General features: G+C 71.4%; 50 protein-coding genes. 26 read left to right on the plus strand and 24 right to left on the minus strand.

Features of this window, described 5'->3' with window-relative positions; genetic code table 11:
• Positions 1 to 46: 46 nt before the first annotated feature.
• From MXD60_RS07590 to MXD60_RS07605, 4 genes are read right to left on the minus strand one after another with little or no spacing between them, the layout of a single operon-like run.
• Entirely contained in the window at positions 47 to 859 is an 813-nt protein-coding gene (locus MXD60_RS07590) for an SDR family oxidoreductase (RefSeq protein WP_248818274.1), read from the minus strand.
• A gap of 3 nt (positions 860 to 862) precedes the next feature.
• Positions 863 to 1,804, minus strand: a complete 942-nt coding sequence (locus tag MXD60_RS07595) for a fumarylacetoacetate hydrolase family protein (protein ID WP_248818275.1) — start codon at positions 1,802 to 1,804, stop codon at positions 863 to 865.
• Between the two features lies 1 nt (position 1,805).
• Positions 1,806 to 2,804: a cyclase family protein gene (locus tag MXD60_RS07600; protein WP_248818276.1), complete on the minus strand. Its 999-nt coding sequence runs from the start codon at positions 2,802 to 2,804 to the stop codon at positions 1,806 to 1,808.
• On the minus strand, positions 2,801 to 3,841 hold the full coding sequence (locus MXD60_RS07605) for an amidohydrolase family protein (RefSeq protein WP_248818277.1): 1,041 nt from the start codon (positions 3,839 to 3,841) through the stop codon (positions 2,801 to 2,803). Before MXD60_RS07605 ends, MXD60_RS07600 begins: the two co-directional genes overlap by 4 nt.
• Before the next feature lie 120 nt (positions 3,842 to 3,961).
• Here MXD60_RS07605 and MXD60_RS07610 point away from each other — a divergent pair, with 120 nt between their 5' ends.
• Complete coding sequence (locus MXD60_RS07610) at positions 3,962 to 4,906, plus strand: LysR family transcriptional regulator (RefSeq protein ID WP_248818278.1); 945 nt, start codon at positions 3,962 to 3,964, stop codon at positions 4,904 to 4,906.
• A 243-nt stretch (positions 4,907 to 5,149) separates the two neighbouring features.
• On the opposite strand, the gene MXD60_RS07615 is transcribed toward MXD60_RS07610, so the two are convergent.
• Positions 5,150 to 6,088, minus strand: coding sequence for a VOC family protein (locus MXD60_RS07615; RefSeq protein WP_248818279.1), 939 nt, complete (start codon positions 6,086 to 6,088; stop codon positions 5,150 to 5,152).
• Positions 6,085 to 6,381, minus strand: coding sequence for a fumarylacetoacetate hydrolase family protein (locus MXD60_RS07620; protein WP_248818280.1), 297 nt, complete (start codon positions 6,379 to 6,381; stop codon positions 6,085 to 6,087). Before MXD60_RS07620 ends, MXD60_RS07615 begins: the two co-directional genes overlap by 4 nt.
• A 207-nt stretch (positions 6,382 to 6,588) precedes the next feature.
• Between MXD60_RS07620 and MXD60_RS07625 the strand changes: the two genes are divergently transcribed.
• Positions 6,589 to 7,800 carry an FAD-dependent oxidoreductase gene (locus MXD60_RS07625; RefSeq protein WP_248818281.1) on the plus strand — a complete coding sequence of 404 codons (1,212 nt, stop codon included), beginning with the start codon at positions 6,589 to 6,591 and terminating at the stop codon, positions 7,798 to 7,800.
• 31 nt (positions 7,801 to 7,831) lie between these two features.
• Here MXD60_RS07625 and MXD60_RS07630 read toward each other — a convergent pair whose 3' ends face one another.
• Positions 7,832 to 12,748, minus strand: coding sequence for a diguanylate cyclase domain-containing protein (locus tag MXD60_RS07630; RefSeq protein WP_248818282.1), 4,917 nt, complete (start codon positions 12,746 to 12,748; stop codon positions 7,832 to 7,834).
• 386 nt (positions 12,749 to 13,134) lie between these two features.
• On the opposite strand from MXD60_RS07630, the gene MXD60_RS07635 reads away from it, so the two are divergent.
• Entirely contained in the window at positions 13,135 to 13,959 is an 825-nt protein-coding gene (locus MXD60_RS07635) for an IclR family transcriptional regulator (protein WP_248818283.1), read from the plus strand.
• Between the two features lie 57 nt (positions 13,960 to 14,016).
• On the opposite strand, the gene MXD60_RS07640 is transcribed toward MXD60_RS07635, so the two are convergent.
• The 5 genes from MXD60_RS07640 to MXD60_RS07660 form a co-directional block, all read right to left on the minus strand.
• A complete protein-coding gene (locus MXD60_RS07640) occupies positions 14,017 to 14,700 on the minus strand; it encodes a 3-oxoacid CoA-transferase subunit B (protein WP_248818284.1) in 684 nt (227 codons plus the stop codon).
• A complete protein-coding gene (locus tag MXD60_RS07645; RefSeq protein WP_248818285.1) occupies positions 14,697 to 15,407 on the minus strand; it encodes a 3-oxoacid CoA-transferase subunit A in 711 nt (236 codons plus the stop codon). Before MXD60_RS07645 ends, MXD60_RS07640 begins: the two co-directional genes overlap by 4 nt.
• Positions 15,408 to 15,468: 61 nt before the next feature.
• Complete coding sequence (locus MXD60_RS07650; protein WP_248818286.1) at positions 15,469 to 16,635, minus strand: sugar ABC transporter substrate-binding protein; 1,167 nt, start codon at positions 16,633 to 16,635, stop codon at positions 15,469 to 15,471.
• Positions 16,636 to 16,666: 31 nt separating this feature from the next.
• A complete protein-coding gene (locus MXD60_RS07655; RefSeq protein WP_248818287.1) occupies positions 16,667 to 17,710 on the minus strand; it encodes an ABC transporter permease in 1,044 nt (347 codons plus the stop codon).
• The gene (locus tag MXD60_RS07660; protein WP_248818288.1) at positions 17,707 to 19,302 is read right to left on the minus strand and encodes a sugar ABC transporter ATP-binding protein; all 1,596 of its coding nucleotides are present in this window, start codon (positions 19,300 to 19,302) and stop codon (positions 17,707 to 17,709) included. Before MXD60_RS07660 ends, MXD60_RS07655 begins: the two co-directional genes overlap by 4 nt.
• Before the next feature lie 208 nt (positions 19,303 to 19,510).
• Between MXD60_RS07660 and MXD60_RS07665 the strand changes: the two genes are divergently transcribed.
• The 11 genes from MXD60_RS07665 (at position 19,511) to MXD60_RS07715 (ending at position 30,592) form a co-directional block, all read left to right on the plus strand.
• Positions 19,511 to 20,596, plus strand: a complete 1,086-nt coding sequence (locus tag MXD60_RS07665; RefSeq protein ID WP_248818289.1) for a Rieske 2Fe-2S domain-containing protein — start codon at positions 19,511 to 19,513, stop codon at positions 20,594 to 20,596.
• The gene (locus tag MXD60_RS07670) at positions 20,593 to 21,552 is read left to right on the plus strand and encodes a PDR/VanB family oxidoreductase (protein ID WP_368861191.1); all 960 of its coding nucleotides are present in this window, start codon (positions 20,593 to 20,595) and stop codon (positions 21,550 to 21,552) included. Before MXD60_RS07665 ends, MXD60_RS07670 begins: the two co-directional genes overlap by 4 nt.
• Positions 21,553 to 21,587: 35 nt before the next feature.
• On the plus strand, positions 21,588 to 22,799 hold the full coding sequence (locus tag MXD60_RS07675; RefSeq protein ID WP_248818291.1) for a cytochrome P450: 1,212 nt from the start codon (positions 21,588 to 21,590) through the stop codon (positions 22,797 to 22,799).
• Positions 22,800 to 22,838: 39 nt separating this feature from the next.
• Positions 22,839 to 23,936 carry a 3-hydroxyacyl-CoA dehydrogenase family protein gene (locus MXD60_RS07680; RefSeq protein ID WP_248818292.1) on the plus strand — a complete coding sequence of 366 codons (1,098 nt, stop codon included), beginning with the start codon at positions 22,839 to 22,841 and terminating at the stop codon, positions 23,934 to 23,936.
• On the plus strand, positions 23,929 to 24,471 hold the full coding sequence (locus MXD60_RS07685) for a nuclear transport factor 2 family protein (RefSeq protein WP_248818293.1): 543 nt from the start codon (positions 23,929 to 23,931) through the stop codon (positions 24,469 to 24,471). The genes MXD60_RS07680 and MXD60_RS07685 overlap by 8 nt, the downstream gene beginning before the upstream one ends.
• Positions 24,468 to 25,232, plus strand: a complete 765-nt coding sequence (locus MXD60_RS07690) for an enoyl-CoA hydratase/isomerase family protein (RefSeq protein ID WP_248818294.1) — start codon at positions 24,468 to 24,470, stop codon at positions 25,230 to 25,232. Before MXD60_RS07685 ends, MXD60_RS07690 begins: the two co-directional genes overlap by 4 nt.
• A complete protein-coding gene (locus tag MXD60_RS07695; RefSeq protein WP_248818295.1) occupies positions 25,229 to 25,963 on the plus strand; it encodes an alpha/beta fold hydrolase in 735 nt (244 codons plus the stop codon). The genes MXD60_RS07690 and MXD60_RS07695 overlap by 4 nt, the downstream gene beginning before the upstream one ends.
• 170 nt (positions 25,964 to 26,133) lie before the next feature.
• Entirely contained in the window at positions 26,134 to 27,234 is a 1,101-nt protein-coding gene (locus tag MXD60_RS07700; protein ID WP_248818296.1) for a CaiB/BaiF CoA transferase family protein, read from the plus strand.
• Positions 27,235 to 27,342: 108 nt separating this feature from the next.
• Entirely contained in the window at positions 27,343 to 27,555 is a 213-nt protein-coding gene (locus MXD60_RS07705) for a UTRA domain-containing protein (protein WP_248818297.1), read from the plus strand.
• Positions 27,552 to 29,711 (plus strand): acyl-CoA dehydrogenase family protein, encoded by a 2,160-nt coding sequence (locus MXD60_RS07710; protein WP_248818298.1) that lies wholly within the window; start codon positions 27,552 to 27,554, stop codon positions 29,709 to 29,711. Before MXD60_RS07705 ends, MXD60_RS07710 begins: the two co-directional genes overlap by 4 nt.
• Positions 29,712 to 30,265: 554 nt before the next feature.
• The gene (locus MXD60_RS07715) at positions 30,266 to 30,592 is read left to right on the plus strand and encodes a tRNA-binding protein (RefSeq protein ID WP_308222401.1); all 327 of its coding nucleotides are present in this window, start codon (positions 30,266 to 30,268) and stop codon (positions 30,590 to 30,592) included.
• Positions 30,593 to 30,753: 161 nt separating this feature from the next.
• Here MXD60_RS07715 and MXD60_RS07720 read toward each other — a convergent pair whose 3' ends face one another.
• The 4 genes from MXD60_RS07720 to MXD60_RS07735 all read right to left on the minus strand — a co-directional run bounded on the left by MXD60_RS07720 (position 30,754) and on the right by MXD60_RS07735 (position 36,967).
• Positions 30,754 to 31,236, minus strand: a complete 483-nt coding sequence (locus MXD60_RS07720; protein ID WP_248818300.1) for a hypothetical protein — start codon at positions 31,234 to 31,236, stop codon at positions 30,754 to 30,756.
• 114 nt (positions 31,237 to 31,350) lie between these two features.
• On the minus strand, positions 31,351 to 32,931 hold the full coding sequence (locus MXD60_RS07725; protein WP_248818301.1) for an MDR family MFS transporter: 1,581 nt from the start codon (positions 32,929 to 32,931) through the stop codon (positions 31,351 to 31,353).
• Between the two features lie 37 nt (positions 32,932 to 32,968).
• Positions 32,969 to 36,355, minus strand: a complete 3,387-nt coding sequence (locus tag MXD60_RS07730) for a condensation domain-containing protein (protein ID WP_308222397.1) — start codon at positions 36,353 to 36,355, stop codon at positions 32,969 to 32,971.
• 129 nt (positions 36,356 to 36,484) lie between these two features.
• Positions 36,485 to 36,967, minus strand: a complete 483-nt coding sequence (locus tag MXD60_RS07735; RefSeq protein WP_248818302.1) for a hypothetical protein — start codon at positions 36,965 to 36,967, stop codon at positions 36,485 to 36,487.
• Between the two features lie 299 nt (positions 36,968 to 37,266).
• On the opposite strand from MXD60_RS07735, the gene MXD60_RS07740 reads away from it, so the two are divergent.
• Complete coding sequence (locus MXD60_RS07740) at positions 37,267 to 38,355, plus strand: IS630 family transposase (RefSeq protein WP_248818303.1); 1,089 nt, start codon at positions 37,267 to 37,269, stop codon at positions 38,353 to 38,355.
• Between the two features lie 279 nt (positions 38,356 to 38,634).
• Here the strand turns inward: MXD60_RS07740 and MXD60_RS07745 are convergent, their stop codons facing one another.
• Both MXD60_RS07745 and MXD60_RS07750 read right to left on the minus strand, forming a co-directional pair.
• Positions 38,635 to 39,057 carry a LysR substrate-binding domain-containing protein gene (locus MXD60_RS07745; protein ID WP_248818304.1) on the minus strand — a complete coding sequence of 141 codons (423 nt, stop codon included), beginning with the start codon at positions 39,055 to 39,057 and terminating at the stop codon, positions 38,635 to 38,637.
• Entirely contained in the window at positions 39,054 to 39,272 is a 219-nt protein-coding gene (locus tag MXD60_RS07750; protein WP_248818305.1) for a hypothetical protein, read from the minus strand. The genes MXD60_RS07745 and MXD60_RS07750 overlap by 4 nt, the downstream gene beginning before the upstream one ends.
• 161 nt (positions 39,273 to 39,433) lie before the next feature.
• Here MXD60_RS07750 and MXD60_RS07755 point away from each other — a divergent pair, with 161 nt between their 5' ends.
• The gene (locus MXD60_RS07755; protein WP_248818306.1) at positions 39,434 to 39,628 is read left to right on the plus strand and encodes a hypothetical protein; all 195 of its coding nucleotides are present in this window, start codon (positions 39,434 to 39,436) and stop codon (positions 39,626 to 39,628) included.
• 182 nt (positions 39,629 to 39,810) lie between these two features.
• Here the strand turns inward: MXD60_RS07755 and MXD60_RS07760 are convergent, their stop codons facing one another.
• From MXD60_RS07760 to MXD60_RS07770, 3 genes are all read right to left on the minus strand, one after another.
• Complete coding sequence (locus tag MXD60_RS07760; protein ID WP_248818307.1) at positions 39,811 to 41,484, minus strand: cytochrome c biogenesis protein CcdA; 1,674 nt, start codon at positions 41,482 to 41,484, stop codon at positions 39,811 to 39,813.
• Positions 41,485 to 41,648: 164 nt separating this feature from the next.
• Positions 41,649 to 42,833 carry a cation:proton antiporter gene (locus MXD60_RS07765; RefSeq protein ID WP_248818308.1) on the minus strand — a complete coding sequence of 395 codons (1,185 nt, stop codon included), beginning with the start codon at positions 42,831 to 42,833 and terminating at the stop codon, positions 41,649 to 41,651.
• Positions 42,830 to 43,246 (minus strand): hypothetical protein, encoded by a 417-nt coding sequence (locus tag MXD60_RS07770; protein WP_248818309.1) that lies wholly within the window; start codon positions 43,244 to 43,246, stop codon positions 42,830 to 42,832. The genes MXD60_RS07765 and MXD60_RS07770 overlap by 4 nt, the downstream gene beginning before the upstream one ends.
• 193 nt (positions 43,247 to 43,439) lie before the next feature.
• On the opposite strand from MXD60_RS07770, the gene MXD60_RS07775 reads away from it, so the two are divergent.
• The 4 genes from MXD60_RS07775 to MXD60_RS07790 all read left to right on the plus strand — a co-directional run bounded on the left by MXD60_RS07775 (position 43,440) and on the right by MXD60_RS07790 (position 49,287).
• Positions 43,440 to 44,675: a toxic anion resistance protein gene (locus MXD60_RS07775; RefSeq protein ID WP_248818310.1), complete on the plus strand. Its 1,236-nt coding sequence runs from the start codon at positions 43,440 to 43,442 to the stop codon at positions 44,673 to 44,675.
• Positions 44,676 to 44,713: 38 nt separating this feature from the next.
• On the plus strand, positions 44,714 to 45,223 hold the full coding sequence (locus MXD60_RS07780; protein WP_248818311.1) for a hypothetical protein: 510 nt from the start codon (positions 44,714 to 44,716) through the stop codon (positions 45,221 to 45,223).
• Entirely contained in the window at positions 45,220 to 46,815 is a 1,596-nt protein-coding gene (locus tag MXD60_RS07785; RefSeq protein WP_248818312.1) for a TerD family protein, read from the plus strand. The genes MXD60_RS07780 and MXD60_RS07785 overlap by 4 nt, the downstream gene beginning before the upstream one ends.
• Positions 46,816 to 47,322: 507 nt before the next feature.
• Positions 47,323 to 49,287, plus strand: coding sequence for a hybrid sensor histidine kinase/response regulator (locus MXD60_RS07790; protein ID WP_248818313.1), 1,965 nt, complete (start codon positions 47,323 to 47,325; stop codon positions 49,285 to 49,287).
• 263 nt (positions 49,288 to 49,550) lie between these two features.
• Here MXD60_RS07790 and MXD60_RS30250 read toward each other — a convergent pair whose 3' ends face one another.
• Both MXD60_RS30250 and MXD60_RS07800 read right to left on the minus strand, forming a co-directional pair.
• Positions 49,551 to 49,703, minus strand: a complete 153-nt coding sequence (locus MXD60_RS30250; RefSeq protein WP_248818314.1) for a hypothetical protein — start codon at positions 49,701 to 49,703, stop codon at positions 49,551 to 49,553.
• Positions 49,704 to 49,948: 245 nt separating this feature from the next.
• Positions 49,949 to 50,311, minus strand: a complete 363-nt coding sequence (locus MXD60_RS07800; RefSeq protein WP_248818315.1) for a hypothetical protein — start codon at positions 50,309 to 50,311, stop codon at positions 49,949 to 49,951.
• A 35-nt stretch (positions 50,312 to 50,346) separates the two neighbouring features.
• Between MXD60_RS07800 and MXD60_RS07805 the strand changes: the two genes are divergently transcribed.
• From MXD60_RS07805 to MXD60_RS07830, 6 genes are all read left to right on the plus strand, one after another.
• Positions 50,347 to 50,919 (plus strand): hypothetical protein, encoded by a 573-nt coding sequence (locus tag MXD60_RS07805; protein WP_248818316.1) that lies wholly within the window; start codon positions 50,347 to 50,349, stop codon positions 50,917 to 50,919.
• Positions 50,920 to 51,806: 887 nt separating this feature from the next.
• A complete protein-coding gene (locus tag MXD60_RS07810; RefSeq protein WP_248818317.1) occupies positions 51,807 to 53,339 on the plus strand; it encodes an ATP-binding protein in 1,533 nt (510 codons plus the stop codon).
• A gap of 3 nt (positions 53,340 to 53,342) precedes the next feature.
• Entirely contained in the window at positions 53,343 to 53,756 is a 414-nt protein-coding gene (locus MXD60_RS07815; protein WP_248818318.1) for a roadblock/LC7 domain-containing protein, read from the plus strand.
• The gene (locus tag MXD60_RS07820; RefSeq protein ID WP_248818319.1) at positions 53,753 to 54,127 is read left to right on the plus strand and encodes a DUF742 domain-containing protein; all 375 of its coding nucleotides are present in this window, start codon (positions 53,753 to 53,755) and stop codon (positions 54,125 to 54,127) included. The genes MXD60_RS07815 and MXD60_RS07820 overlap by 4 nt, the downstream gene beginning before the upstream one ends.
• Positions 54,108 to 54,752 carry a GTP-binding protein gene (locus MXD60_RS07825; protein ID WP_248818320.1) on the plus strand — a complete coding sequence of 215 codons (645 nt, stop codon included), beginning with the start codon at positions 54,108 to 54,110 and terminating at the stop codon, positions 54,750 to 54,752. The genes MXD60_RS07820 and MXD60_RS07825 overlap by 20 nt, the downstream gene beginning before the upstream one ends.
• Before the next feature lie 2 nt (positions 54,753 to 54,754).
• On the plus strand, positions 54,755 to 56,179 hold the full coding sequence (locus MXD60_RS07830) for a cytochrome P450 (RefSeq protein WP_248818321.1): 1,425 nt from the start codon (positions 54,755 to 54,757) through the stop codon (positions 56,177 to 56,179).
• Positions 56,180 to 56,249: 70 nt separating this feature from the next.
• On the opposite strand, the gene MXD60_RS07835 is transcribed toward MXD60_RS07830, so the two are convergent.
• On the minus strand, positions 56,250 to 57,230 hold the full coding sequence (locus tag MXD60_RS07835) for a terpene synthase family protein (RefSeq protein ID WP_248818322.1): 981 nt from the start codon (positions 57,228 to 57,230) through the stop codon (positions 56,250 to 56,252).
• Positions 57,231 to 57,671: the final 441 nt, after the last annotated feature.

The following is a 57,671-nucleotide window of genomic DNA, read 5'->3' on the forward strand; positions in this document are numbered from 1 at the left end:
ACCGCGGCCGGACCCCGGGGCGCGGCCGCGGTCGCGGGGCCTTCGCTCAGTCGGTCACCGCGTCGGCGGCGGTCGGGGTCGTGGCCGCGAGGCGGCGTACGCCGGCGAGCCAGCGGTCGGGGTCGGCGGCCTTGCGGGCCCAGTACTTCCCGACCTCGGGGTGCGGGAGGATGAGGAACCGCTCGGCCGCCAGCCCGTCGATCACCGCCGCCGCCACCTCCTCGGCTGTGATCACCGCGCCGGACGCGGCGACGATGGACGCCGCCGAGCGGCCCTCCCGCAGCGGGTCGAGCAGCAGCGGCGTCGAGACCCCCAGCGGGCACACGACCGCCACCCTGATCCCGCGGTCCCCGTAGGTGACGGACAGCCACTCGGCCAGCGCCACCGCGCCGTGCTTGGTCACGGTGTAGGGGGCGTCGCCGGGAGTGGTGAGCAGCCCGGCGGCCGAGGCCACGTTGAGCAGGCAGCCGCTGCCGCGTTCCAGCATCGACGGGAGCACCGCCCGCGCCGCGTACACGTGGGCCAGCACGTTCACGGCGAAGCTCTGCTGCCACGCCGCCGTGTCGACCTCCACGCCGCCGCCCGCGAAGACACCGGCGTTGGAACAGAACAGGTCGATCCGCCCGTGCTGGTCCAGGGTCCGTTCCACCAGCCCCGCCACGGCCGCCTCGTCGGTGACATCGGTGACGTCGGCGGTGGCGGAGGCGCCGATGTCGGCGGCCACCGCCTCGGCGAGGGCCTTGTCCCGGTCGCTGACGACGACGGCGGCCGCGCCCTCGGCGGCGAAGCGCCGCGCCAGCGCGGCGCCGATCCCACTGCCCGCGCCGGTCACGACGGTGACGGCATCACGCACGTCCATCGTTCACACCCCCAGTCCGATGCGTCGCCGCCCCGCCGGGACCTCGACGGCCGCCGGGCCGGCGACCAGCCGATTCTCGATGAAGCCGAGCTCCTCGACGTCGATGCGCACGACGTCGCCCGCCGTCAGCCAGTCCGGCGCGGTGTCCGGGTGGGTCCGGCGGATCTCCGCCAGGCAGCCCGTGCCGCACGTCCCCGACCCGAGAACGTCCCCCGGGCGCACGACCGTGCCCCGGGAGGCGTGGGCGACGAGCTCGGCGAACGACCAGGACATGTTCGACGTGACGTCGCCGCCGGTGCGCACGCCGTTGAGGTGCACCTCGGTGCGCAGCGCCAGCAGCCCGTCCTCGACGCGGTCGGCGAGCTCGTCGGCGGTGACCAGCCACGGCCCGAGGGTGATCGCGGAGTCCTTCGACTTCGACGGGCCCATCGGGAAACGCATCTCGCGGACCTGCAGGTCCCGTCCCGACCAGTCGTTGAAGATCGTGTAGCCGAGGATGTGGTCGGCGGCGGCCCGGGGCGTCAGGTCCGAGCCGGCCCTGCCCACGACGACGCCGACCTCGAGCTCGTAGTCGAACTCCCGGACCCGCGGCGGCATCCGGACGTCGGCGTACGGGGCGGTGATCGCCGCCGGGTTGGAGAAGTAGAACAGCGGCTCGTCGTACCACTCGTCCGGCACCGAGCCGGCGAGCTCCGCCAGGTGCCGCTCGTAGGTGAGGAAGTCCCGCACGCTCGGCGGCGCGAGCAGCGGCCCGAACGTCGCCGCCGCCGCGGGCACCGCGTCGCCGTGGCGCACCCGGCGCGCGACGTCGTCGAGGGCCTCCGCGCCGCCGTCGATGACCTGAGCCATGGTGGGGCCGCCGGCGTCGAGCAGGCGGATGACGTCGTCGTCGAGGACACCGACGCGGGGGCGGCCGTCCGTGTCCAGCAGGGTCGTCAGCCGCATGTCACTTCACCGCCACGGGGTTGACCGGGGAGCCGACCGCGCCGGTGAACGGCAGCGGCTGCGCGGCGAGGAGGAACTCGTGGACGCCGTCGCGGGCACAGTCGGCGGCCAGCTCGTCGAGATCCCACATCTCGCCGAGGAGCAGCCCGAGGTGCGGCAGCGCCACCTGGTGCAGGGGTTGCATGGCGCCCGGCCACTCGTTGGGCCGGACCTCCACCCCCCAGGTGTCGGTGGCGATGGCGGCGACCTCGGTGTCGTGCAGCCAGCCGAGGGTCTCGAACGACAGGCCCGGCGCGGGCCCGCCGGCGTAGGCGCCCCAGCCGTCACCGGCGGTGACGCCGCGCCGGGCCCGGGTGAGCTGACCGGTGCGGATCAGCAGGATGTCGCCGCGGCCCACGGCCGAGGTCGGTCCCTGCCTCTCGATCGTCTCCCGCAGCTCGACGCTGGTGATCGCGAAACCGTCCGGGAGTTCGCCGTCGTTGCCGAAGGCCCGGCCGACGTCGAGCAGCACCCCGCGGCCGACCAGGGGCGCGGCGACATGCTGGATGCCGGTGACGAGATCGCCCTCGCTGGTGACGGTCTCGCGGGCGACCCGGCCGTTCCACGCGACACCGTGGTCGAAGCAGTGGCCGAGGCCGTCCCACTGGGTGCTGCACTGCAGCGGCATGAACACCATGTCGTCCGCGACCGACAGCCCGTGCGGCAGCCCCATCTGCTCGGCGGTGTCCATCCCCGTCGAGCTCATGGTGTGCACGGGGTTGACCCGGCGCTTCCAGCCGAACTGCGGGCCGTTCTCGTCGAAGGGCAGGGACAGGCTGAACGACCGGCCGTGGCGCGCGAGCCCGGCGGCCGCGGCACGTAAGGACTCGTCGAGGAAGTTCACGGTGCCGCGGGCGTCGTCGGTGCCCCAGCGGTTCCAGTTGCTGAAACGCTTCGCGGACGCGGCGATGGCCGCCTCCGGATCGGTGCCGAACTCGGCGGTGATGTCGTGCGTCGTCATCGCTGCGCTCCAGGGACGGTGAGATCGAGAGGGACGGTGAGACCGAGCAGCCGCGCGGCGTTGGCGCCGCGGATCGCCTCGGTGGTGGCGGGGTCGAGTCCGGCGGCCTCCAGGCGGTCCACCGGATCCTCGACCCCCATGTCGAAGGGGTAGTCGCTGCCGAGGGTGACCTGGCCGGCGCCCATGACCCGGACCAGGTGCCGCAGCTGGTCGGGGTCGTAGACCAGGGAGTCGACGAAGGTGCGGCGCAGCAGCGCCGACGGCGGCTCGGCGGTCGTGCGGGCATCCGCGTGGCGCACGGCCCAGGCATGGTCGGCGCGCACGACGTAGCTGGGCAGGTAGCCGCCGCCGTGCGCCGACCAGATCCGCAGGTCCCGGTGGCGTTCCAGAACGCCCGAGAACAGCAGGCGGGACAGCGCGAGCGCCGTCTCGGTCGGGTTGCCGACGCTGTTGAACAGGTAGTAGGCGTTGAGCCGCTCGCCGAGCGTGCAGCCCCACGGATGGATCAGGACGGCCGCGCCGAGCCGCTCCGCCGCCGCCCAGAACTCCGCCAGCGACGGGTCGTCGAGCTCGCGGCCCGGCCCGGCGGACGTGGAGATCTGCACCCCGCGCATCCCCAGCTCGCCGACCGCCGTCTCCAGCTGGCGCACCGCCAGGTCGGGATGCTGCAGTGCGACGGTGCCGATGGGCAGCAGCCGGGCGGGGTCCTTCGCGCAGAAGGTCGCGACGGACTCGTTGCTCGCCGCCACGATCCGCTCGGCCAGCTCCCGGTCGGCCCAGGCGTGCGGCAGCGGCACGGCGCTCACCGCCTGGATGTCGACCCGCGCGGCGTCCATGGCCGCGAGCCGCGGCTCCAGGTCGGTGAGTCGCGGCGCGAGCTCGCCGATGAGCGCCAGGTTGGCCCGCAGCGACGCGGGGCCGAGTGTGGCCGCGTCCACCGCGCGCTGGCCTCCGAGCCCCGGGTGGCCCTCGATCAGGGCGTCGACCTCGGGGACGGCGACGTGCGCGTGGACGTCGATGGCGGGTACGGAGGGCACCGGTTCACTCCTTGCGGGTCGGCGGGGGGGACGGGCGAACAGCCCCGGGGCAAACGGGATTTGACAGTCGCTTCCTCACGTTTCAGGGTGTGACCGGCATCACCGAGTTGTGGAGGGTCTGTGAATCTTGGACAGCTGGATCTGAACCTGCTGGTCGTGCTCGACGCGCTGTTACGCGAGAAGAACGTGACCCGGGCGGCGGAAAGCCTGCACCTGTCCCAGCCCGCCACCAGCACGGCGCTGGCCCGCCTGCGGCGCACCCTCGGCGACGAGCTGCTCCGCCGCAACGGCCGCTACCTGGAGCTCACGCCGCGCGCGGAGTCGCTCATCGCACCGGTGCGGGAGGTGCTGGCGACCATCGAGCAGACGATCGTCCGGCCGCGGACCTTCGAGCCCCTCACCGACTCGCGCCATTTCGCGGTCATCGGCAGCGACTACATCGGCACGACCCTGCTGCGGCCCCTGATCGCCCGCCTCGTCGGGCTCGCCACCGGGCTGCAGGTCGACGCCGCCCCGATCGGCGTGCGCTTCGTCGAGGCGCTCAACCGCGACGAGGTCGACATCGCGATCCTGCCCGACCGGATCGTCGGCGCCGGCGCGCTCCCGGACTGCTCGCGTCGGCCCGTCATCCTCGAACGGTTCGTCGGCGTGGTGTGGCGCGAGCACCCGCACGCCGGCGACCGTCTCACCGCCGACCTGCTGGCCCACTCGCCCTATCTCGGCTATGTCGCGTCGGGCGCGCGTTGCCTCGTCGAAAGAGACCTCGACGCCGCCGGCTGCCCGCGCCGGGTCGCGGCGACCTCCAGCAGCATGGTGACCATGGCCTTCCTCCTCGCCGGCACGGACCTGGTGGCGCTGCTGCCGGAACGGCTGGCCCGCCGGGTCGCGGCGGCGGCGGAGATCCGCATCCTGGAGCCCGAGATGCCGCTGCCGCCGTTGCGCGAGTCGGCGTTCTGGCACGCGCGCCGCGACCGGGACCCGGGGCATGTCTGGCTGCGCCAGCAGCTGTTCGCGGTCGCCCGCGACGAGTTCCCGGACGCCGACGGCGGAGCCGTGGCGGCGTGAGGCCGCCGGCCGTGACCCGGGGGCCATCAGGCGGCCTGCCTGGTGAGCGCGGCGATGCGGCCCATGAGTGCCGGAACGTCCGCCCTGCTCGTGGGTCAGCCGCCAGCGCGCGAGCTGGGTCGAGGCCGCGACGACGGCCGCACCCGCGGTGCCGGCCCCCACGACCAGGACGCTGTCCACAGCGGACACCTCAGGACTCCTTCATCGGCGGGCAGGAAACGGACCGCGCACTGCGCCGCGGGTTCACAGGGGCGGCGCGACGAACACGCCGCGGTCGGGATCGTTGAAGCTTTCCTTCGCCAGCTGTTCGTCGAACGGGTTCGCCGTCCCCCACTGGTCCTGGTTCTGCTCCTGCGAGACGTCGTAGACGGTGGGATGCCAGCGGTCCTCGTCGACGACATCCAGCTCGGTGGTGTATTCGACCGTGTTGCCGTGCGGATCGAGAAAGTAGCTGAAGGTGTTGTCGCCGGCCATGTGCCGGCCCGGACCCCAGATCATCCGGGTTCCGGCGCGCAGTGCCCGGCCCGTTCCGCGCATGTACTCGTCCAGGCCGCGCAGCTCGAAGGAGGCGTGGTGCAGCGAGACGTGCGGGCCCTTGGCGATGGCCAGGCTGTGATGCTGCGGACTGCAGCGCATGAACTTCATCAGGTCACCGGCGTACGGGTGGGAGAGCTCGTCGGACAGCGCGAAACCGAGATGCTGTTCGAAGAACGCCTGGGTGCGCGCGATGTCGGGGGAGTTGACGACCACGTGGGAAAGGCGGACCGGAATGGACTCCCCTTCCTCGATCGCGCGGTGCTGGCGGGTCGCGACGTCGGCGGAAACCTCGATGGTGCGGCCGTCGACGTCGAAGAAACGGAAACCGTAACCGCCGCCGGCGGTCGCCAGCGCGCCCGGCTCGTGAACGAGGTGGACGCCCGCGGCGCCGAGCCGTTCGGCGAGCGTATCGACGTCCGCCGGTGTCGCGGCGCCGAACGCGAGAAGATCAAGGCGCTTCTCCGTGTCCCGGCGCAGCCGCACGATGAACTGCTCGGGCGATCCCTCGGCGGCGAGAAACGCGACGCCGTTGTCCTGTGCGACCGGGGTGAGGCCCCACACCGAGGTGAAGAAGTCGAGCTGGCGGTCGTAGTCGGGCACCGCGAGGGCGACGTGCCGCAGGTGCGTGATCAGGCGGGTGGTCATCGCCGGGTTCCGTTCTGCTCGAGCGCGCCGGCCTCGGCGACGCGGCGGTCGGACTGGGCGCCGAGGCCAGTGATGGTCGAGTTCATGACGTCGCCGGCGCGCGGCAGGCGTCCGCGTGGCAGGCCGTTGCCCGCGGGGCTGCCGGTCAGCACGAGGTCACCGGGCAGCAGCGTCGACACCGTCGAGCAGTACGCGACGATGCGGGCGACGAGCGCCGGAAAAGGGCCGCCGCCGGGATCGGCGAGGCGGGCCAGTGCCCACGGCCCCGCATGGTCGATCGTCGGGACAGACATCACGATCGCGTCGACTCCTTCGTTGGGCGCGTCACCACGTGTCGCCTCGCCAGGATTTGCCGACAACGGTCTCCGGCGGAAACTCGCGCTGTGAATACCGGCAATCGACGCGACGAATATCCGCCCTTCTCTTGACGTCCCGCCGGGGGGCGGACAGTGTTCTTCCCACAGTGGCGCTCGCCGCTGTTTCACCGATGAGGTGCCATCATGAGCAGCGCAACCAGTTCGACCGCGCCCGCCGGTCGGGTCGCGGTCCTGGGCGCCGGCCCCGCGGGTATGGCGGCGGCGCTCGGCGCGATCAGGTCCGGGCACGTTGTCGTCGTCTACGAGCGTTACCGCGAGGCCCGTCCGGCCGGGAGCATTCTGAATCTCTGGCCACCGCCGCTGAAGGCGTTAGAATTACTCGGCGCCGATATCCACGATCTCGGCGCGCCGACGGACTCGCAGTTCCGCAATGCGCGGGGCAGGGTGCGGGTGGACGTGAAGCAGGACGAGGCGGTCCGGGCCGCCTACGGCGGTGGATTCATCGGCCTGTTGCGACCCGAGCTCTACGAGCGGATGCTGAACGCGCTTCCGCCGGGGGTCATCCGGTTCAACCAGCAGGTGGTCGGCATCGCGCAGGACGAGCGCGCCGTCACCCTCACGTTCGACGACGGCACGACCGCCGAGCACGATGTGCTGGTCGGCGCCGACGGTATCGATTCACTGGTGCGCCGCACGCTCTGGGGTGACGCGCCGAAACGCGAGCACCGTTTACATGTCTTCGGCGGCTTCACCTTCGCCGACGTCGCCGGCGTCGAACCAAACATGTGCGTCATCAGCCACGGCCGTACCGTCCAGGGCAGCTGGACGTCGATTCGGCACCAGGGCCGCGACGGCCACCAGTGGTGGGTCCTCACCGCCACCGACCCCGACGCTCCGGCGCCGCCGGATCTGCGGGCCGCGGCGGTCGGGCTCGCCGCGCAGTTCCCGGCGCCGCTGTCCGGGCTGGTCGCGGCTACCGAACCGGCCGATGTGCAGCGCTGGGTGCTGCGCGACCGCAAGCCGCTCAAGCAGTGGTCGAAGGGCCGCATCACGCTGGCCGGCGATGCCGCGCACGCGACCTCGCCGTACGCCGCCTACGGCGCCGGGATGTCCATCGAGGACGGCTACTTCCTCGGCCGCGCGCTGCGCGGCGTCGACCTCACCGACCACGCGGCCGTGCGTGCCGCGCTGCAGTCCTACGAGGATCCGCGCAAGCCGCACACCGCGCGCCAGGTCCAGCAGGCGTGGATGCTCGGGAAGGTCTTTCACCACGCCCCCGCGCCGCTGCGCCCGATCCGCGACCTCATCTTCGACCACACGCCCTTCCTGCAGAAGGTCGTCGGCGACAGCAACCCGCGAGCGATCAACCGGCAACTCGCCCTGATCGGCGACTGACGCCCGCGGCCCGGCCACCCCGCGCATCGCGTCAGGGCGCCAGCCCGTTCCCGGTGGCACCGCCAGGGTCGTCCTTGGGCGTCGCCGCCTCGACCTGGTCGCGCCCGTGCCGCTTGGCCCGGTACAGCGCCTCGTCGGCGAGATCGACCAGCCGCTGCTGATGGTCCTCGGCGGTGGGAGTGAGCGACGTGAAGCCGACGCTGATGGTGACGATGCGTGTCCGGACCGCCGGGTGCGGCTCGGCGAGGTCCGCCACGGCGCGGCGCAGCCGCTCGGCCCGGCAGCGGGCATCCTCGGCATCGGTGCCAGGCATCACGACGGCGAACTCCTCACCGCCGTAACGGGCGGCCAGGTGCCCGGCACCGGTGTTCTCCGCCAGGCAGGCGGCGACCTTCTCGAGGCAGCGGTCGCCGGCCGCGTGCCCGAGGTGGTCGTTGTAGCGCTTGAAGAAATCGATGTCGATCATCACGAGGGCGATCGGGGTGCCCTGGCGCTGCGCGCGCTGCCAGGCAGTGCTGAGGAAGTCCTCGAGGTGGCGCCGGTTGGCCAGCCCGGTCAGCGGATCGGTCAGGGAGAGCAGTTCGAGCCGGTGGTTGGCGGTGGCGAGCTGGTGGGTGCGGTCGGCGACCTTGTTCTCCAGCGAGGCGTACAGCTGGGCGTTGTCGAGGGAGACCGCCAGCTGCTTGGCGATCATCAGGATGCCGTCGAGGCGCTCGACCGAGAACGCGTCACGGATCATCCGGTTCTCCAGCAGGAGCACCGCCCGCGCCGCGCCGCGGATCACGATGGGAACGGCCAGGACGGAGCAGCGGTCGAGGTCGGTGAAGTACGGATCGCGGTGGAACCGGTCGTCACCAGTGGCATCAGCGGCGACAACGGCCGCCTGCGTGCGTTCGCAGTACCGGACGACCGAGGACGGCAGGAGGCGCCGCCGGCTGGCCTCGCCGAGGGAGATCACCTCGCCGGAGCCGGACGGGACGGACCAGCCGTCGTCCTCCTCGTCGCGGAGCACGAGGTGGACCGCGGTCGCGCCGGTCATCTCCGAGAGGATTCCCACGACCCGCGCGCGCAGGCCGTCGATGCTGGTCTCGGAGCTCAGGGCCTGGGAGGCGGCGACGATGCCGAGCAGGTCGATGCTGCCGGCGGCGAGGGTCTGGCTGGCTGCGGGCGCCGCGGCGGACGCCACGTCGTTCAGTGCCGGGTACGCCCAGTCGAGCTGGTTGACCTTCGCGTGCGCACCCCAGGCGAGGTATTCGCGCCGCGCCGCGGCGAGCAGCCGACCGCCGACGTCCCGAAGTCCGTGGGCGAGGTAGAAGCGGGCCGCGTGCTCGAGAATCAGCGCCCGGTGCCACGGCCGGCGCAGCGCGAGGGACTCGCTCTGCGCCGCGTCGAACAGGTAGGCCGCCTGCCGGAAGTCACCGACCGTCCAGGCTCGTTCGGCCTCCATCAGCCGCAGGAGGTGGCGGAAGTTGGCGGGCGCGTCGGCCGCCAGTTCGGACACCCGGCTGACCAGCTCGTCCAGCGTGGTGAGCAGGGCGTCGTGCTGGGCGCGGTCCACCACCCGGCGGGCCCGCCCGGCCAGCGAGAGGGCGCGCAGCACCCGGGTCACCGACATCGCGTAGCTCGTCTCGACCGTCGGCGGGGCCGGGAACACCGCCTCGGTGTGCCGGGCCAGGTCCTCGGGCTGGGCGAGGACCGCCGCCTCGAAGGCCCGGGTGACGTGCAGGGAGAGGGTGGCCTGCGGATCGTCGGCGACCAGGCTGAGCGTGGTCGCCTGGTCCGCCGCCGTCTCGGTGCACTCGCCCCGCAGGATCCGCACCAGGTGGCGGTACGCCCGGAAGGTGTCGGCGGCGTGGGTGTTGCCGGTCCGCGCGCTGAACGTCAGTGCGTCCTCGACCTCGGCGGCGACCAGGTCGAGGGAGGGCGCGCAGTCCAGCAGGTTCTGGATCAGCGGGTAGTGGGTCCAGCAGGCGAGTTGCAGGTCGCCCGTCTGGATCAGGCCCTCCAGGGTGCGCCGCGCCGCGGCCACGTTGTCCTCGAGGGAACCGAACCGGTGCCCGGCGCCGACGGTGTACAGGAACTCCAGTCGCCAGGTGTCGGCCGTGTAGCCGCGTGCGCGGCCGACCTCGAGGACGCGCCGCATGATGCGGTAGCCGGTGTGGTAGTCGTTCCTGCGGGTCTCGGTCACGATGGGAATCAGGCCGGCGGGGACAAGCAGGTCGGGCGCGGGGCCGCGCTGCGCCCACAGCTGCATCGACCGGACGCTCAACCAGGCCATCGTCTCCAGGTCGCCGAAGTACGCCGCACGCGAGAGGCTGCTGATCACCCTGGTGATGTCGGTCTGGACGGCGTCGTAGTCGGATGCCCGAGCCAGGTCGTCGGCCGCGCCGGTCTCCTCCGACCAGCGGTAGAGCTCGTCGAGGGCGCGGTCGACCTCGGCGCCGAGGTCCGCCGGGGCCGGAATGGCCAGGCCGAGGCTCGCCAGGTGGTCGAGACCGATCCGCATCGCCTCGTCGACGAGGCCGCGGTTGTTGAGGCTGGTGATCTGCACGGTGACGGCCGCCGTGTACTGGCGCGCCGGCGGGCCGAGCCGGCTGATGTCGTGGAACACCCCGTCGGCTTCCTCCAGCCGGCCGAGGTTGGTCAGGGCGACGTGTCGCCGCAGGTACAGCTCGATGAGCTGGGCCGGGTCCGCCCGGTCGGCGAGCCGCACCGCCGCGCTCAGGAACCGCTCGGCCAGCGCGTGATTGGCTACCACCACCGACTCGTCCGCGGCGCGCCGGAACAGCCCGGCCACCACGCGCCGCTCCGCCGGGGCGAGCACCGCGTCGGTGACGTGCAGGTACTGCTCGGCGGCGGCGGCGAAGTACGCGGGGCGCCGCGCGAGGCGCCGGGCCAGGTCCAGCCGCAGGACGCGCCGTTGCTCCGCGGTGAGTGCGCCCAGCAGGGCCTCGTGCGTCCGGTCGTGGTGAAAGCGCACGCTCTGATGGCTCTCGGGTTCGAGAACCAGCAGGCCTTCGGCGAACGCGGGAGCGAGCCGGCGCTCCACCTCGCCCGGTGTCAGGCCGGTCGCCGCCGCGAGGAGGTCCGCCTCCACCCGGCCGGCCAGGCAGGCGAGCACGCTGAGGACCTCCGTGGTGGCCGGCGGCAGCGCCGCCAACCGGGTCGCCAGCAGCGCCGTCATGTCCACCGAGTCCAGCCGGGCGCGCAGCTCGGCCGGATCCCATCCCCACCCGCGCTCGTCGGCGGCGAGAAGCCGGTCGTGACGAAGCGTGTTGACCAGCTCGACCGTGTCGTACGGGTTGCCGTGGGTGGCGGGCGCGATCAGCCGGGCCAGCTCGGCCGCGGGCCGGGGATCCAGGTGCAGCAGGTCGGCCACCAGGCCCGACTGCCCCTCGGCTGCGAGGCCGCCCAGGCGCAGGTGACGCGGCCCGAGGGGCTGGGAACGCCAGCGGGCGAGCATCGGCGCCAGCGGATGGGTGGCGTCGACGTCGTCTTCCCGGTAGGCGGCGACGAGGAGCAGACCGTCGATCCGTTCCTCGCCGCCGAGGATCTGCTCGACGGTGCCCAGCGGGGTGCGGTCGGCCCACTGCAGGTCGTCGACGAAGAACACCACCGGTCGCTTCTGGCTCGCGACGGCGCGCAGCATCTCTACCGCGCCGCGCTGGATACGCCCGGGAGCCGTCATCGGATCGCCCGGTTCCGGGGTGACTTTCAGTAACGCCTGCAGTTCGGGCACGAGGGCCGAGACCAGGCCGGCGTTGGGCCCGAGCGAGGCGAGCAGCCGTTCGCGGGCCTCGGCCAGGTCACTGTCGGGTTCGGCCAGTAACGGGCGGATCAGCGCCCGGAACGCCTGCCGGACGCCGTCGTAGTCCAGGTCGCGGCGGTACTGGTCGAACTTGCCGGCGACGAACCAGCCATCGGCCCCGGCCACGATCGGCCGCAGCTCGTTGACCAGGGCGGTCTTGCCCACCCCGGGTGCGCCGCTGACGAGCAGCCCGGTGCACCGGCCGGCGAGCGCGTCGAGGAACGCCGTCCGCAGCTCGCCGATCTCCTCGTCGCGCCCGGCCAGCCGGGACGGCGCCATCGTCCGCGCCGGGACGTCGTGCGTGCCGGGACGGGCCAGCGTCTCGCCGCGGCGCAGCACGGCGAGATCACGCAGCAGCCCGTCGGCGCTCTGGTACCGGTCGTCCGGTTCCTTCTCGAGCAGATGCATGATGATCGCCGACAGGCTGGCGGGCACCGCGGGATTCAGCTTCGTCGGCGCGACGGGCACCCGGGCGAGGTGATCGTGGATGATGCGCAGCGGCTCGCCCGTGCCGAACGGGGGCGTTCCGGTCGCGAGCTCGTACAGGGTGGCCCCGAGCGCGTACAGGTCGGCGCGCTGATCCACCGGTCGAGCGGTCCGCCCGGTCTGCTCCGGCGCCAGGTACGCCAGCGTGCCGGCGACCTCGCTGGGATGGACGAACCCCGGCTGGACGGACACCAGGGTGGTCGCGAGCGCGAAGTCGATCAGGTGCGGTCTGCCGTGGTCACCGCGCATCACGATGTTCGCCGGGCTGATGTCGCGGTGCACCACCCCGCGCTGGTGGATCTCGGCCACCGTGCGCGCCAGTGACTCGGTCGTGGTGATCAGGGTGGCCTGGGCCAGGGGAGTCGTCCGTTCGGACAGCGCCGGTCCGCCGACATCGGCCAGCAGGATCGCGTTGTCGTCCTGGTCGGGGCCGGCCGCCGGCTGTGCGACGCCCTCGACGCCGGTCAGGCGGTCGAGGATCTCGGCCTCATGGCGGGACCGTTGCGGTCCGCCGGCCGCCAGCGCCTCCTTGCGGATCACCGTGTGCGTCGAAAGGACCAGTCGGGTGACCCGGGACCGCGCCGACTCGTGCACCCGCTCGGTTCTCAATACCACCGCCGGATCGGGATCCGCCGCCCTGCCCTGTAAACCCATCCGCGCTCCCCCGGTTTCGGATCACGGCCCACGTGTTCCAGTCTGCCCGCGATCATGGCAATGCCAACCATTGCCCCGGGCGCCGCATTCGGCGCCGGTTTCTGTGGTTTGGGCCCGTTACGACGCCATTATCCCGACGGCAATCCACGGTGAAGCGGTGGGGTTGATCTGGTGGACACGTCGCGGTGCGTGGGCGCGGATCCGGAGTGGGCCTGGACATGCGGGAGGCGTGCTATATTATCGTGACCTTTCTGGGTGTTTGTGACGTCTCCGCGAGCCCCGTAATCACCCTGAGTGCACGCCGGAGGGAATGAGTCGATGTCCAAATTCAGGATATCTATGAACATTCGGCCGTCGTCACGTCCGACCCGTCGCTTACGCGCGCGATGACAGTGGCCGCCGACCTGCGGGCGCCGGACGTACGACGAGCCGGTGACGGCGCCGCGAGCCGCCGGCGAGGCGAGACCGGACCGGTGATCCGACGGGCCACCCAGCTGCTGACCGCGTTCACCCCGGACCGGCCGGCGCTGACGCTGACCCAGCTCGCCCGCCGCGCCGGACTGCCACTCACCACCACGCACCGCCTCGCCGGCGAGCTCGTCGAGAACGGTCTGCTGGAACGCGACGTCGCCGGCGCCTACCACATCGGCCTGCGGCTGTGGGAGATCGCGTCGCTGGCGCCCCGCGGGCTTGGGCTGCGTGAACTCGCGCTGCCCCACATGGAGGATCTCTTCGCGGTCGTCCAGAACAACGTCCAGCTCGCCGTGCGCGACGGCGTCGAGTCCGTCTGGATCGAGCGCATCGGTGGCCGCAACGCGGTCCCGCTGCTCACCCGCGTCGGCGGGCGGTTCCCGCTGCACCCGACCGGTGCCGGTCGGGTGCTGCTCGCCCACGCCCCGGTCGACGTGCAGGAGGAGGTGCTCGCCTCCCCGCTCGCCCGGTACACGCCGCGCACCATCACCGGGCCGAGGGAGCTGCGGCGGCTGCTCGCCGACGTCCGGGCCCACGGCTTCGCCGTCAACGACCGGCAGGTCTGCCCGGACACGCTCTCGGTCGGCGCCCCGGTGCGCTGCGTGACCGGGGAGGTCGTCGCGGCCGTCTCGGTGGTGGTGCCGGCCAGCTCGGCGTCCGCGGCGGCGCTCGCGCCGGTCGTCCAGGCGACGGCGCGCGGCATCTCGCGGGCGGTGTGCGCGTCGGCGCCCAGCGACTGACGACCGCCGGCACCGCGATGCGGCGGTGAGCGGGCGTGGCGCCGAGCGGCGCGAGGCTCAGCTCCCGGTGCCGTCGAGGAGGGACAGTCCGGTCAGCTCGCGCAGCTCCTCGACCGTGGCGTCGAAGGCGGCGGTGACGGTCACCGTCGGTGCCTGCGCGTCGCCGGCGAGGACGAAGACCGCGAGGTCGGTGTACACGCGGCGTACGCAGCCCACCCCGGTGAGCGGATACGTGCAGGCCTGGACGAGTTTGGCGTGCCCCTGCCGGTCGAGCAGGGTCATCATCACGAAGGTCTGCTTCGCGCCGATCGCGAGGTCCATCGCCCCGCCGACGGCGGGAATGTCCTGCGCCCGCCCGGTGTGCCAGTTCGCCAGGTCGCCCGCGACCGACACCTGGTAGGCGCCGAGCACGCACACGTCGAGATGGCCGCCGCGCATCATGGCGAACGAGTCGGCGTGATGGAAGTACGAGGCGCCGGGCAGCTCCGTGACCGGCACCTTCCCGGCGTTGATCAGGTCGGGGTCGACGTCGTCGCCCGTCGCCTCGGGCCCCATGCCGAGCATGCCGTTCTCGGTGTGCAGCGTGACCTCGTCCTGTGGGCGCAGGTAGGCGCTGACCGTCGTGGGCAGGCCGATCCCCAGGTTGACGTAGGAACCGCGGGGGATGTCCCGGGCGACCGCCCGCGCGATGCCGGCGCGGTCCAGGCCGCGCCGGCTGGTGGTGGAGCCGGCCTCGCTCACGTCGCCGCTCCTCTCCCGTGCCGCGCGGCGTCTCGTGCGCCGCTGGCGGGTTCGACCGCGACCACGCGGTCGACGTAGATGCCCGGGGTGACGACGTTCTCCGGGTCGATGCCGCCGGCCGGGACGACGCGGGTGACCTCGGCGATCGTCGTCGTCGCCGCGGTGGCCATGATGGGGCCGAAGTTGCGGGCGGTGCGGCGGTAGGTGAGGTTCCCGCGCTCGTCGGCGAGGTGCGCCCGGATGAGGGCGAAGTCGGCCCGCAGCGGGTGTTCGAGGACGTGGTGGCGCCCGTCGATCTCCCGGGTCTCCTTGCCGGCGGCGAGCAGCGTGCCGTAGCCGGTCGGGGTGTAGAAGGCGCCGATGCCGGCGCCCGCGGCGCGGATCCGCTCGGCGAGGTTGCCCTGCGGCACCAGTTCGAGCTCGATCGTTCCCGCGCGGTACTTCTCGTCGAAGTGCCACGAGTCGGACTGGCGGGGGAAGGAGCACACGACCTTGCGGACGCGGTCCGCCGCGATCAGCAGGGCGAGGCCGACCTCGGCGCTGCCGGCGTTGTTGTTCACCACGACCAGATCCCGCGCGCCGTGCTCCAGCAGCGCCTCGATCAACGCCACCGGCTGGCCGGCCTCGCCGAACCCACCGATCATCACCGTCGCGCCGTCGGGTATCCCGGCCACCGCGTCGAACGGTGACGTCACGAATGCGACCACACTGATCCCTCCGGTCTCTCCTCGGTTGGGGCCGGCGGCCGACCGGCGGCCGGCGCAGCCGTCAGGACGGCAGTCCCCACGCCGCCCGGAAGACCTTGCTCCAGGTGTCGCCGCCGCTGAGCGTGCCGTCGTCGATCGCCACCTGGGACGGGTCCACGCTGTGAATGTTCGTCTCGTCGAAGATGCGGTACGGCGCGTTCAGCCGCACCCACGGCGTCGCTCCGGCCAGCACCCGGATGGTCTGGTCGAGCACGGCCCACGCGCAGTAGTTCGGGCTCACCTGGACCTCGGCCCGCTGGAACTGCCCGCTCGACACCCGCTGCAGCGCGGCCAGGTCACCGAGGGCGCTGGCCAGCTTGATGTGCTTGCCGCGCGGCGAGTTCTGCAGCCCGGGGACGATGTACTGGACGTTCGCGTCGAACTCGGAGAGCACGTATTTGATCTTCTTGTTCCTGAGTAGCGCGGTACTCACCTGCGTGCCGAGGCCACCGAGCTGCGCGGAGGTGACACCGATGATCTGGACCCGGCAGTCCGGGCAGTTCCTGGCGAACGTCGGCATGACGTAGTCCGTGATGTACCTGGTCTGCAGCGGCGTGTCGTTCTGCTGCACGAGCAGAACGTTCGCCTTGCCGTCGGAATCGGCGATCACCCAGTTCGCCGCGGCCTGCATCATGACCGGACCGCCGGTGCTGGCGTAGGTGACGCCGTTCGCCGGGGGAAGAGCCTCCGCCTCGGCCGAGATGATCTGGACGCCCGCGCTCCTCAGCGCGACGGCGCCCTGACCGATGAGGTCGACGGGAATGTTGTCGAGCACGATCACGTCATAGTGCTGGCTGATCGCCCGGGTCACGCACGCGCTGATGTTCGCGGGGGTGAGGTTGCCGTCGCAGCCGTCGATCGTGACGCCCGGGTCGGTCGCCACCGACAGCATCGTCCTCAGGACCGTCTGGAAGAAGGGAACCCTGAGGCTGATCGCCGTGTAGAGGACCTTCTTGCCCTTGGCCTTCTCGATCTGCGCGATGGGCGTCAGATCCGCGGCGAAGGTCTGCTTTCCGAGATGGGTGCTGATGGCCTGCCGGGCGGCGGCATCGGAGGCGCTGGTGGACCCGGCCGCGGCGGCGCTCGAGCCGGCGGACGACGAGTCGCAGCCGACCGCGGTGAGCAGCACCGCGAGTGGTAACGCCACGGCGGCGAGGGACCGGCGCAGCCGGCGGGAAACTGGCGACATGGACCACTCCTTGTGGGGGCCGGGGGCCTGCTCAAACGGCGCTGACCCGGCGCCGCAGCAGGGTGGACACGGTCACCGCGAGAACCAGCGAGGCCCCGAAGAAGAAGTCGCTGATCCACCCCGAGAGGCCGATGATCTGCAGGCCGACGATACCCGTGTAGAGAAAGAACACGGCGACCCACGTGCCGACCGGGTTGAAACGGCCGGGCACTATGATCGCGGTGCCAAGGAAGGTCGCGGCGAGCGCGGGAAGCAGGCTCGCGGTCGAGCTGACCGGGTCGAAACCGCCGAGGTTCGCGGCCATCAGCATGCCGCCGAGCCCGGAGAGCAGGCCGGAGAAGACGAACGCGCCGAAGCGGATGCGCTTCACGTTGACGCCGGCGAGCCGCGCCACCTCGCTGTTCGCGCCCACGAACGTCATGTGCTTCCCCAGCGGGGTGGCGAACAGAACGTAGGTCAGCACGACCACCAGCGCGACGCCGTAGAAGAACAGCAGCGGCAGGCCGCCGACCTGCGTCGTGGCGATGTCCGAGAACCCGAACGGCAGCCCGTTGACCGACGTCAGATGGGAGATCCACAGCGCCACCCCGATCAGCGCCGTGGCCATCCCGAGGGTGGTGATGATGGGGTCGACGCCGAGCAGAACGATGATCACGGCGTTCAGCGCCCCCGCGGCCACGCCCAGCGCCAGCCCGAACACGGCCGCCGCCGCGATCGGCCAGCCGTGGGTGACGTACATGACCGAGGTCGCCGTCCCGCTCAGGCCCATGATCGAGGCCACCGAGAAGTCGAACTCGCCCACCGAGAAGACGCAGACCAGTGCCATGCCCAGAAAGATCAGCTCGCCGTGGCTGCCGAAGATGATCTGGAAGGTGCCCCTGGTCAGGAACAGGTTGGGGGAGGCGGCGGCGAACGTGAGGACCATCAGGGCCCAGACGATGACCACCGCCCCGCGCCGGTTCAGGTCCGCCAGCCGGGCCCGGCTCCACCAGGACGTCGCCGGTGTCGCCGGTCCCGGCGGGCGGGCGGTTTCGTCGGTGCGGATGTGGCCGGTCTCGCCGGTCGTGGTGCTCACGAGTGTTCCTCCAGCGCCCCGAGGCGGTTGCCGACGGCGTCGATGACGTCCGCGGCGGTGAAAGGTGCGGTCAGCTCCGCCGAGGGGCGTCCCGCGGCGAGCACGACGACCCGGTCGCAGACGCTCGCGAGGTCCTCCTCGTCGAGGGAGACGACGACGACGGCCGCACCCGCCGCCGCGGCCCGGCGGATGTTGCGCAGGATGTCGCGGCGGGCGCCGACGTCGACGGCCTGTGTGGGCTCGTGGAGCAGCAGCACGCGGGGCCGCGCGACCATCCATTTCCCGACCAGGAACTTCTGCTGGTTCCCGCCGCTGAACGCGCCCATCGGCAGGTCCGCCCGCGCCGGCGTGATCCCGAAGTCCGCGATGACGCGGCGTGCCTCGTCCTCCTGCCAGTTCTTCGACAGCCAGTAGCGGCTGTTGCGCGACCGCATCCTCGGCAGCGAGAGGTTGTCGGACGCGGTGAGGCCGAGGGCGAGGCCGGCGGTGGTGCGGCCCTGGGGAACGAGGGCCACGCCGAGGTCGATCAGCGCCCGGGCGTTCGCGGCGGCGAGGTCGACCCGGCGGCCGTCGCAGGCGACGTGGCCGCCGCCGGGGCGGGTGCCGGCCAGCAGGTAGGGCAGCTCCTCGTGGCCGGACTCCGTCGCGCCGGTCACGCCGAGGACCTCGCCGGCCCGCAGCGCCAGGTCGACGCCGCGCAGGCGCCGTCCGGTCAGCCCGGTGGCGGTCAGGACGACATCGGCGGGCGCCCCCGGCACCTCCTCGCGCAGCGGATGCGTCTGCGCCTCGACGCCGAGCATCAACCGGGTCAGCTCGCGCACACTCGTCGCCGCCGTGGGTAGCGCCGAGGCGACGACCTGGCCGTCGCGCAGCACGGTGACGGCGTCGGAGAGCGCCATGACCTCGTCGAGGCGGTGGCTGACCAGCAGGATCGCGGTGCCCTGCACGGCGAGGTCGCGGACCGTCGCGTAGAAGCCCGCCAGCACCGCGGGCGGCAGCGACTGGGTGGACTCGTCGAAGACGATGACCCCGTCACCCCCGCGCAGGCTCTGCACCGCGCGGGCGATCGCCACGATCGAGCGCTGTGCCGCGCTGAGGCCACCGACGGGCGCGTCGACGTCGATCGACGATCCCAGCCGGTCGAGGGTGCGCCGCGCCGCCGACCGCTCCGTGCGCATGTCGATGCGACGGCTGAAACGCCCCCGGCTGAACCGGCCGATCCGAATGTTGTCCACGACCGAGGCGCTGTCGACCAGGCCCAGATCCTGGTGCACGAAGGCGATGCCGAGCTCGTCGAGCTGACGGGCCGTCAGCGGAAAGGAATACTCTTTTCCGGCCCGCGCCAGGATGGCACCGGAATCCGGCCGGTGAAAACCGGAGAGAATTTTGACGATCGTCGATTTCCCGGAGCCGTTCTGGCCGATCAGCGCGTGAATGTCGCCCGGCACCAGGTCGAGGTGCGCGTCACGCAGGACGGTTGTCCGGCGGAAGGTCTTCGTCAGGCCCGTGAGGCGCACGCCCTCGAATCCCGGCGCGGCTGACGGCGGGCGGGGTGCCGCGACGGGCGGCGAGTCGCCGGTGATGTGGCTCACAGGCCGGAGATTAGGCCGGTTGACCCGTTCCCGACCAGCGCAGTTCCGGGATGCCAGCTATTCACCCCGGCGATGTCCGGAACGCCCCCGCGGATTCGCCGAGGGAGAACTTCCGCTATTCGGAAGGACGTCGCCGCGGCCGCCGTCGGACCCGGCACGCTGACGCCGTCCCCCCCCGCCGTCCCCGCCGTCCGTGAAGGAGCATTCCATGACCTCGATCGTGCGCGATCAGTGGTACGTGGCCGCCTACGGCCACGAGATTCCGCCGCGCGACGGCGGCGGCGGGACCGCGTTCGGGCGGACGATCTGCGGCGAGCCGATCTCGTTCTGGCGGACCAGCGGCGGGGAGGTGACCGCGATGAGCGACCGCTGCGTCCACCGGCGCTTCCCGCTCTCGCAGGCGCCCTCGCGGCTCGTCGAGGACACCGTCGTCTGCGGCTACCACGGGTTCACCTACGGCGCGGACGGTGTCTGCGTCGCCGTCCCGGGGCAGACCCGCGTCCCGCGCGCGGCGCGGCTTCGGCGCTACCCGGTCGTCGAGCTGGACGGCTTCGTCTGGGTCTTCATCGGTGATCCTGACCGGGCCGACGCGGGCAGCGTGCCGCGCGCCCCCTGGCTGGCGCTCGAGGGCTGGACGACCGTGTGCGGCAGGGAGCCGCTCGCCGCGCGGGCCAGCCTGCTCGTCGAGAACCTGCTCGACCTGTCCCACGAGACCTACCTGCACAGCGGCCACATCGGTACCCCCGAGGTCGCCGAGACATCGATCACCGTGGACGTCGACGAACAGGCCGGGACGCTGCGCGTCTCCCGGCACATGGCCGACGCCGGCTGCCCGCCGTTCTACGCCCGCAGCACCGGCATCACCGGGCGGATCACCCGCTGGCAGGACATCGAGTTCACCCCGCCGTGCCTCTACCGGCTGCACTCCCGGGTCGCCCCGGTCGGTGTCGTGCCGAACGCCGACGGCGGCGACCCCGACGGCTTTCACGTCAAGGTGGTCTACGCGATCACTCCCGAGACGGAGACGTCCACCCACGACTTCTGGGCCGTCGCCCGCGACTTCGCCCTCGACGACGCGTCGGTCTCGGCCTACCTGCGCGAGAGCAACCGCACCGTCGTCCTGCAGGACGTCACGGCCCTCGGCGTGCTCGAACGGGTCGTCGCCAGCGAACCCGACGGCTACCAGGAACTCTCCATCAACATCGACACCGGCAGCCTCGCCGCCCGCCGTCTGATCGCCAGGCTCGCCGGCAGCGCCACCCTCGCCTCGCCACCCGTCGCCTCGCGCCGATGAGTGGCGTGGACCAGGAGGTGGACCTGCGCCTGACGGTGCACCGGCGGTGGATCGGCGCCGACGGTGTCGTCGTCCTCGACCTGCGCGACCCCGCCGGCGCGCAGCTGCCGTGCTGGTCGCCCGGCGCGCATGTCGACCTGACCCTGCCTGGCGGCCTGACCAGGCAGTACTCGCTGTGCGGGGAGCCGGGGGAGCGCCGCGCCTGGCGGATCGGGGTGCTGCGGGAGCCCGCGGGCCGGGGCGGCTCGGCGTACGTCCACGACCACCTGCCGCAGGGCGCGACCGTGGAGGTCCGCGGGCCGCGCAACCACTTCGCGCTCGTGCCCGCGGCCCGCTACCTGTTCCTCGCCGGCGGCATCGGGATCACCCCGATCCTGGCGATGACCACCGCCGCGGCGCGCGCCGGCGCCGACTGGGAGCTGCACTACGGCGGGCGCGCCCGGGCGTCGATGGCGTTCCTCGACGACCTGGGGGCCGCCGGCGACCGGGTCACCCTGTACCCGCAGGACGAGGTCGGCCTGATGGACCTCGACGGCCTGCTCGCCGCCCCCCGGCCGGACACGGCGGTCTACTGCTGCGGTCCCGAGCCGCTGCTCGCCGCCGTCGAACGGCACTGCGCCGCCTGGCCGCCGGGATCGCTGCACATCGAGCGGTTCACCCCCCGCGACGTCGGCGCGCCGGTGCGGGCCGGGTCGTTCGAGATCACGCTGGCGGCCTCCGGGCGCACCCTCACCGTCCCGCCGGACCGGTCGATCCTCGAGGTCGTCGAGGCCGCCGGGGTGAGCGTGCTGTCCTCCTGCCAGGAGGGCACCTGCGGGACGTGCGAGACGGCCGTCCTCGCCGGCGAGGTCGACCACCGCGACAGCCTGCTGACCCCGGACGAACGGGCGGCCAACGACACCATCTTCCTCTGCGTGTCCCGGGCCGCGTGCTCCCGGCTCGTCCTCGACCTCTGAACCGCCGAACCGCGGGAAGCCGCCGGGAGCCCACCATGACCACGCACACCGACCTGCCCGCGACACTGCCGTCCTTACCGGACGACCCGTTCGACGCGGGCGTGCTCACCGACCCGTACCCGTTCCACCAGAGGCTGCGCGACGCCGGCCCGCTCGCCCTGCTGCCACGCCACGGCCTGCACGCGATGGGCCGCTTCGACGAGGTGAAGGCGGCGCTGGGGGACTGGGCGACGTTCGTGTCCGGCCGTGGCGCCGGGCTCGCCGACTTCGCCCGGGAGAAGCCGTGGCGCCCACCCAGCCTGCTGCTCGAAGCGGATCCGCCGGAGCACACCGCGGTGCGCTCGGCGATGAACGGCGTCCTCGCGCCGCGGGAGATCCGGACGCTGCGCGCGGGCTTCGCCCAGGTCGCGGAGGAGATCGCGCGGCGCCTCGTCGAACGGGGCACCTTCGACGCCGTGCGCGACCTCGCCGAGGTCTACCCGCTGCGGGTCTTCCCCGACGCGGTCGGCCTGCCGGTGGCCGGCCGGGAGAACCTGCTGCCGTACGGGTCGCTCGCGTTCAACGCCTTCGGCCCCGACAACGCGCTGCGCCGTGGCGCGCTCGCCGACGCGGCGCCCGTCCAGGACTGGATCCTCGCGAGCTGCCAGCGCGACGCCCTGGCCCCCGGCGGTTTCGGCGCCCGGATCTGGGCGGCGGCCGACCGCGGCGACATCACCCACGCACAGGCCCCGATGCTGGTGCGCTCGCTGCTCAGCGCCGGCGTGGACACCACCGTCCACGGCCTCGCGAACACGATGTACGCGCTCGCGTCCCACCCGGCGCAGTGGGAACTGCTCCACGAACAGCCGCGCCTGGCCGCGTTCGCCTTCGACGAGGCGTTGCGCTGGGAGTCGCCGGTGCAGACCTTCTTCCGCACCACCGTCCGCGACGCGCCGGTGGCGGGGACCGTCATCCCGGCGGGCTCGAAGGTCCTGCTGTTCCTGGGGTCGGCGAACCGCGACCCGCGGCACTGGGGGGCCGACGCCGACCAGTTCGACGTGCGCCGCCGCGCCGCCGGGCACGTCGCGTTCGGCATGGGCATCCACCAGTGCGTCGGCCAGCCACTGGCCCGGTTGGAGGCCGAGCTCGTCCTGGCCGCGCTCGCCCGCCGGGTCCGCCGGGTGGAGCTCGCCGGGACGCCGGTGCCGAGGCTGAACAACACGCTCAAGGGCTGGGCGAGCGTCCCCGTCCGTGTCGAACCCGCCTGAGCGACCGCGGGCCCGCGGTTCACGAGAGCAGGAGATCGCATGGTGGAGACGCTGACGGACAGCACCCGGCTGCTGGCCGGCCTGCTGCGCGACGCGGTCGAGCTGGCCGAACGGCGGGTCGCGACGCCCGCCGACATCGACGTCGCGATGCGCCTGGGTGCGGGCCATCCCTGCGGCCCGTTCGAGGTCCTGGCCGCGCTACCGGACGGTGAACGCGCCGAACTGGGCCTCCCGGACGTCGCGAGCCTGCCTGGCCCCGCCGACGCGACGGACGATGCCGAAGCCGGGACGCCGCGCTGGACCGGTCCGGTCGGGGTCGTCGGCACCGGTCACATGGCCGGCGGGATCGTGGAGGCCGTCGCCCGCAGCGGCCGGCCGGTGCGGGTGCTCGGCCGTGGTGCCGCACGCGCGACCGGCCTGCTTGACCGGGTCGCCGGCAGTCTCGACCGGGCGGTCACCCGTGGCCGGCTGCCGGCGACCGAGCGGTCCGGGATCCTTGCCCGGGTCACGACGACCCTCGACCCGGCGGACCTCGACGGCGTCGACGTCGTCATCGAGGCCGTCGCCGAGGACCTCGACGTCAAGGCCGGCGTCTTGCGCGACCTGAACGGCGCCCTGCCCGGTGGACTGCCGCTGGCGACCAACACCTCGTCCCTGCGGGTGTCCGACCTGCGCCCACACGTCGGCGCGGGCCGGCCGCTGCTGGCGCTGCACTTCTTCAACCCGGCGCCGGTCATGAAGCTCGTGGAGGTCGTCGCACCAGGCCGGCCGGCGCTGGCCGCAGCGGCCCACAGCTGGGTCCGCGACCTCGGCAAGACACCCGTGACCTGCGCGGACACCCGAGGGTTCGTCGTCAACCGGCTGTTGATCCCCTACCTCAACGACGCGGTCCGCTGGCATGAGGCCGGCACCCCCGCCGCCGAGATCGACGAGATCATGACGGTCGGCGCCGGCCATCCGATGGGACCGCTCGCGCTCGTCGACCTCATCGGCCTGGACGTGACGATGGCCGCCCTGGAGGCGATGGCCGCCGTCTCGGTCGACCCGCGCCTGTGCCCCGCGCCGCTGCTGCACCGGCTGGTGGCCGCCGGCCGCCTCGGCCGCAAGACCGGACACGGCCTGTACGACCATGGCTGAGCGCAACGGAGCCCTTCGCGCCGTGGACCTCACCGATCCCGCGACGGCGGACGATCCGAGCGCGGCCTGGACCGCGCTGATCACCCGCTACTACGACGGGTGCGGCGCCGGCGACGTCGACCTGATGTTGACCGCCCTGCACCCGGACGTCGTCCACTGGTTCCTCGCGCCGAACGTGGGGTCGACGGCCGTCGCCGGCGGGGAGCACCTGGCCCGCTACTGGCGCAAGGTCACCCGCCGCATCGAGGCCCGCTGGGTCGTCGACACGATCTGCGCCACGCCGGCGCAGGCCGTCATCGAGTGGACGATGTGGTGGGTGCCCCAACCCGGCGCCGAGCGGGTCGCCACCCGCGGCGCCGAGTGGTTCACCTGCGCCGACGGCCTGATCCGCGAGATCCGCTCCTACTACCAGATGCTGCCGCGCGACACCGGCCTCGACGGCTTCCCCTACGCCGAACGCGGCTACTCGATGCCCGGCCGCGAGCACAGCGCCCTCCACCCCGCAGGCGCCGTCCACCCCGGAGGTACGTCGTGAACGCCGTGGAAACCCACCGCGACGGCCCGGTCGCCACCGTTGTACTGGCCCGCCCGGACAAGCTCAACGCCCTGGACCGACCGACCCGCTGGGAGCTCGTCGACGCGCTGCGCGCCCTCGGCGCCGACAGGTCCGTGCGCGCGGTGGTGCTGACCGGCAGCGGCCGGGCGTTCTGCGTCGGCCAGGACCTCGCGGCCACCGAGGAGCTCGTGCACGCCGAGGAGACCGTCGCCGGCTCCTACAACCCGATCGTCCAGGCGATCGCCTCCCTGCCGCAACCGGTGATCGCCGCCGTGAACGGGCCCGCCGTCGGCGCCGGCCTCGGCCTGGCGCTCGCCTGCGACCTGCGCCTGGCAGCGGACACGGCGGTGTTCGCCTGCGCGTTCGCCAAGGTGGGCCTGGTCCCGGACTCGGCGGCCTCCTGGTACCTGGTCCGCGAGCTCGGCTACGCCCGCGCGTTCGCGCTCGCCACCACCGGCCGGGCCCTGCCGGCGGCGCAGGCTCACGACCTCGGCCTGCTCAACGAGGTCGTCCCGGCCGCCGACCTCGCCGCCCGCGCCCACGAGCTGGCCCGCTCGCTCGCCGCGGGACCGGCCTGGGCCCTGGAACTGACCAAACGCCAGTTCCGCGCCGTCCCGGACCTGTCGTTCGAGGCGGCCCTCGCCCTGGAGGCCCGCCACCAGGGCGAAGCCGCCGCCCACCCCGACCACGCCGAGGGCCGAGCCGCGTTCACCGCGAAGCGCGCACCGAAGTGGGCGTGAGCGACGTGCGCGGGGAGGAAGCGGGCGTGCAGCCCGGGGTCGTCCTGGTGCACGGGCTGTGGAACGGGGCCTGGACCTGGGACGACGTCCGCGGCGGGCTGGCCGGGCGGGGCGTGGACAGTGTGGCGGTCGAGCTGGCGCTGAGCGAACTGGCCGCCGACGTCCGCGCCACGGAGGAGGCGCTGACGGCGTTCGGCCGGCCGGCGGTGCTGGTCGGCCACTCCTACGGCGGGGCGGTGATCACGGCGGCCGGCGCGCATCCCCTGGTCCGTCATCTCCTCTACGTCGCGGCCTTCCAGCTCGACGCCGGCGAGTCGGTGAGCCGCGTACTGCCCGGCCGCGACTTCCCGTCGACCCGGCTGCCCGAGGCGCTGCGCGTCACCGACGACGCCGTGGGCCTGGATCCGGCGCTCGGCCCGGAGCTGCTCTACTCGGACGCCGAACCGCCGGTCGCGGCGGCGGCCGCCGCCCGGCTGCGCCCGGTGGGACGCCTGCTCTTCCGCGGCGTCCCCGAACGGATCGCCTGGCGGCAGCGGGCCTCGACCTACGTGATCTGCGCCGATGACCGCGTGGTGCACCCGGACCTGCAACGCGCCATGGCCCACCGGGCCACCCATGCCCTGGAATGGCCCGGCGGCCACAGCCCCGCCGTCACCCGACCCGACGCGCTCGCCGACCTGATCGCCGCCCTGGTCCGAAGTCTGCCGTCGGTCCCGAGCGGGTCTGGGTGATCGTGCGTCGATCTGTGGGGTTCGGCGCCCGGCACCGGTGGCTGAACCGGGGCGGCGGCCGATCGCTTGTGTCGCCGCCCCCGTTCATCTAGACAAACGGGGGCGAGGTTGGCGGGTCCGCGACCCGGCCCGCACCCGCCCTGCCTGTCGCCGTCCGTCGGGAGAACACCATGAGCACCGGATCCTCCAGCCGCGGCCCGCTCGCCGGTCTGCGGGTCGTGGAACTCGCCGCGATGGGCCCGGCGCCGCACGCGGCGATGGTGCTGGCGGACCTGGGCGCCGACGTCGTCGAGGTGCGCCGCCCCGGCGGGGGCGGGCGCACCGACCACGTGCTGCGCAACCGCCGCTGGATCAGCCTGGACCTCAAGGACCCCGCCGGCCTGGACACGGTGCTGGACCTCATCGCCCGGGCGGACGTGCTCATCGAGGGTTTCCGGCCCGGCGTCGCGGAGCGGCTGGGCCTGGGCCCGGACACCTGCCAGGCCCGCAACGCCGGGCTGATCTACGCCCGGATGACCGGCTGGGGGCAGAGCGGGCCGCTGGCCGACCGGGCCGGGCACGACATCAACTACCTGTCCCTGACCGGCCTGCTGCACGCGATCGGCCCGGCGGACGCGCCGCCGGTGCCGCCGCTGAACCTGGTCGGTGACTTCGGCGGCGGGTCGATGTTCCTCGTCGTCGGCGTGCTCGCCGCGCTGTGGGAACGGTCGGTGTCGGGCCGCGGGCAGGTCGTCGACGCGGCGATGGTCGACGGCGCGACCGTACTCGGCCAGATGATCTGGTCGTTCCGCGCGGCCGGCATCTGGTCGGACGAGCGCTGGTCGAACATGCTCGACGGCGCCGCGCCGCACTACACGACCTACACCTGCTCCGACGGTCGCTATGTCGCCGTCGGCGCGCTCGAGCCACAGTTCTACGCGCAGCTGCTCGCCGGACTCGGCCTCGCCGGCGAGGACCTGCCGGCCCAGCTGGACCGGGCGGGCTGGCCGGTGCTCCGGGCCCGGTTCGCCGGGGTGTTCGCGAGCCGCCCGCGCGACGAGTGGGCGAAGGTCTTCGACGGCACCGACGCCTGCGTCACCCCGGTGCTGTCCTTCGGCGAGGCCGCCGCGCATCCGCATCTCGCGGCCCGTGCCAGCATCGTGACCGTCGAGGGCGCCGAGCAGGCGGCACCTGCCCCCCGGTTCTCCCGCACGCCCTCGGCGCCGCCCACGGCACCGGAACCCACCCAGACCGACGTCTCGGCCGTCCGCACCGGATGGGCCACCCGGTGAGCGGGCCCGCCGCCCGGTGCCGGGTCCATGACTCGGCCGGCCCGCGGATCGACCACGAACTCGATCTGTAGTCCACGGCGTCGGCCCGGACACGCGCAAGGACGAAGCATGGCCGCGCCGCGACACCAGCTGCTCACCGAGGAGATGGCCGGGGCCCTCGACGCCGAGCCGCGCTCGGCGTCACTGGTGCTCACCCGCCGCCACCTTGACCGGGACGGCCGGCTGGCCCGTGTCGGCATCCACACCCATCCCGCCGACCGCTACCGGATCTCGACCCGCGGATGCGTGCGCGACGCCGGCGCGACCTGGAGGAACCGTTGACCATCGCCCTCACCGACGAGCATCGTGAGCTGGCCGGCGTCGCCGCGTCCTTCCTGGCCTCGGTCGGGGCGCGGGCGCAGACCCGCGTGCTTCTCGACGCGCCGCGGGACGCACCGCCCGCGTTCTGGGGCGCGCTGGCCGAGCTCGGCTGGCTCGGCCTGCACGTCGAGGAGGAGTACGGGGGCGCCGGGGCCGGGCTGGCGGAACTGGTGGTCGTGCTGGAGGCGCTCGGCCGCGCGGTGGCGCCGGGACCGTTCCTGCCGACCGTGATCGCGTCGGCGGTGATCGGCGCGTGCGCCGCGCCCGCCGAGCGCGCGGCGCTGCTGCCGGGACTCGTCGACGGCTCCGTCGTCGCGGGCGTCGGGTTCGGCGGGTCGGCCCAGGTCGCCGGCGAGGTCGTCACGGGTGACGCGGGGGTGGTGCTGGGGGCGCCGGGAGCCTCTATCCTCGTCGTGCCCGCCGGCGCGGACATCCTCGTCGTGGCGCGCGGGGCCGTCGGCGTCGTCGTGTCGACCGAGCGCAACCTCGACCCGTCCCGCCCGTGCGGACGCGTCCGGTTCGAGGACGTCGCGCGCGCGGACGTGACGGTCCTGCCCGGCGCGGCGGCCACGGCACTCGCCCACGCCCGCACCCTGGCCGCGGCCGAGGCCGCCGGTGGCGCGCGGGACTGCGTCGACATGGCGGCCGGGTATGCGAAGCTGCGCCGGCAGTTCGGCCGCGTCATCGGCACGTTCGGACCGGTCAAGCACCACTGCGCCAACATGGCCGTCGCCGCCGAACTGGCGACCGCCGCCGGGTGGAACGCGGCGCGCGCCGCGGCGGAGGACGCCGAGCAGTTCGCGCTCGCCGGCGCGGCCGCCGCGGCGCTGGCGCTGCCCGCCTACCAGCGCAACGCGCAGCTCAACATCCAGGTCCACGGCGGCATCGGGTTCACCTGGGAGCACGACGCCCACCTGCACCTGCGCCGGGCGGCCGTGCTCAGCGCGCTGGTCAGCCCGGCGAGCAGCGCGCAGGAGGTGACGACGCTGGCGGAGTCCGGGGTGACCCGGCGCTACACCCTCAACCTGCCACCGGAGGCCGAGGTCCTCCGCGGCGAGATCCGCGACCTCGCCGCGGAGATCAGCGCCGTCGACCCCGCCGAGCAGCCGCATCGCCTGATAGACGCCGGGCTCGCCATGCCGCACTGGCCGCGCCCGTGGGGCCGCGGCGCGAAGGCCGTCGAACAGCTCGTCATCGACGAGGAACTGGCCCGGGTGGGTCTGCGCCGACCACAGCTCGCCATCTCCGGCTGGATCCTCATGACGCTGATCCAGCACGGCACCGAGGAGCAGGTCGACCGGTGGATCCGGCCGTCGCTGCACGGCCAGGTCACCTGGTGCCAGCTGTTCAGCGAACCGGACGCGGGCTCCGACGCGGCCGCCGTGCGCACCCGGGCGCACCGCGTCGAGGGCGGCTGGCTGGTCACCGGGCAGAAGGTCTGGACGACTGGCGCCCAGCACGCGCGGTTCGGCCTCGCGACGGTCCGGACCAGCCCCGACGCCCCCAAGCACGCCGGCATCTCCGCGATGGTCATCGACATGGCGGCGAAGGGGATCGAGGTCCGGCCGCTGCGCGAGGCGATCGGCAGCGCCCTGTTCAACGAGGTCTTCTTCGACGACGTGTTCGTGCCCGACAGCGACGTCGTCGGCGCGGTCGACGGCGGCTGGCGGGTCGCCCGCTCGACGATCGGCAACGAGCGGGTCACCATCGGCGGCGGGGACGGGCTCGCGATCGGCATCGATCCGCTACGGGCCTGGCAGGGACGCGCGGTCGACCTGCCCGGCGGCCGCGTCCGCGTCGGCGAGCTGCTCGCCGAGGCGCAGGCGATCCGCGCGCTGAACCTGCGCCGGGCGCAGCGGGCGGTCCTCGGCGCCGAAGCGGGACCGGAGGGCAACATCACCAAGCTCGTCAGCGCCGAGCACGGCCAGCGTTCCCTCGACCTCGCGATGGACCTGCAGGGTCCCCAGGCCGCCCTCGCCGCCGGTGTGGCCGGTGAGATCAGCGGCCTGTACATCTTCGCCCGGCAGAACACGATCGCCGGCGGCACCTCCGAGATCTCCCGCAACCAGATCGGCGAACGCATCCTCGGCCTGCCCCGCGACCCGCTCACCGCCTGAGCACCGGCGGGTCAGGGCCGGATGGGTGTGGTCGCGCCGTGGGCTCGTAGCCAGCGACCATGCCGTCGGCCGCGGGGAGAGGAGGTGCCCGAAGCAAGGGCGGGCGATGTCCACGGCTTTCCTGCCCGCAGTGAGCCTGGACGCTCTCCGGAAGGGGGCGTGATCCGCCGGTGGCGGATCCATCTGAGCATCGCCGCTGAACGCCGACCGGGCCATTTCACCCGCTCCCCGGTCAGAAATGACCGGCCGTGCGCCGGGCCGATGGTTTGGCGAGAAGCCGCGACCTGTGGTAATCGTCAAGCGGTGCGACAGCGAGCGCGCTGAACAGGGCGAGCGGGAGAACCCCAGGATGCCGGAGCGCCTGACGGGACCGGCGCGAAGAAGCGCCTCAGGTAGAGGGATGCACCGCCTCGCGGCAGCGTTCAGGGCCTCCTTGCCTTGAACATGGTTGGTCGGTAACGTGGCCCGGAACGTGCAGCAGGTCACTGCGGGTTGATCCGGACGACCGTCACCAGGAAGTAGGCAGATTAAAGAGATCCGAGAAACTCCCCGACATCGAGGCGGCGCAGTTTTTTTCTCTTGACATGCGCGTCGGCCAGATCGTGCGGGTTGAGGATTTCCCCGAAGCCCGTCGGCCGGCCTGGAAGCTTTTCGTCGAGTTCGGGGATGGTATTGGTCTGCTTCCCACGAGTGCCCAGGTCACGAACTACTCGGCCGAGGAACTTCAAGGTCGGCTGGTGGTCGCCGCGATCAATCTGGGAACGAAGCAGGTCGGGAATTTCCTAAGTCAATGCCTGGTCCTCGGCGCAATTACCGATGACGGTTCGGTCGCTCTGCTGGAGGTTCCGAAAACGGCACGGCCGGGAGACCCGATCGCCTGACCAGGGGCCCGGCGGTCCAGGCCGCTGCGCGTCCTGGGAACTCGTTGTTCGCCAGCCGTGCACCACCTGGCATCATCGGCCGGCCCGATGGCTGGCCCGGCACTCCTGGGCCAGCCGCCGGCCGCTGCGGCGCGACCATCCGAAAACGGGCGGATGGTCCGCTACGAGAGCAGTGCCGCGCACCATGTAACGTGGCGCCGGTAGGAGGCAAGCAGTGTCTCCGAAAACCCGGAGAGGTCGCTCGTCACAATTTTGTCGAACATGCTCGCCGTCGTCTCGACGTGGTATTTCTCCGCGGGGTCGGCACCGCCGACGTGCGCCGAGAAGTACCGCAGCTCCTCCGGCGAGCAGTCGAAGACCCTCGCCACCGAGGCCCACAGTGCGGCTATCATCCTCTCCGCGTGTGCCTCAAACGAAATCATCCAGGCGCAGCGAGTGGCGCCGTTCTTGCTCGACAGGCCCCGGTACAGTTCCAGGAGGTATTCGCGGGTGGGAGCGCTGAACTTCGGCGGTATCTCCTGTCCGAGGAGCCTGGAGATATCCTCCCGCAACATGTTGGCGTGAAATCTCTGTCTCTGCAGGATCGAGGGCAGGCCCGCGTTCCCCTGGTTGAGAACGTGATGCTCATGGTTGGATACCTCCATCCAGATGGTTCAGGGCGCTCCGTAGAAATCCTGCCGGACGGGCCGCCGCTGGCCTGCGCCAGTCCTTACCCCAGCGAGACAGGAATCGCTGTCACCGCCGGGCAATTCCGGCCCCTAACCGCGGGGCGTCGGCCCCGTTTCTGGGACCATGACAGCCGGCTGGGCGGCACGGGCCTCCCGCACGTCACGCACCGAGGCAAATCCGACCAGGGCCGCCGCGCCAGCCGCAGCCGCAGCCAGCCAGAGAATGTGATGCAGGCCGTCCACCGTGGCCTGTCGGGCTGTTGACGCGACGGCATCCTTGAACGGCAGGGGGACGGCGCCCGCGACTCTGGGCCCGGAACCCGACGCGACCGCGGCGGCCAGCCGGTCTGTCTGACTATCGGTAAACGGCAGCCCCCGCAGTCCGACAGTCACCCGCGCGGTGATCACGTGTGCGTAGAGAGCGCCGAGAATCGCCACACCGGAGGCGACACCGAGCTGGCGCAGGGCCATGACCGTGCCGCCGGCCAGCCCGGCCCGGCTCCGCTCGCTTCCTACCAGCGCGACCTGATTGAGGATCGTCGTGCTGGAACCAAGCCCCACGCCAGCGACAACGAAGCCGGGAACAAGCACGGTCCAGCTCGATCCCACGTCCAGCCGTGCCAGAAGCATCAGCCCGGCGGACGTGAAGGCGGCGGTGAGGCCCACCATCCACCGGGTGGCCACGCGAGTCACCAGCGGGACGGCGAGCAGCGCAGCGCAAAAACCGCTGAGGCTGAACGGCAGGAACCGCAGACCGGTCTGGAAAGGAGTGAGACCCAGAACGTTCTGCGCGTACAGGGACAGGTAGGTGGTGGACGCCACCAACGTTCCCTGAATGGTGAACGCGACCAGCGCGTTGGCGCTGTAAGTGATGTTCCTGAAGAGCCCCAGGTCGACCATCGGGTCCGCCTTGTGGAACTCGACCACGGCAAAGAGGATCAGGAGGACCGCGCCGCTCCCCAGTAGGCCCAGGATGCGCCCGGAGCCCCACCCGTCATTGTTGCCTCGAATGAGGGCGAGGACCAGGGCGAAAAGCCCGCCGGCAAGCAGCACGGTCCCGGGCACGTCGATGACGCTCTGCCTGCTACGAGCGGAAGGCACCAGTCGGCCGCGTGCGAGCACGAGCGTGGCGAGTCCGATCGGAACGTTGATGAAGAAGATCCACCGCCAGCCGAAGGAATCAGTGAGGGCGCCACCGATCAACGGCCCGAGCGCGATCGCGCTCCCGGTCACCGCACCGAAGATCCCGACTGCCAGATTGCGGCTCCGGCCGCCGGGGTACGCATCCGCGATCATCGGCAGGCCGATGCCGAACAGCATGGCACCACCCACACCCTGGAGGGCACGGGCCACGTTCAGCAGGCCAGCCGTGTTGGTCAGGCCGCAGGTGAGCGATCCGACCGTGAAGATGCCCGTGCCCAGAAAAAACAGGGTGCGGCGGCCCACCCGGTCGCCGAGGGTCGCCGCGGTGAGAAGGAGGGCGGCAAGCGGCACCGAATATGCGTCGACCATCCACTGCAGATCACTCAGGTCGGCGTTCAGGCTACGTTGGATGTCAGGGATCGCCACGGCGACGACGGTCAGGTCGAGCACGAGCATGAACGTGATGACGCAGACCAGGGTCAGTGTCCAGGTCCGTCGCGTCACCAGTTCCGTGTCGCCGGAGAACAAGGCCCCCGCCGCTGCGGTCGGGTCCGTCTGTTGTGGGTCAGCCAATGTCGCCTGCCTTCAGCAGACCATTGCGCAGCACGTCGAGGTAGTCCTCTACAAGGGAGGTGATCGAGGCCGCGTCGAACAGGGCCGCCCGGTACCGGCACTCGACCGCGATCCCGGAGCCGAACTGGTACGCATAGAACATCATGTGGAAGCGAACGTCGACCGGAAGGTCACGGGCGAACGGTGCCGTGCCCACGGGCAACGGCATGTCCCCGCCCACCTCCATGGTGGTGAAGAAGGTGTTCGTGAACGGGAAGAGATGCGGCTGCCGGTCGACACCGATCTCCTGTGCCATCCGGTCCAGTTGCCAGCGCTGATGTACCACGGCCCCGAGCAGTTTCAGCTGTACCTGGGCGGCCAGGTCCGCGAACACCAGCTCCGGCTTGACGCGGAGCCTTATCGGCACCAGGTTGATAAACATGCCAACCATGTCCCTGATGTCGGATCGATCGCGGCCGGCCAACGGCGTCCCGATGATCAGGTCCTCGTTGCCGGTGTATCCACTGACCGCGGCGAAGAAGGCTGCGTACAGCACCGCAGAAATACCGACCCGCTGGTTCGCCACCGCGGCCCGAACCGCGTCCACCAGATCGGCGGGCAGGGCTGCGACGACGCTGGCGCCCGCGGAACTGCCGTACCTGGCGATCGTGTCGTCGACCGGCATCGTGACCGGCAGTTCTCCGCTGAGCTCGCTCCGCCAGTACCGTCGGGACTCGTCCAGCAGCCCGGATGCCTCCAGCCGGTTCATCCAGGCCGAGTAGTCGCGGTAGCGCAGCCCGTCCCGGTCTCGCCCGCGAGGGCCTGCCGGGGACGTCGGATCCGCCATCGGAGCCTGATCCGAGGCGGCGAACTCGACGTCGATCTGCTTCGCGACCGCCAGGAAGGACCAGCCATCGGCGATCATGTGGTGGGCGGTCAACAGGAGCAGCGAGGACTGTGCGTCCGTGCGCACGAGCGTTGCCCGCGTGAGTGGACCGTTCGCCAGATCGAAGACGTGGCCGGCGGCCTCGCGCTCGATCCTGGCGATGGCGGTGCCGCGTTCCTCGGCAGTCCGGTCGCGTAGATCGTGGACATCGATCGGTACGTCGCAGTCCGGCCTGATGACCTGACGAAGCTCACCGTCCAGCTCGGGAAAGACGGTCCGCAGCGACTCATGCCGTAGCCAGACGGCCCGGCTCGCCGCGGCGAGCCGTTCCACGTCGACCTCGCCAAGCTGGAGACGCTGGCTGATGTTGCCCCAGGTCCGCTCCCGGTCGACCAGGTAGTCCCCAGCCCAGCGGCGCTGGATCGAGGAGAGCGGATAGCTTTCCGCGTCCCCGACCCGCGCGATCGGACTGCGTAGCACGGCAACGGCCGTAGCCGAGCGCGCAGGCCCATCCGCATCCGGCGACTGGGTGATGGCCTCGGTAAGTTCGCGTACCGACGGATGGGAATAGAGCAGGCTCGCCTCGAACGAGACACCGAGTTCCGCGGCTATGGCGGTTGCCTCCACGGCGCGAAGCGAGTCGCCGCCGACGGCGAAGAAGTCGACATCGGGACCGATCGTATGCAGCCCGAGCGCGGCGGCCAGGGCCTGGGAGACCTTGTCCGAAATGGTGCCCAGAGGTTCGGACGGGACCTGTGCCGCAGGAGTATGCGCCGCGGCGCCGTCCGCCACATCGCTGCGTGCGATGACCGACAGATCGTCGTGACGATAGGCTGTCGCGGTCACCGACCGACGAATCTTCCCGCTACTCGTCTTGGGAATGCTTCCGCGCTGCAGAAGTACGACGTCATGCACGACGACGCCGAACTTGCGAGAAATAGCGGCGCGTATGTTGCGTGAGATCTCCGCGATGGCCGACGCATCAGCTGGGGAGCCACATTCCGCCGCGACGACGAGCTGCTCCTGCTCGTCGGTCGTCACGCCGAACGCTGCCACACAGCCTGGCCGGACCCGGGAGTCTGCCGACCAGGCCGCACTCTCCAGGTCCTGCGGGAAATAGTTCCGGCCACGAATCACGATCATGTCTTTGAGGCGGCCCGCGATATATAGTTCTCCCGCCTCGACCAGGCCGAGGTCTCCCGTCCGCAGGAAGTTTCGATCGTGTCCCGGCAGGGTGGCTCGGAACTCGAGCTCCGTCTCCCGCGGCCGATTCCAGTAGCCCTGCGCGACCCCCGGTCCGGAAATCCAGATCTCTCCGATCTCACCGTCCGGCACTGCCGCTACGCGCTGCGGATCGACAATGCGCACGTGGGTGTCGGCGATCTCGCGTCCCACGGACACCAGCGCACTCGTCGGTGTATCCGGCGCGGTGATTCTCCGGCGGGCTGCGCCTGGGGCCGGCGCGGAGACCAGCAGCGTGGCCTCGGCAAGGCCGTACACGGGCCGAAAGCTGTCCGGACTGAATCCGCACGGACCGAAGGTTGCCTCGAAGTCGGCCAGTGTGGCGGTGCGGACCGGCTCAGCTCCGTTGAGCGCGACCTTCCACCGGGATAGATCGAGATTCCGCGTGCGGGTCGCGTCTGCCTTTCGGGTACACAGCCCGTAGGCGAAGTCCGGAGCAACACTGTAGGTAGCGCGAAAATGGGAGATGGCCTCGAGCCAGCGTAGTGGATCCCGCAGGAAGTCGGCCGGTGAAATCAGGATGGTCTCGACTCCGGCGCAGATCGGCGTCAGAATCGCCCCGATCAGTCCCATGTCATGATATGGCGGCAGCCATGACACGAGACGCGACGCGGCTTCGACGCTGGTCAGCTCGGCGATCGCACCAATATTGGCGAGCAGGTTGGCGTGGCTCACCATCACGCCCCGCGGATCACCGGTAGACCCGGACGTGTACTGCAGGAAGGCGAGTGATTCGCAGCCGATGCCGTCGGGTGACACGAATTCTTCCGGGCTTGCATCGACGGTGTCGGTGGCGAGCCAGGAGCCGGGCGGAACATCGCCCTCGAGGGCAAGGCCAACCCGACATAGGTCAAGAATATCGCTGCTGGTCAGAAACACCGTCGGCTGCGCGTCGCGCACTATCCCTAGAAGCGTCGAGAGCGATCTGCCGGCATCCGGCGGATAGGCCGGAACGGCGACTACTCCGGCGTACAAGCAGCCAAAATACGCTGCTATGTACTGGGGCCCGGGAGCGTAAAGGAGCAGCGCCCGGTCCCCAGGCTGGGTGCGCCGGCCGAGCGCTGCGGCGATCGTCCTGGCCTGCGTGTCCAGCGCGGCATAGGTGACCACGTCACCGGCTGAGCCGTCCTCGAACCGGGTCGTCCCCGTCAGGAACCGGAACGCGTACTGCTCCGGCTGGGACTGCGCCTGGGCGCGCAGGGCGTCACCCAGCGTCGCAACGCTGGGCAGTCCGAGCACAGACGCGCCGGTCTTCGGAACAAACGTGGTCACAGATCCTTCTCTCTGAGCTCACTACCACCGAGATCACGCGCTAGATGGTGGGCCGTCTGCCGCGCAGGTCCGGTATTCACCTCGAAGGACACCGACGGACCGCCGCGGCCGTCGACCCGGGCTGCCCGGTCAGCCGTTGACCAGATATTCTGTCCCCGAGATGAAATGTTCACCGTGGCGGGCCAGGTTATCGACGTTGACCGACTTTATGATCCATCTCTGGGCGAGGGACGCCGGGTTCCCGATGGAAGCGATCTCCTTCGCATGAATCGCGTAGTTGTTGAAGGCCGCAACGAAGTCCCCCGGGCCGATGAACACCCGCTCCTTGACCTCGTGCAGGGTCTTCTTCAGCTTCTGGCTGAGCTCCTCGGCTGCCGGAGTGAGGCCGGAGGTCCGGTTCTCGAAGTAGCGGATGTCGTTCTCGCCGGTAAGGATCGGGTGTGGCTCTGCCTCACCGAGCTGACGAGCGCCGCCGTAGACCGTGAGATCGTCGAAAGGGGTGTGGAAGGAAACCTCGCGCAGGCGGTCGAGTTCTTCGTCCGAAAATGCGGTCATAATGTCGGCGTTCCGCGCGAAGGTCGTGAACACCTGGTTGGCGGGATCGCTCCGCATTCCTAGCATGTAGACATGGTCAGGCCGGACGAAATGATTTGCCAGGTCCTTGTGGAAGTAGATCTCGTTGAGTGCCTTCTGGGACTGGGAGTTGAAGAGCTCCCGCTTGGGGTAGATATCCTGGAAGACATCAGGCCGGGGTCATCCCTGTTTACCGGGGTGGCAGTTACCCGGGGGAGCTCCCGCCGCACCCGAAATGGCTGGCTGCGGCAAAGTCGGCCGTGACGGAATCGGCGGAATTCATGATTGCCGAGTCTAGTGTCCTGAGTCGTAGATTCGTGCGCAGATAGAATGGGCTGGTGCCTGGCCCGAGCGCGGAACCCATCGAGTTGTCGGCTGCCGAGCGTGCGGTGCTGGAAGGGTGGGCCCGGCGGCGCAAGACCGCGCAGGCGCTGGCGTTGCGCTCGCGGATAGTGCTGGCCTGCGCGGACGGCGGGACGAACTCGGGGATAGCGACCGAGCTCGGGATCACCCGGGGGACGGTTGCGAAGTGGCGGAGCCGGTTCACGGTCGACCGGCTGGAGGGCCTGTCGGACGAGGCGCGTCCAGGGGCGCCGCGGAAGGTCACCGACGTGCAGGTCGAGGCTGTGATCGCGAGGACGCTGGAGGAGAAGCCGCCGAACGGCGACACGCACTGGTCGTCGCGGTCGATGGCGAGGGTCAGCGGGTTGTCGCAGTCGACGGTGTCGCGGATGTGGCGGGCGTTCGGGTTGAAACCGCACCTGGTCGAGACGTGGAAGCTGTCCACCGACCCGCTGTTCGTGGACAAGGTCCGTGACGTGGTCGGGGTCTACCTCGACCCGCCGGAGAAGGCGATCGTGCTCTGCGTCGACGAAAAATCCCAGGTGCAGGCACTGGACCGCACCGCACCGGTGCTGCCGATGATGCCGGGTACGCCGGAGCGGATGACCCACGACTACGTCCGGCATGGCACGACCAGCCTGTTCGCCGCCCTCGACCCGACGTCGGGGTCGGTGATCGCGCAGACCTACCGGCGGCACCGCCACCAGGAGTTCCTGCGTTTCCTCAAGCTGATCGATTCCTCGGTGCCGAAGGGCTACGACCTTCACCTGGTCCTGGACAACTACGCCACCCACAAGACCCCGGCGGTGAAGAAGTGGCTGTTGCGCCACCCCCGCTTCCACCTGCACTTCACTCCGACGTCGGCGTCGTGGATGAACCTGGTCGAGCGCTGGTTCGGGGAGCTGACCAACCGCAAGCTGCGCCGATCCACGCACCGGTCGGTCGTCGAACTCGAAGCGGACATCCGTAAATGGATCAACTCCTGGAACAAGGACCCGAAGCCGTTCGTCTGGGCCAAGACCGCCGACGAGATCCTTGAAACCCTCGCCGCGTACTGCCAGCGAATCAGCGACTCAGGACACTAGGTGAGGGGATCGAGTGCGACAAGGAGTTTCATGATCGGCGGTCTTGGCAGTCGCACTTGGCGTCACGCTCTGTGTCCGTTGATTGCTTTACAGTCAAGGAAGGTCGGCGGTAATCGCCGGTGACGGGTGCCTGCGGCTACGTCGCAGCGTGATCCTGGGCAGGGCGGCCCGGCCGTTCGTTCGTGCAATCCCAGCCCAAAGAGATGGTATTTGCCCGCGGAACTAATCACAGCCAGTAATCATCCGCGCATGTCCGTGAGGGTCGTCACATCTGGCTGCTCATCCATGGCTCTCCGCCAGGATCGCCAGGGTGGCCGGGCTGGGATTGATGTCGCTCCAGGCGAGGTACTCGGAGCGGGTGGGGCCATCGGTGATGGCGAGGACGGCGAGTCGCGGATCGGGCTGGACGTGGCGGGCGGCCAGCAGGGTGACGGCGAGGTTGTGCCGGACGAGGCCGAGCATGAAATCGGGCGCCAGGGCCTCGAACGCTACGTGCCGGCGCAGGCCGGCCGCGGCGAGAGCGCTGTCGCTCTGCGGCCGTCCGGGGGTGCCGGCGGGAAAGTCGGTGAAGGCCTCCGCGGCCAGATCGCTCAGCTGCACCCTGCCGGCCGGCAGGGTGTGCCGCGCGCTCGGCACGGCGACCAGCCGGTCGATGACCAGCAGGCGCCATGGCACCCCGCTGTCCCAGGTGTAGCAGGTCATCCCGAAGGCGGCGTGGCCGTCGCGCAGGAACAGCGGAAGCGACGGGCCGTCGGCGAGGTAGTGCCCTCTGTCTGGGCGACGCGCAGGATCGGGCGGTCGCCGGTCAGCTCGTCGACGCGGGCCCCCGCCCCGAGGGCGAAGCCGTCGTTCATCAGGTTGTACAGGGTGTTCACGCCGACGTCGGGGCGGCGGGAGCCGCGGGTCCGGTAGCGCACCGAGCCCCAGCCATCGCCCGACAGCCTGAGGAACGGCTGCCCGCCGGCGACGGGGCTGGTGAGCTCGGCCCATGCGCCGGTAGACCCGCCGGTCGAAGATTCGGTTCTCCTTCCTGATCGAGCGGGGTGACCAGCATGTCCTCGAGGGTGGAGGCGATGCCGTGGTCGTCGAGCGGCAGGTCGGCGCTGAGCTCGAGGAGGAGTCGGGCGCGAGCGCGCGGGCCGACGGTGAGATCGATGCCCCGCTCGGCACGCACGCGGGCGACGAGCCGGCCGACGAGCAGATCGACGATCCGCTCGACGCCTGCCCGGTCATGGTGGTTCGGCACCACGTCATTGTGGATAGGCGGCGGTGAGGGTCGGCCGGATCGGGCCAGCTCGCGGGAGACATGCCGCGGGCCGGCTGCTGGCGATGTGCCTCGATCTCCACGACGACAAGGCCGCCCAGCTCGACCGCCTGGCCGCCTGGCTCCCTGACTCCTGGCGCCTGTCGATCGCGCCGTCCAGGACTACCGGTCCCGGGGCCGGGCCGGGGACACTAGCCGAAGGTGAAGGAGTATGCCTGGAGGCCGGGGCTGAGGCGGACGTCGAGTGTTCCGGTGACGGATTTTGGCTCGCTGACGAGGGTGTAGATGTTGGGCGCGCCGCCGACGTGCTGGCTGGTGGTGTGCCCGTCGAGGGTGGTCGTGATGGTGCCGGTGCCGGCGAGGTCGAGATAGACGTTGTCGGCGTCGAAGTTCAGCTCGATGCCGGCCCCCTCACCCGCCGTCAACGCCTCGGGGCTCGCGGTCCAGCTTCCGGTGAGCGCGAAGGTGTTCGACGGGAGTGTGCTCGGGTATTCGTAGGTGGACGCGGTGGCGCGCAGAGGGCCGTCGCCGGCGTAGGCCTGCTGCCGTTCGGTGCCGAGGTAGGTCTCCGGTGACTGGTTGACGTCGGTCGGCGTGGTGTCGGCGACGTCGGTGGCCCTGGGCAGGGAGACACCCGGGTGGGCCGCGGTGAGCAGTTGGCGGATGAGGCTCTCGGTCTCGCCGTAGCTGCCCTCGCCGATGGCGATGTGGCGGATCTGGCCGTTGGCGTCGATGAGGTACTCGGCGGGCCAGGACTCGTTGGTGAAGGCGTTCCAGGTCGCGTAGCCGTTGTCGATGGCGACGGGATAGGTGATGTGCAGCCGCCGGGCGCCGGCGGCGACATTCGACGGGACGTGCTCGAAGGCGTATTCAGGGGTGTGCACGCCGATCACCTGGAGTCCGGCCCCCGCGTAGTTGCGATACCAGCCCTCGACGTGCGGGATCGCCCGCTGGCAGTTGATGCAGGAGTACGCCCAGAAATCGACGATGGTGACTTTTCCCGCCGTCGCCGCGGGCTTTCCGCCCGGCGTGTTGAGCCACTGCTGGATACCGGTGATCCCGGGCGCCTTCCCACAGTCGGAAAGCGTCAGTGCCGGTTCCTGGGAGCAGCTGCCCGGACTGTTGCTCTGCGCGGCGAGATCGGTCTGGCCGGCATGGTCGAGGTCGCGGTTGAGGGCGGCGGTGTAGTCCGGGACCGCGCGTTGCAGGGCGTCGGTGACGTTGAAACTGAGCGCGACGGCGAGGCCGATCAGCACGACGCCGGCGACGATCTGCACCCCACGCTGCCGGCGCCGGAAGGACTGGACCCGTTCGGCGACCCGCTGACCCGCGAGCGCGAAGATCATGAGCGGGACGCTCGCCCCGACGGCGAAGGCAACGGTCAGTTCCACTGTGTGCACACCGATATGGCCGGTGGCGCCGGCGACGGTGATCGCGGCCAGCACCGGCCCCGCGCAGGGCACATAGACCGCGCCGAGGGCGAGGCCGAGCACGAACCCGCGATGGCGCCCGTCGACCCGGAACCCACGCAGCCGGGCGAAGGGCCGTTCCAGCAGCTCCTGCACCCGGGGAACGAGCATCCCGATGCCCAGCAGCACCAGCACCACCAGTCCGGCCCACCGCAGGGTGTCCTGCGGAATCGGCAGGGCGTCGACCACGACGGTACCCAGCAGCGTGATCAGACTGAAGCTGATCGCCAGCCCGAGGACGACCAGAAACGGACGACCGCCAGCCCGGGCCTGACTGTCCGCGCCGCGCGGCCCGGCCGCACCCCCGGACATGAACACCACGGGCAGCACGGGCAGGACACAGGGCGAGATTCCGGTGATCAGCCCGCCGACCAGGCCGATCAGCAACTCCCGCACGTTCGCAGCGTAATGCCGGCTCCGGGCGGTCGGACCCACGAATTCTTCGGACTTGATAAAGATCGGCCGTCCTACCGGGACGGCAGCTCGACCGGCCGGCGGGTGCCCGGGCGACTCTGGCGACGGCCGGCCACCTCCACGAAGCAGGTGGCCTTCATCCGCGGTCAGGTTGGCTCGGGACCCGTCTCGCGGCTTGGGGTGGGATCGGCCGGGTCTGCCGGCGCGGTGGGACCGCGTGCGGCGAGTGCTGCCGCCACGGAGGCGACGGCGATCGTGACGAGGGCGCCGAGGATGAGGGCGGCGGGTTCGCCGGTAGCCAGCAGATGCGACTGCGCACCGAGCGTCGCGGCCGCGACCGGCACTCCGAGTTGCGCGGCGGCCAGCGCACCGAGCGTTGCCGGCTGGCCGATCAGGCGGTTGACGAGGTGACACAGACCGGCCCCGAGACCGAGCGCCAGACCGAGCCCGATCAGGGCGGGGCGCCGGGCGAGAGCCGCCAGGTCCAGGGACGCCCCGAGCCAGATGAAGAACAGCGGGCCGAAGAAGCCTTCCGTGATGGCGAAGAGCTGGCGGGCCAGGCGGCGCGGTTCGCCGACGGCGGCGACGGCCAGACCGAAGGCGAACCCGGCCAGCATGATCGACACCCGGGAGGTCTGGGCGACGGCGGCCAGACCGAACAGCAGGGCGAGATTGATCCGCAGCTCCAGGGCGAACTTGCGTCGTTCCGACAGGTGGTGGAGCTTTTTCTGCCACCCACGGCGTTCGGTCTCGCGCAGGATGGCGAACAGCGCAACGGCGCAGACCACCACCACGACGGCCCCGATGGCCGCGCGGGCCGCCCTGGAGGGGTCGATCGCCAGAGGCAGGGCGACGATGCACGCGGCGTCGGCGATGGCCACCTGGGGCAGCAACTGCAGGATCGCGGTGCCTTCGAGCTGTAGTGCGTCGAGGATGGGCAGGACGAGGGCGGCGGAGGACGAGGACAGCAGCACGGCGTACAGGGCGGCGTGGCCGGTGCCGAAGACCGTGGAGACAGCCAGGGCGACGGGAACGGACGCCGCGACCACGGCGGCGGCGTGCAGCAGCCCGACCGGCAGCGCGTGCCGAAGGCCACGGTCACCCACCGGGACATGTGAGCCGGCGACGAACATCACCAGCGCGAACCCGACGTTGGCCAGGAACGCGAAGGTGGATGCTGTCGGGTCCAGGCGTCCCACGCCCATCGGGCCGAGGATGATCCCGGCCAGGAGTTCACCGACCACGACGGGCAGTCGCCAGCGGCGCGAGAGCGCCAGCAGCGGACCGGTGATCCCGGCCAGGCAGACCAGCGCCAGGAGAGCGAAGCTCACTGGTGCTCCGCTGCCGGGGCTGGCAGCGCCGGGCCGGCGCTGGGGGCCGCCAGTCGACAGGGGATGTCGGTGTTCTCGTCGGTGTGGTAACTCGCGCAGACCCGGTGGTAGCCGTCGGCGACCTGGAGCGCCCGTCCCGACGTCAGGTCGCCGCGGATCAGCAGCACCGGAGACAGCGCCCTGCGATGGGCGATCTTGTGCAGATCCGCGGCAACGTGCGGGTTGTCGACCGGCAGCAGCGGCAGCGCGGACGCACGCAGGATGTCCTTGGCCTTCCAGCGCCGGGTCTCGGCCGCGCGCAGCAGCCCAACCAGGGCGTCGACCTCCGCAGGCTCGGACAGGAGCCCGAGATAGGCCACCGCCGCGGGGTAGTCATGGTCTTCGGGGTCGCTCTTCCACAGGACGTCGGGCATCCGTTCATGCTCCTCCTCTCACCCGCCGACCTGGAACGTCGACGACTGCCGAGCGGGCGTCCCCGGGTCCCGATCCGGTGCCGTCCGCGACTCCCGAAGGTCTGTGGGCAGGTCGCCGCGTAGGGTCGAGAGTGCTGGTCACGCCGTACGGCGCTGGCGCCGCCCGGAGCGGCGGGGTCAGGAAGGGGCGTAGATGTCGGATTCGCTGGACCTGAGCGGGCCGCTGACGCCGCCCGCGAACCCGGCCACCACGACGGAATCCGCGGGCGGCACGCTCGTGCTCACCCCACCGGCGCCCGTCCCGGTCGTCGCGGACGACCAGGTGGACAGCATGGTCCCGCTCGACGAGTCGATCCGCGCCCAGCTGCGCACGCGCGCCGCGGCGTTCGCCGACGACCTCGCGACGCAGGACCCGCGAAGCCCGGCATTCCAGGAAAAAATCAACGACATCCTGCGTATGGGCGAACGGGAGATCGTCGCGAGCGCCCGGGTGTCCAACCGGATGCTCGAGCGCCCGGCGGCCGCGCTCAGCGGCGCCCGCGGCCGCGGGGGTCGCGGCGGCGATGCCCAGGCACGCGTCGCCGCCACCCTCGTCGACCTGCGTCAGACGGTGACCGAGCTGGACCCGGGGAAGGCCGATCTGACCGGTGGCCGCAAACTGCTGGGTGTGGTGCCGTTCGGAAACAAGATCTCCCGCTACTTCCAGCACTACCAGTCGGCGCAGAAGCAGCTCGACGCCATCATCCGGGCGCTCGACTCCGGTCAGGACGAGCTGCGCAAGGACAACGCCGCCGTGGACCAGGAGAAGGCGAATCTCTGGGCCGCCATGGGCAAGCTCACCGAGTACGCGACTCTCGCGAAGGCCCTCGACGGCGCCGTCGCGGACAAGATCGATCGGCTGCGGGCCGGCGATCCGGCGACCGCCGACGCGCTCACCTCGGACGCGTTGTTCCCCATCCGCCAGCGCCAGCAGGATCTCCTCACCCAGCTGGCGGTGAGCGTGCAGGGCTACCTCGCCCTCGACCTCGTCCGCAAGAACAACATCGAGCTCATCAAGGGCGTCGACCGGGCGCAGACGACGACGGTGGCCGCCCTGCGCACGGCGGTGATCGTGGCGCAGGCGCTGGCGAACCAGAAGCTCGTCCTCGACCAGATCAACGCGCTGAACGCCACGACGAGCAGCATGATCACGTCGGTCGGCGAGATGCTCCGCCAGCAGTCGGGTCAGCTCCAGGAGCAGGCGTCGTCCAGCACGGTCAGCGTCGAGGCGCTGCAGAAGGCGTTCGACGACGTCTTCGCGACCATGGACGCCCTCGACACGTACAAGGCCAAGGCGGTGGAGAGCATGGCGACGACCGTGGCTGCCCTGGAGACCCAGGTCGGACGCTCCAGATCGTATCTGGAGCGGGCCCGCGCCGACGAGCGCTGAGCGCACACTCCACCCGACCGGGACGAACAGGAGGCGCCGTGATCTTCCGGCGGCGTTCCGGCACCGCGACGGACGAGACCACCTCGGCGGCCGATCCCGGGCGGGCGCCCGGGACCGAGGCCGTCCGCCAGGTGCGGCAGCTTCAACAGGAGCTCGCCGGGATCGTCGCGAAGGCGAACGCGGCCGGCGGGCGCCTGCCGGCCGGGGCGGTGCCGACCGTGCGTGACATCGACGATGTCCTACGACCGTTGCTGCGCTACCTCGAGGTCCAGTCGGCGAGTGAGGAGGAGCTGAGGCACCTCACCGCGATGATCAACGAGTACCTGCCGCAGGCCCTCGACGACTTCCTGGCGTTGCCCGTCCAGTACACGATGCGTCCCGGCGTCACGGGCACCACGCCCGCCGACGACCTGATCCGCCAGCTTCAGCTGCTCGACGAGGGCGCGGGCGAACTAGAGGACCTCGTCTACACCGGGGACGCCGCCCGGCTGGCGATCCAGGCCCGCTTCCTGGACGCCAAGTTCCGCCGCTCCGACCTCGATCTATGACCGTCACCCTGCCGGGGGGCGGCAACGTGCTGCTGCCGGCCGCGGCGCCCGGTGTCGAACAGGTGCGCGTCAGCCTCGGGTGGAACGACGGGCCCGGCCTGGCCGACGTCGAGCTCGACGGCGTCGTCATCCTCGTCGACGCCCCCGGCACCCCGGACGGCGGGACGACGTCGTCGCGGGTGCTCCTCGCCGATCAGGTACCGAACCCGACGGAACGGCTCGGCGGTCCACCGGCCCCGCGCCCGCTCCTCGGAGACGCGGAGAGTCATGTCGTCACGCTGGCCGCCGTGCCGGCGGCGGTCAGCCGGTTGCAGTTCGGCGCGGCGATCTATGACGCGGCCGGCCGCAGGCAGACGTTCCGGCCCGTGCACGGCCTCCACATCCACGTGCGCAACCACGCCGACGGCGTCGAGATCGCCCGCTATGCCTTCGAGGCGGAGACCGGGCTGGAGACAGCCATGATCTTCGGCGAGCTCTACCGCCACCCGAGGGGATGGAAGTTCCGCGCCGTCGGGCAGGGCCGCACCGACGGCCTACCGGGACTCGTCGGCGCCGCCGCCGGCATCGCGGACACCGGCGGCGCCAGCGGCGGCGGTGCCACCGGTCGTGGTCGTGACGTCGCGACGGCGCGCCCCCGCGACGTGGCCGCCTTCCTCACGCGGGCCTCGCGCTCCCGGACCCGGCGCAACGTGGCCGAGCACCTCCACCCGCCGCGCGCCAGCGCGCCGAGCGCTCCACCGGCCGCTCCACCGGCCGCTCCACCGGCCGCGGCGCCGCCCCGGGCGGCACCGACACCTCCGGTCTCGCCCGCGCGGTCGGCGCCCGTGCCCGCCGCCGCGCGTTCGCCGCTCGACCTCGGTGGGCCGCCGGTGACCGCCCCGGCCGGCGCGCCTCCCGCGACGGCCGCCCGCGCCCCTCGCCACCGGTCATCGGCCCGCATCGACTTCGGCGAACGGTCCTCCCACCACCGGCAGCGGTCGGAGCACGTCGACGCGCTCGACGACGATCATCCGGCCACCGTGTGGACGGCCGAGAAGCGTGGCTCGGGTGCCATGACCGTGACCCTTCGGTGGTCACCGCTGAGGACCCGCACGGGACTGCCCCGCCCGAGCAACATCCATCTCGGCTGCCTCTGGCAGGCGAACGACGGGGCGGCCGGCGTCATCCAGATCCTCGGCAACGTCCCCGGCGCCACCAGCGCCCCTGGGCACGGAGCCCCCCACCAGGTGTTGCGGCTCGGCACCCGGGACGAGCGGGAGGGCGAGACGATCTTCGTTCATCTGGGTGCGCTCGCGACGTTCAAGCGCTTCTTCGTGTTCGCCTACGGGCTGCGCGCCGCCCCGGAATGGTCGCCGCTCCGATCGGTTCTCACCGTCGCCGCGCAGACCGGCGAACACCTCACCCTTCGCCTCGGCGACGCACCACCCAACGCCCGGATCTGCGTCGTCTCGTCGTTCCACATGGTGGGAGACGACTTGGTCATCCGACGGGAGAACGACTTCATCGAGGGAACCCAGGCCGACGCCGCCGAGCGGTACGGCTGGTCACTGGACTGGAACCCGGACCGGATGACACCGCGCGAGAGCCGGTAGCCGACGATGGGCGCGGGTCGCCGACTGCGACCGCGTACTCGCCCGCCATCGTGCCGCCCTCGAGGCGGGCGCGTAGCGGCGTCCGCTCGTCCATCGGCTCCGGCCGGGCCGCGTACTCGGTCGACGAGCCGAGCCGGACCACGGCCCGGCACCCGCGCGGGACGGCGTCGATCAGCCAGGCCCGCGAGGGTGTTCACCGTCGCGGTGGCCGTTCGCTCGGCCGCTGTGGCGGCCTGCCGCGCGGCGGCCAGGTGCGGCACGACGTCCGGGCGGGCCGCGGCGGCGACGGCCTCGACCTCGCTCCGGCGGCCAGGTCGCACCTGGATTGCACCGGTGTTCATGGCTGTCTGTCGGGGTTCCTGAACGCGGATGTGCCCGGGGTGCCACGTAGCGTGGCATGATGATCAACCTGTCCGGGGGCGCGGCTTTGCCGACGCGCTCAACGCCGGGAACACCGATGCGGTGTGATCGACCAGCGCCGACGAAGGATCTTGCGGGGGATGGGATATGACGTGGTGGCAGGTCAGCGCCGTGGCGAACGCCGTGATCATGGCCGCGTACATGGCGATCTCCTACGCGATCGGGCGGGCGCTGTGGCGGTCGGGACAGTGGCGCAAGAACCGGCTGGGGCTCGCCACCACGGCGATCTTCTTCACCTGCGGCGTCCACCACGGATGGCACACCGTGCACCTGTTGCTGCCGGACCACGCGATGAACCACATGACCGGTGAGGGCGACATGCCAGGTACGGACATGGGCAGCGGCTCGGATCCCGATCACACCAGGGTCAACCCGATGCGGCTCGCGTTCGATGACCCTCGCACCACGGCCTGGGACATCTTCACCGCGGCGGCCGCGGTCTGGTACTGGACGCTGCGAAGCCGGTTCCCCGCGCTGGTTCGCGGGGCCGCCGTGTTCGAGGACCTGAAGCTTCGCCAGGTGGCGGAGCGGACGTTGCGTGAAAGCGAGGAGCGGTACCGCGGCATCGTCGACACCACCAGCGAGGGGGTGGCCCTGCTCGACCAGGACGGTCGGATCGGGTACGCCAACGCGCAGCTGGCCGACCTCGTCGGGCGCGGCGGCCCGGAGCTGCTCGAGGTCGATCTCGTGGACCTGGTTGTCGACGAGGACCGTTCGAAGATCATCGATGGGTTGGCGCGTACCCGCCGCGACGGGACCCAACGCGTCGAGGTCGGACTGTGCCACTCCGCCGGGCGCCCGGTGTCCGCCCAGGTCGCCCTGACCGCCCGGGCCGGCGCGACCGGCGAGGTCGAGGGGGTCCTCGCCATGGTCGCCGACGTCACCGACCAGAAGGTCGCCGAAGCCCAGCTACGCCAGGCGCAGCGGCTCGACGCGGTCGGCCAGCTCGCCGGCGGTGTCGCCCACGATTTCAACAACCTGCTCACCGTTATCGACGGCTACGCGGAAATGCTGCTGGCCCAGACCGACGGACCGGCGCGGGCCGATCTGACGGCGATCCGCAACGCGGCCGACCGGGCCGCCGGGCTGACCCGCCAGCTGCTCGCCTTCTCCCGCAACCAGACGGCGAAGCCACGGGCCGTCGATCTCAACGATCTTGTCGGCGGCATCGAGGAGATGCTGCGTCGCCTGATCCGCGAGGACGTGGATCTGGAGGTCCAGGCCGCAGCCGCCCCGGCCACGGTCTGGGCCGATCACGGGCAGCTCGAACAGGTGATCGTCAACCTGGCCGTCAACGGCCGGGACGCGATGCCGGACGGCGGCCGACTGACGATCGCCACCGATCACGTCGACCTCGATCCGGACGAAGCCGGCCGCCTCGGCCTCTCACCGGGTGGCCAGGTGGTGCTGACCGTCACCGACACCGGTCACGGCATGCCCCCGGAGGTGCAGGCCCGGGCCTTCGAACCGTTCTTCACCACCAAGGACCACGGCAAAGGCACCGGCCTGGGACTGTCGACCGCCTACGGCATCATCCGGCAGGTCGGCGGCCACATCACCGTCGACTCGGCGCCCCACGCCGGCAGTACGTTCCGGGTCTACCTGGCCGCGGTCGCCGCGGTCGCCGACCAGCGCCGGCCCGACCTGGGCGCCGAACACCTCGCCGGCGGCGACGAGACCATCCTGCTGGTCGAGGACGATCCCGCGGTCCGTGAGCTGACGGAACGCATTCTCACCTCCGCCGGCTACCGCAGCCTCGTCGCCGCGAACGGCCAGGAGGCGATTGACCTGGTGCGGCACCATCCCACCATCGACCTGCTCCTCACCGACGTCATCATGCCCGGCCTGAACGGCCGCCAGGTGGCCGACCGGCTCACGGAACTCATCCCGGACCTGCCCGTCGTCTTCACCTCGGCGCACACCCACGGCATCATGGACCAGCAGATCGACGAATCCGCCGTGGCCTTCCTCGACAAACCCTTCACCGCCGCCACCCTCACCCGAACGATCCGCGAAACCCTCGGCCCCCGCATGCCCTCCGGCCCGCCCTGATCCGAGACGGGACGCGGGAGGTCAGCCCGTTGGTGAGGTGAACAACTTCAAGCGGTGTCCGCGGTAATTCCTCCACCCCTATCCGGTGTTGGAGGTCGGTTCGCTTGGCGCCGGAGCCGCTGGTGGGACGGGGCAGGAATGCCCCGCCAGGAGTCGCGAAGGCGGGTGAGCGCGAACGAGTTTGATCGTTTCTGCGCCGCTAGATCATGAACGCCCCGGTCGGACATCGCCGCGCCCCGGGCCGGCTCGCCGCGTGTCCGGTGTCAACCTTGGGGTATCGCTGCCCCGTTGCCGATGCCGGCCCGTTTGGTGAACCGTTCCGTGCGCTGCAAGATGGCGTCGCGGTCCTGGCGGGCGAGCTGGCGGCCACGGCCGGGACGGCGGGCGCGGAAGTAGTCGGCGCGCGATCGCAGCATGGCCAAGGATCACCTGGGACCACTCGGTCGCGAGGAACTCCGCGGTCCACCGGGTCTCCCCGAGTTCCAGGAGCATCGCCGCACGGCGCGCCATCCCTCGTCGGCGAAGATCTGGACCCGGTCGAAGCGGCGGTAGTCGCGCAACGCGGCGATCAGCTTCGGCGGCGACCAGCGTGAGGTGACCGACGGCGCGGCGCCGCTGCCGCACGGCGGCCTGGACAGGATCGGAGGTCGACGCGGACCGATCATCGAACTCCCCGCCACCGGGTGCTCCCGGCGTGCTGTCGGGTCGGCGTCGTTCCCGCTGCTGCCGCTGTCACCGGCAGAGACAGGCTGCGCGGCGCTGTGGTCCGCTGGAGCCCGCAGTGGCGCGGGCAGCGCAGCACCGCCAGACCAAGGTCCCACTCGCACTTCGTGATGAACTCCGACAGCCGCCTGCGGTCCGGCGCCAGCCGCCGACGATGGTACTCGTCGAGCAGGAACGCGTGGAACGAGAAGTAACGAGCGCGCTGGGACAGCTCCAGAATGCCGGGCAGCCGGCCTGGCATCAGCCGGTCGGTGGTAATGGTGGTCAGTCCCAGCGGGTCGCGACCAGGCTTCACGTTCAACGACGGGGTTCACCCTCGGCGGTCCGGCGAACCGGGTGCAGTGGGATCATTACCGGCGGGCCAGCCACAGGGAGGATCACCGTGTCCAATGCCCCGACCGACCCCGGCCCCGACCGACCCCGGCCCCGACCGACCCCGGCCCCGAGCAGGCCCCCGACGCCGACCGGGACCCCGCCCCGCCTGCGCCGGACGCCCACGCCGGCACCGATCCGGAGTCGGCCAACCCGTCGCCGGACGGCTCCGCGGAACCGTCGGACGCGCCGTCCGGGGGGCGCCCGCCGCTGCGTCCGGTCGACTGGGACGGCTCGTTCAGCCGCGCCTGGCAGTCCCGCGACGACAACGAGTTGACGAATCGCCTGGCCGCGGAGCATGAGTTCGAGTCGGACCAGCAAGAGCTTGATCAGATGATGCGGGAGTTTCGGGACAAGGCGAACGCGTCGGCGGACGCACGTGCCCGTGAGGAACGGGAGCGTGCGGCGGAGAGGCCAGAGGCTGTCGACGATGCGAGGTCGCATCTGTTCGACAGGCTGGAGGGGTTCGGCCGCCTGTCCGACGAGGCGGAGGCGTCCCCGGACGGTGACGGCGACGGGTCCTCAGCCCCACGCTGACGGGCTGGCCGTGATCGGGACCCGACGGTTCGGCTGGTCACGGGCCGACGCGCAGGTTCCTGGTTGGTCGTTCGGGTGCGGGTGGCCGTTCGGTCGCAGGCGGCTTTTCGGGTGGGGCCGGTCTGTCGGCGTCTGGGTGGTGGGTGGTGTCGGCAAGAGCGCGGCGGGCGCGGATGGTGTCCGGGTGGTGCGGGCCGTGGTCGGGCGTGGCGTTGGTGAGGGCGTCGCAGGACGGTCTCCCCGGCGCGACCACGCCCGTGTTGGGACCGGTCTTCCCGGGCCGATTCCGGAAATGGTGGAGGGCCTGTACCGGTACGGAACGAGTTTTTTCACCGGCCGGGAGCAGGCCATGGCCGAACTACATCGGCCGCCGATCGTAGTTGTGGACCCCGATGAACCACCGGTGTCCGCGCCGAAGTGCGAATTGACATCAATGTCACACAGGGTCGGCGTGCCACGCCCGAAAGATTGGCCGCTAGGTTACCCGGGCGCCGGCAAGCTGGATATATCCGGGGTCGGTGAGCGGAGCGGCGCTTCATCTCCATCAACTTCACCAACACCACGACGCAACCCGCACCCTACGGGGCTTCCCGGGCCAGGTCCTCGACATCCACCATCATCGGACCGGCTGTGCGGGCGTGCGCCCGGCGTATCCGGGGTGCGGGCGTATTTCCGACGCGTCTACGTTCTGATATAACGTCAGACCTGTTCGGAGAGACAGCAGAACCGCCGTATCCGAGCGCTGAGCAACGTAGCCCGGCGCCCGGTCAGAACGCCGTCGGGCCCTCGTCGGCGCGCGAGTCGCTCCGCGGGCCGCGCCGTGATTCTTCTCCCCATACATCCGTCAGTCACCGACACACGCCCACGATCAGACCAAGGTTCTGCGAATGACACGCAAGCGACCGTCACCTCGTGGCACGCAAGGCGGCGACTCCGTCGTCTCCAGCGCCCTGCTACCGCCAGCCCTGACCGCGCTCTGTACGGTCGCGGCTCTCCGCTTCGTCACCCCGGACGCCCGGCCCGCTGTCGCCGTGTGCGGCCTCGTCGCGGTGATCGCGGTCGGCCTGGTCTGCGCCGAGGTGCGCCGCCGCGGGTACGAGATCGTCCAGCTGCGCCGTGAGCAGGCCGCCACCGAGCGGGAGCTGGTGCGCCGGTTGGAGCTGCAGGAGGCCGAGACCAGCCGCCTCGCCATCGAGGTGCTGCCCGCCGCGATCAGCCGGCTGCATCGCGGCGACTCGGTCGAGGAGGCGCTGTCCGGCTCGAGCCAGTCGCCCGACCTCGGCGCCGCCTTCATCAAGGCGCACGACGACGTGGTCCGCTCGGTCCTCGATGCGGTCAAGGCGGAGGAGGACCTGCGTGACTCGGCGCAGCGCGCGTTCGTCAACGTCGCCCGCCGCGTCCAGGCCATCGTGCACCAGCAGTTCCAGGATCTGCGCGAGATGGAGGAGCGACACGGCGCCAGCCCCGACGTCTTCGACGACCTGCTCCGCCTCGACCACGGCACCGCGCTGATCGGCCGGCTCGCGGACTCGCTCGCCGTGCTCGGCGGATCCCGGCCCGGTCGGCAGTGGCAGCATCCGGTGCCGCTGTTCAACGCGCTGCGCGGCGCGATGTCCCGGATCATCGACTACCAGCGCGTCGACCTGTACTCGGTGGTCGAGGTCGCCATCTCCGGACCCGCCGTCGAGCCGCTCGTCCACGCGGTCGCCGAGCTGCTGGACAACGCCACCCGGTACTCGCCACCGCAGACCCGCGTGCACCTGACCGCGGTCGAGGTGCAGTCCGGGATCGCGGTCGAGATCGAGGACGGCGGCGTCGGACTCGGCGAGGAGGCCCGGCTGCGTGCCGAGCGGGTGCTCGCCGAGGTCAGGTCGGACCTCGATCTCGCCGACCTCGGCGAGAACCCGCGCCTTGGCCTCTCCGTGGTCGGCCGGCTCGCGCAGACCCACCGTTTCCAGGTCTCGCTGCGGCCCTCGGCGTACGGCGGCGTGCGCGCCGTACTGATCATCCCCCGCGACCTGGCCACCGCTGTGCCGCTGGCCGCGTCCACCCCGGGCGCCGCGGTCAGGACGAACCGGAACATGCCGGTGCCCGCCGTCGCCCCGCGGCCGGAGGAGCCACGCACCATCAGGACCAACAACAACGGCCTGCCGCAGCGCAGACGCGGCGTCACCGCCTCGCTCGGCGAAAGCCAGAGCCAGATCCTGAGTCAGCAGAGCCTGACCGGGTCGCGCGGGCCGCGGTCGGACCCGTCCCCGCTCCTGTCGACTGTCGCACCCGCACCCGCACCCGCACCCGCCGCGCCACCCTCGCCGCCGCCTGGACTGTGGCTCGCCGCGTTCCAGAACGCGGTCTCCGGCGAGGGCACGAGCACCGAGCACGCCATCGCTGACGACGTGTCGAGGAAGGAAGGCGAGTAGTCGATGGACCACCTGCAACCCAGCATGGACTGGATGCTCAAGGACCTCGCGGACAGCGTGCCGGGCACCCGGCATGTCATCGTCCTGACGTCGGACGGCCTGCGCATGGCCCAGTACAACACCTCGGTGGACACCGCCGACCGGCTCGCGGCCGCGTGCGCCGGACTGCAGAGCCTGTCCGCCGCCGTCGCCACCGAGTTCCCGCTGGGGGACAGGCGGATGCGGCTCGTGGTGATCGAGGTGGGCGGGGGATTCTTCTACCTCATGGCGGCCGGCGCGCGCGCGTACCTCGCGGTGCTGGCCGACGAAGGGGTGGACGCGGGGCTGATGGGGCAGCAGATGCGCAGCCTGGTCGCCCGCATCGGGGAGCATCTCACCAGCCCGCAGCGGATGGAGGAGAGGACGGCGGCCGGGTGAGGCCGCCCCCGGTCAACGACGCCTCCTCCGCCTGGGCACAGGGCGGCCCCGAGCGCCTGTACGTCATCACCGGGGGGCGCAGCGCCTCGGGCCGCCGGGCCGACCTCGACCTGGTCACCCTCGTGGTGACGCGGGCCATGGCCCGGCCGGAGATGCAGCCCGAACACGCGGCCATCCTGCGCATGTGCGACTACCCTCTGTCGATGGCGGAGATCACGGCGTACCTGAGGCTGCCGTTCAGCGTGGTCGCCGTCCTGGTCTCCGACCTGCTCAGGGACTCGTTCGTCGAGGTGCGTGCCGCGGTGCGCGCGGGCGGAACCTCCGACCCCGAACTTCTCAAGGCGGTGATGTATGGGCTCCAGAGGCTCTGAGCCGGCTATCGGACCGGCACACGAGAACACGCTGCCCGCCTCGGTCACCGCCGCGGTCAAGATCGTCGTGGTCGGCGGGTTCGGCGTCGGCAAGACGACCCTGGTCGGCTCCGTCAGCGAGATCAGACCGCTGCGGACCGAAGAGACGATGACCGAGGCCAGCGTCGGCGTGGACGACGTCCGCGGGGTCGAGCAGAAGGGCGCGACCACCGTGGCCATGGACTTCGGCCGCATCAGCATCAACGAGGAACTGGTGCTCTACCTGTTCGGCACGCCCGGACAACAGCGTTTCTGGTTCCTGTGGACCGGCCTGTTTGAGGGAGCCCTCGGCGCGGTCGTCCTGGTCGACACCCGGCGGCTCGAGGCGAGCTTCGACGTCATCGGGCGGCTCGAGGACGGCGGCGTGCCGTTCATCGTGGCCGTCAACGTCTTCCCCGACTCCCCGACCCACCCGCTGGACGAGGTGCGTGCCGCGCTGGACCTGCCGGCTGCCGTACCGATCGTCGCGTGCGACGCGCGCAGCCGGGCCTCGAGCCGGGACACCCTGCTGGCCCTCATGCGCTACCTGTACTGGCTGTCCACCCGATCCGCGGCCCCCGTGGCCGCCTGCGCCGCCACGGAGTAAGCGTGTCACCCTCCACACCCGAATCAGGCGCCGCGATCCCGCCGCAGGAATGCCCCGCGCGGGCGGTCTTCGCGCAGGGAGCGACCCTGACCGCCCTGTACGGCCCGGCGGCGCGGCGCGATCCAGGCGCGGTGTACGAGAAGCTCCGCGCGGAACACGGCGGGATCGCCCCGGTGGAGCTCGAGGGCGGCGTCCCGGCCTGGCTGGTGCTCGGCTACCAGGAGAACACGCAGGTCGCGCGCACCCCGAGCCGGTTCACCCGGGACGCCCGGCTCTGGCGGGACTGGAACGAGGGCAGGATCGCCGCGGACGACCCGCTGCTTCAGCTTCTCGGCTGGCGTCCCGACGTCGTGTCCTACGACGGCGAGGAGCACCGGCGGCTTCGCGCCGCGGTCAACGAGTGCCTGACCAGGTTCGACCGGCACGGCACCCGACGGCACGTGCAGCGCTACGCGAACCAGCTGATCGACGGCTTCGTCGAGGACGGCGCCGCGGACCTGGTGACCCAGTTCGCCGCGTACCTGCCGATGCTCGTGCTGAGCCGGCTGGTCGGCCTGGATGAGGAGCACGGCCCGAAACTGGTCGAGGCCATCGTCGGCATGGTGAGCGGCGGAGAGAAGGCATTCGCCCACAACCAGTACATCATCGGCACCCTGCGGGCACTGACCGAGGAACGGCGCAGGGCCCCCGTGCACGACCTGGCGTCCTGGTTCATCCAGCACCCCTCGGGGCTCAACGACGACGAGGTGTGCGCGCACCTGCGCCTGGTGATCGTGCTGGGCTACGAGGCCACGACGAACCTGGTCTCGAACACGCTGCGGATGGTGCTGACCGACCCCCGCTTCCGTGCGTCGCTCGCCGGCGGGCTCATGACGCTGCCGGACGCGGTCGAGCAGATCCTCTGGGACGACCCGCCGCTGCTGGTGTGCCCGGCGCGGTTCGCCACGCATGACATGCGGTTCGCCGACAGGGAGATCCGCAAGGGCGACATGCTGCTGCTCGGTATCGCGGCGGGCAACGCGGATCCGCAGGTCCGCCCGGACCCGGGCGCGCCGATCCACGGCAACCGCTCGCACCTGGCGTTCAGCCGGGGCCCGCACGAGTGCTCGGGACAGGAGATCGCCCGCGCCATCACCGACACCGGCGTCGACGTGCTTCTCAACCGGCTGCCCGACCTGCATCTCACGGTGCCGGAGGACCAGCTGACCTGGACCGCGTCGACCTGGTCCCGGCACCTTGACGCGCTCCCGGTCACGTTCGCCCCGCGGCGGCGCCCCGCTCCGCAGTCCGCCCCGGCCGCCCGAGTCGAGCGGAGCGCCGCGACGGACGCACGGGCGGCAATGGCCGAGGCGGACGCGCAGGCCGAGGCGGACGCCCGCCGTGGCTTCTGGGCCTCGCTGGTCGACCTGGTCCGCGGTCGGCGTTAGGGGAGACGGCCGGCCGACGTGGCGCCCGGCAGCGATTCCCGGGCGCCACTGCTGTCTTGCCGACCCACTGTCACGCCGCCTGCGGCGAGGTCAGCAGGCGGGATATCTCCTCGCGCGGCGGATCCGTGTCCATCAGCAGCTCGTTGGCGGCGGCCCACGCCTGGTAACCCCAGTTCCAGTCGTCGGCGATCCTGGCACCCATCCGTGCCTGGGCGCGTTCCGCGCCGGTGAACCGAAGCACGTCGCAGGCTGTGTCAAGGCGCTGCTTCGTGGTGTGTATCGACTGGTCAAGCGCGCGCATCTCCTGCTCGCAGCGCGCTCTCGCCGCGTGCCAGTCGCAGCCCTCCTGGTCGCGGATGATCGTGATCAGGTTGCGCGGGTCGGCGCGCTTCGCGTCGCGGACCGAGGAGTAGACGTCGTTGCAGTACACGATGATGTCGCTGGTCAACGTGCGCAGCAGTCGCAACTGGGTGCAGTGGTGGACGTGCGGCGCCAGGTAGGTGCGGTTGGCCTTCTCGCCGAACACCAGGCACAGCGGCACCGCGCCGTTTCCCAGGCGCAGTTCCAGGTACTCCTCGACCGTCGTGTCCAGCCGCCGGTCCCGCATCGCGGCGTAGGCCGCCTGCGTGTTGAAATACCATTCCCAGTGCTCGCGGACCCGAGCCACCCACTGGTCCGGGGAACTGGTGATCTGCCGCGTCCACAGATCATCGAAGATCATCCCCAGGTGGGACCTCGCGGGTCTACCGTAGAGAATCCCGGTGAGTTCCGCGCCGATGACGTTGATGCGGCCGATGTCCGCCGCCAGGTCGTCGGTGAAGTCGTCGTAGATCCGGAAGAAGGCGTGGATGTCGTAGGCGAGTTCCAACTCCGGCAGCGGGGCCAGCGGATACGCCCAGGCAGAAAGTGTGGCGTACCTCTCGGCGCGGGGTGTGTGGACCTGGAGGCGGGTGAGCCATTCGACGGTGTGCGCCAGGGCTTCGGGCGCGTTCCTGTTCGGCTGCCAGGATCGCGCGGCTTCGTGCACGGTGAGGATCTGCTCGCCATTCATCACGTCTTGGCCTGTCTCCTGGTGACGGATCGGGATCATGGATCGCCCGCGCCTACCTGCGGCGCGGCGTCGGGCATGCCTGGAGTCAAGGGGCCTGCGGGCCGCTGCGCGGGGGCGCGCAGGACGGGCAAGGAGAAGCCGTGCTCACCGCTCGTGAGGCCAGATCCGATACAGGGCTACGCCCGCGCGCCATGGGCCTGGAAAGCCCCGCCTGACCAGCACGTGTGACTTCTCCCCAGCCCTAAGAGGCGTTCGATCGCCTTGGCGATGAGCACGTCTGGACCTTGTCGACAAGCGCGCCGTCGCTGCGGCCAGGGAACGCCACCGATCTGTCGACGATCTACAGCGCCCCCGCGGGATTCCACGCCGTTGATGATGGCAGCAAGGACACCCGGCATGCGACTGATTGGCCCAAATACGCTCCTGGTCCCGACCGTCTTG

The organism is Frankia sp. AgB32, assembly GCF_023243045.1.
In the GTDB taxonomy this organism is placed as follows: domain Bacteria; phylum Actinomycetota; class Actinomycetes; order Frankiales; family Frankiaceae; genus Frankia.

Coding starts and splice junctions, on each gene's coding strand:
- MXD60_RS07590 (WP_248818274.1), bottom strand. CDS start 859: ATGGACGTGCGTGATGCCGTCACCGTCGTGACCGGCGCGGGCAGTGGG.
- MXD60_RS07595 (WP_248818275.1), bottom strand. CDS start 1,804: ATGCGGCTGACGACCCTGCTGGACACGGACGGCCGCCCCCGCGTCGGT.
- MXD60_RS07600 (WP_248818276.1), bottom strand. CDS start 2,804: ATGACGACGCACGACATCACCGCCGAGTTCGGCACCGATCCGGAGGCG.
- MXD60_RS07615 (WP_248818279.1), bottom strand. CDS start 6,088: ATGACCACCCGCCTGATCACGCACCTGCGGCACGTCGCCCTCGCGGTG.
- MXD60_RS07620 (WP_248818280.1), bottom strand. CDS start 6,381: ATGTCTGTCCCGACGATCGACCATGCGGGGCCGTGGGCACTGGCCCGC.
- MXD60_RS07625 (WP_248818281.1), top strand. CDS start 6,589: ATGAGCAGCGCAACCAGTTCGACCGCGCCCGCCGGTCGGGTCGCGGTC.
- MXD60_RS07630 (WP_248818282.1), bottom strand. CDS start 12,748: ATGGGTTTACAGGGCAGGGCGGCGGATCCCGATCCGGCGGTGGTATTG.
- MXD60_RS07635 (WP_248818283.1), top strand. CDS start 13,135: ATGACAGTGGCCGCCGACCTGCGGGCGCCGGACGTACGACGAGCCGGT.
- MXD60_RS07650 (WP_248818286.1), bottom strand. CDS start 16,635: ATGTCGCCAGTTTCCCGCCGGCTGCGCCGGTCCCTCGCCGCCGTGGCG.
- MXD60_RS07665 (WP_248818289.1), top strand. CDS start 19,511: ATGACCTCGATCGTGCGCGATCAGTGGTACGTGGCCGCCTACGGCCAC.
- MXD60_RS07670 (WP_368861191.1), top strand. CDS start 20,593: ATGAGTGGCGTGGACCAGGAGGTGGACCTGCGCCTGACGGTGCACCGG.
- MXD60_RS07675 (WP_248818291.1), top strand. CDS start 21,588: ATGACCACGCACACCGACCTGCCCGCGACACTGCCGTCCTTACCGGAC.
- MXD60_RS07680 (WP_248818292.1), top strand. CDS start 22,839: ATGGTGGAGACGCTGACGGACAGCACCCGGCTGCTGGCCGGCCTGCTG.
- MXD60_RS07685 (WP_248818293.1), top strand. CDS start 23,929: ATGGCTGAGCGCAACGGAGCCCTTCGCGCCGTGGACCTCACCGATCCC.
- MXD60_RS07700 (WP_248818296.1), top strand. CDS start 26,134: ATGAGCACCGGATCCTCCAGCCGCGGCCCGCTCGCCGGTCTGCGGGTC.
- MXD60_RS07705 (WP_248818297.1), top strand. CDS start 27,343: ATGGCCGCGCCGCGACACCAGCTGCTCACCGAGGAGATGGCCGGGGCC.
- MXD60_RS07720 (WP_248818300.1), bottom strand. CDS start 31,236: ATGGAGGTATCCAACCATGAGCATCACGTTCTCAACCAGGGGAACGCG.
- MXD60_RS07735 (WP_248818302.1), bottom strand. CDS start 36,967: ATGCGGAGCGATCCCGCCAACCAGGTGTTCACGACCTTCGCGCGGAAC.
- MXD60_RS07745 (WP_248818304.1), bottom strand. CDS start 39,057: ATGACCTGCTACACCTGGGACAGCGGGGTGCCATGGCGCCTGCTGGTC.
- MXD60_RS07770 (WP_248818309.1), bottom strand. CDS start 43,246: ATGCCCGACGTCCTGTGGAAGAGCGACCCCGAAGACCATGACTACCCC.
- MXD60_RS07775 (WP_248818310.1), top strand. CDS start 43,440: ATGTCGGATTCGCTGGACCTGAGCGGGCCGCTGACGCCGCCCGCGAAC.
- MXD60_RS07785 (WP_248818312.1), top strand. CDS start 45,220: ATGACCGTCACCCTGCCGGGGGGCGGCAACGTGCTGCTGCCGGCCGCG.
- MXD60_RS07790 (WP_248818313.1), top strand. CDS start 47,323: ATGACGTGGTGGCAGGTCAGCGCCGTGGCGAACGCCGTGATCATGGCC.
- MXD60_RS30250 (WP_248818314.1), bottom strand. CDS start 49,703: ATGCTGCGATCGCGCGCCGACTACTTCCGCGCCCGCCGTCCCGGCCGT.
- MXD60_RS07810 (WP_248818317.1), top strand. CDS start 51,807: ATGACACGCAAGCGACCGTCACCTCGTGGCACGCAAGGCGGCGACTCC.
- MXD60_RS07815 (WP_248818318.1), top strand. CDS start 53,343: ATGGACCACCTGCAACCCAGCATGGACTGGATGCTCAAGGACCTCGCG.
- MXD60_RS07825 (WP_248818320.1), top strand. CDS start 54,108: ATGGGCTCCAGAGGCTCTGAGCCGGCTATCGGACCGGCACACGAGAAC.
- MXD60_RS07835 (WP_248818322.1), bottom strand. CDS start 57,230: ATGAATGGCGAGCAGATCCTCACCGTGCACGAAGCCGCGCGATCCTGG.